The 56373-nt window shown below is 69.1% G+C and carries 52 protein-coding genes and 1 pseudogene (2 of these 53 running past the window's edge); 20 read left to right on the forward strand and 33 right to left on the reverse strand.

The features are described from left to right. The 4 genes in view from EKE94_RS16920 to EKE94_RS16935 are tightly spaced (at most 36 nt apart) and all read left to right on the forward strand, a layout consistent with a single transcriptional unit that may run on beyond the window. Positions 1–881 carry the 3' portion of a FecCD family ABC transporter permease gene (locus EKE94_RS16920; protein ID WP_127907816.1) on the forward strand. The gene continues 130 nt to the left of window position 1, outside the view, so the window shows 881 of its 1011 coding nt (coding positions 131–1011); its start codon lies beyond the left edge, outside the window; the stop codon is at positions 879–881. 11 nt (positions 882–892) lie between these two features. Continuing rightward, positions 893–1933 (forward strand): FecCD family ABC transporter permease, encoded by a 1041-nt coding sequence (locus EKE94_RS16925; protein WP_235856078.1) that lies wholly within the window; start codon positions 893–895, stop codon positions 1931–1933. Then, positions 1930–2952: a sucrase ferredoxin gene (locus EKE94_RS16930; RefSeq protein WP_127907818.1), complete on the forward strand. Its 1023-nt coding sequence runs from the start codon at positions 1930–1932 to the stop codon at positions 2950–2952. The genes EKE94_RS16925 and EKE94_RS16930 overlap by 4 nt, the downstream gene beginning before the upstream one ends. 36 nt (positions 2953–2988) lie before the next feature. Then, positions 2989–3954, forward strand: coding sequence for an ABC transporter substrate-binding protein (locus tag EKE94_RS16935; protein ID WP_206615107.1), 966 nt, complete (start codon positions 2989–2991; stop codon positions 3952–3954). A 137-nt stretch (positions 3955–4091) separates the two neighbouring features. On the opposite strand, the gene EKE94_RS16940 is transcribed toward EKE94_RS16935, so the two are convergent. The 3 genes from EKE94_RS16940 to mtnK form a co-directional block, all read right to left on the reverse strand. Next, positions 4092–6800, reverse strand: coding sequence for a PAS domain-containing hybrid sensor histidine kinase/response regulator (locus tag EKE94_RS16940; RefSeq protein ID WP_127907819.1), 2709 nt, complete (start codon positions 6798–6800; stop codon positions 4092–4094). 80 nt (positions 6801–6880) lie between these two features. After that, complete coding sequence (locus tag EKE94_RS16945) at positions 6881–7405, reverse strand: oxidoreductase (RefSeq protein WP_127907820.1); 525 nt, start codon at positions 7403–7405, stop codon at positions 6881–6883. A 397-nt stretch (positions 7406–7802) separates the two neighbouring features. Next, positions 7803–9074, reverse strand: a complete 1272-nt coding sequence (gene mtnK / locus EKE94_RS16950; RefSeq protein WP_127907821.1) for an S-methyl-5-thioribose kinase — start codon at positions 9072–9074, stop codon at positions 7803–7805. A gap of 188 nt (positions 9075–9262) precedes the next feature. On the opposite strand from mtnK, the gene EKE94_RS16955 reads away from it, so the two are divergent. From EKE94_RS16955 to EKE94_RS16965, 3 genes are all read left to right on the forward strand, one after another. Beyond that, the gene (locus EKE94_RS16955; RefSeq protein WP_127907822.1) at positions 9263–10498 is read left to right on the forward strand and encodes an ABC transporter substrate-binding protein; all 1236 of its coding nucleotides are present in this window, start codon (positions 9263–9265) and stop codon (positions 10496–10498) included. A gap of 208 nt (positions 10499–10706) precedes the next feature. After that, positions 10707–12377 carry an ABC transporter permease gene (locus EKE94_RS16960; protein WP_127907823.1) on the forward strand — a complete coding sequence of 557 codons (1671 nt, stop codon included), beginning with the start codon at positions 10707–10709 and terminating at the stop codon, positions 12375–12377. Next, on the forward strand, positions 12374–13120 hold the full coding sequence (locus EKE94_RS16965) for an ATP-binding cassette domain-containing protein (RefSeq protein ID WP_127907824.1): 747 nt from the start codon (positions 12374–12376) through the stop codon (positions 13118–13120). Before EKE94_RS16960 ends, EKE94_RS16965 begins: the two co-directional genes overlap by 4 nt. A 124-nt stretch (positions 13121–13244) precedes the next feature. On the opposite strand, the gene EKE94_RS16970 is transcribed toward EKE94_RS16965, so the two are convergent. The 9 genes from EKE94_RS16970 to EKE94_RS17010 form a co-directional block, all read right to left on the reverse strand. Next, the gene (locus tag EKE94_RS16970; RefSeq protein WP_127907825.1) at positions 13245–13991 is read right to left on the reverse strand and encodes an ABC transporter permease; all 747 of its coding nucleotides are present in this window, start codon (positions 13989–13991) and stop codon (positions 13245–13247) included. Further along, complete coding sequence (locus EKE94_RS16975) at positions 13988–14923, reverse strand: ABC transporter ATP-binding protein (protein WP_127907826.1); 936 nt, start codon at positions 14921–14923, stop codon at positions 13988–13990. The genes EKE94_RS16970 and EKE94_RS16975 overlap by 4 nt, the downstream gene beginning before the upstream one ends. After that, entirely contained in the window at positions 14920–16047 is a 1128-nt protein-coding gene (locus EKE94_RS16980) for an ABC transporter permease (protein ID WP_235856079.1), read from the reverse strand. Before EKE94_RS16980 ends, EKE94_RS16975 begins: the two co-directional genes overlap by 4 nt. A 97-nt stretch (positions 16048–16144) precedes the next feature. Then, a complete protein-coding gene (gene osmF / locus EKE94_RS16985) occupies positions 16145–17053 on the reverse strand; it encodes a glycine betaine ABC transporter substrate-binding protein OsmF (RefSeq protein ID WP_127907827.1) in 909 nt (302 codons plus the stop codon). Between the two features lie 179 nt (positions 17054–17232). Further along, positions 17233–18465, reverse strand: a complete 1233-nt coding sequence (locus tag EKE94_RS16990; RefSeq protein ID WP_127907828.1) for a c-type cytochrome — start codon at positions 18463–18465, stop codon at positions 17233–17235. Beyond that, entirely contained in the window at positions 18462–19031 is a 570-nt protein-coding gene (locus EKE94_RS16995; RefSeq protein ID WP_127907874.1) for a cytochrome c oxidase assembly protein, read from the reverse strand. The genes EKE94_RS16990 and EKE94_RS16995 overlap by 4 nt, the downstream gene beginning before the upstream one ends. A 95-nt stretch (positions 19032–19126) precedes the next feature. Beyond that, entirely contained in the window at positions 19127–19528 is a 402-nt protein-coding gene (locus EKE94_RS17000; RefSeq protein WP_127907829.1) for a hypothetical protein, read from the reverse strand. Continuing rightward, positions 19525–22035 carry a cytochrome c oxidase subunit I gene (gene ctaD / locus EKE94_RS17005; RefSeq protein ID WP_235856082.1) on the reverse strand — a complete coding sequence of 837 codons (2511 nt, stop codon included), beginning with the start codon at positions 22033–22035 and terminating at the stop codon, positions 19525–19527. Before ctaD ends, EKE94_RS17000 begins: the two co-directional genes overlap by 4 nt. A 101-nt stretch (positions 22036–22136) precedes the next feature. Further along, a complete protein-coding gene (locus EKE94_RS17010; protein ID WP_127907831.1) occupies positions 22137–23126 on the reverse strand; it encodes a cytochrome c oxidase subunit II in 990 nt (329 codons plus the stop codon). Positions 23127–23436: 310 nt separating this feature from the next. Here EKE94_RS17010 and EKE94_RS17015 point away from each other — a divergent pair, with 310 nt between their 5' ends. Next, the gene (locus tag EKE94_RS17015) at positions 23437–23940 is read left to right on the forward strand and encodes an MgtC/SapB family protein (protein ID WP_127907832.1); all 504 of its coding nucleotides are present in this window, start codon (positions 23437–23439) and stop codon (positions 23938–23940) included. A gap of 106 nt (positions 23941–24046) precedes the next feature. On the opposite strand, the gene EKE94_RS17020 is transcribed toward EKE94_RS17015, so the two are convergent. From EKE94_RS17020 to EKE94_RS17050, 7 genes are all read right to left on the reverse strand, one after another. Then, positions 24047–26341, reverse strand: coding sequence for an FdhF/YdeP family oxidoreductase (locus EKE94_RS17020; protein ID WP_127907833.1), 2295 nt, complete (start codon positions 26339–26341; stop codon positions 24047–24049). Positions 26342–26401: 60 nt separating this feature from the next. Continuing rightward, positions 26402–26737: a cytochrome o ubiquinol oxidase subunit IV gene (locus EKE94_RS17025; RefSeq protein ID WP_127907834.1), complete on the reverse strand. Its 336-nt coding sequence runs from the start codon at positions 26735–26737 to the stop codon at positions 26402–26404. Further along, positions 26734–27366: a cytochrome c oxidase subunit 3 gene (locus EKE94_RS17030; protein ID WP_127907835.1), complete on the reverse strand. Its 633-nt coding sequence runs from the start codon at positions 27364–27366 to the stop codon at positions 26734–26736. The genes EKE94_RS17025 and EKE94_RS17030 overlap by 4 nt, the downstream gene beginning before the upstream one ends. After that, positions 27363–29438, reverse strand: a complete 2076-nt coding sequence (locus EKE94_RS17035) for a cbb3-type cytochrome c oxidase subunit I (RefSeq protein WP_127907836.1) — start codon at positions 29436–29438, stop codon at positions 27363–27365. Before EKE94_RS17035 ends, EKE94_RS17030 begins: the two co-directional genes overlap by 4 nt. Next, on the reverse strand, positions 29435–30262 hold the full coding sequence (locus EKE94_RS17040) for a cytochrome c oxidase subunit II (RefSeq protein ID WP_206615109.1): 828 nt from the start codon (positions 30260–30262) through the stop codon (positions 29435–29437). Before EKE94_RS17040 ends, EKE94_RS17035 begins: the two co-directional genes overlap by 4 nt. A gap of 236 nt (positions 30263–30498) precedes the next feature. After that, a complete protein-coding gene (locus tag EKE94_RS17045; protein ID WP_127907837.1) occupies positions 30499–31479 on the reverse strand; it encodes a YihY/virulence factor BrkB family protein in 981 nt (326 codons plus the stop codon). Between the two features lie 300 nt (positions 31480–31779). Then, positions 31780–32949, reverse strand: coding sequence for a MalY/PatB family protein (locus tag EKE94_RS17050; protein ID WP_127907838.1), 1170 nt, complete (start codon positions 32947–32949; stop codon positions 31780–31782). Positions 32950–33048: 99 nt separating this feature from the next. On the opposite strand from EKE94_RS17050, the gene def (EKE94_RS17055) reads away from it, so the two are divergent. The 5 genes from def (EKE94_RS17055) to fmt are packed head-to-tail and all read left to right on the forward strand — an operon-like array spanning position 33049 to position 35935. After that, entirely contained in the window at positions 33049–33570 is a 522-nt protein-coding gene (def, locus tag EKE94_RS17055) for a peptide deformylase (RefSeq protein WP_127907839.1), read from the forward strand. After that, the gene (locus tag EKE94_RS17060; protein ID WP_127907840.1) at positions 33570–34028 is read left to right on the forward strand and encodes a hypothetical protein; all 459 of its coding nucleotides are present in this window, start codon (positions 33570–33572) and stop codon (positions 34026–34028) included. The genes def (EKE94_RS17055) and EKE94_RS17060 overlap by 1 nt, the downstream gene beginning before the upstream one ends. Further along, positions 34028–34528, forward strand: a complete 501-nt coding sequence (gene def, locus EKE94_RS17065) for a peptide deformylase (protein WP_127907841.1) — start codon at positions 34028–34030, stop codon at positions 34526–34528. Before EKE94_RS17060 ends, def (EKE94_RS17065) begins: the two co-directional genes overlap by 1 nt. Further along, entirely contained in the window at positions 34525–35019 is a 495-nt protein-coding gene (def, locus tag EKE94_RS17070; RefSeq protein ID WP_127907842.1) for a peptide deformylase, read from the forward strand. The genes def (EKE94_RS17065) and def (EKE94_RS17070) overlap by 4 nt, the downstream gene beginning before the upstream one ends. A gap of 4 nt (positions 35020–35023) precedes the next feature. After that, positions 35024–35935, forward strand: coding sequence for a methionyl-tRNA formyltransferase (gene fmt / locus EKE94_RS17075; RefSeq protein WP_127907843.1), 912 nt, complete (start codon positions 35024–35026; stop codon positions 35933–35935). 287 nt (positions 35936–36222) lie between these two features. Here fmt and EKE94_RS17080 read toward each other — a convergent pair whose 3' ends face one another. After that, the gene (locus EKE94_RS17080) at positions 36223–36447 is read right to left on the reverse strand and encodes a hypothetical protein (protein WP_235856080.1); all 225 of its coding nucleotides are present in this window, start codon (positions 36445–36447) and stop codon (positions 36223–36225) included. Between the two features lie 40 nt (positions 36448–36487). Continuing rightward, entirely contained in the window at positions 36488–37933 is a 1446-nt protein-coding gene (pyk, locus tag EKE94_RS17085; protein ID WP_127907844.1) for a pyruvate kinase, read from the reverse strand. Between the two features lie 135 nt (positions 37934–38068). Between pyk and EKE94_RS17090 the strand changes: the two genes are divergently transcribed. Next, complete coding sequence (locus EKE94_RS17090) at positions 38069–38809, forward strand: N-formylglutamate amidohydrolase (protein ID WP_127907845.1); 741 nt, start codon at positions 38069–38071, stop codon at positions 38807–38809. 17 nt (positions 38810–38826) lie between these two features. Then, positions 38827–39117 carry a DUF1244 domain-containing protein gene (locus tag EKE94_RS17095; RefSeq protein WP_127907846.1) on the forward strand — a complete coding sequence of 97 codons (291 nt, stop codon included), beginning with the start codon at positions 38827–38829 and terminating at the stop codon, positions 39115–39117. A gap of 178 nt (positions 39118–39295) precedes the next feature. On the opposite strand, the gene EKE94_RS17100 is transcribed toward EKE94_RS17095, so the two are convergent. The 3 genes from EKE94_RS17100 to dgcN form a co-directional block, all read right to left on the reverse strand. Continuing rightward, positions 39296–40150, reverse strand: coding sequence for a D-amino-acid transaminase (locus tag EKE94_RS17100; protein ID WP_127907847.1), 855 nt, complete (start codon positions 40148–40150; stop codon positions 39296–39298). A gap of 20 nt (positions 40151–40170) precedes the next feature. Beyond that, positions 40171–41136, reverse strand: a complete 966-nt coding sequence (dgcA, locus tag EKE94_RS17105; protein WP_127907848.1) for an N-acetyl-D-Glu racemase DgcA — start codon at positions 41134–41136, stop codon at positions 40171–40173. A gap of 90 nt (positions 41137–41226) precedes the next feature. Then, on the reverse strand, positions 41227–42228 hold the full coding sequence (gene dgcN / locus EKE94_RS17110; RefSeq protein ID WP_127907849.1) for an N-acetyltransferase DgcN: 1002 nt from the start codon (positions 42226–42228) through the stop codon (positions 41227–41229). 262 nt (positions 42229–42490) lie between these two features. On the opposite strand from dgcN, the gene hisS reads away from it, so the two are divergent. From hisS to hisG, 3 genes are read left to right on the forward strand one after another with little or no spacing between them, the layout of a single operon-like run. Next, positions 42491–43981 (forward strand): histidine--tRNA ligase, encoded by a 1491-nt coding sequence (gene hisS, locus EKE94_RS17115; RefSeq protein WP_127907850.1) that lies wholly within the window; start codon positions 42491–42493, stop codon positions 43979–43981. Beyond that, positions 43981–45093, forward strand: coding sequence for an ATP phosphoribosyltransferase regulatory subunit (locus EKE94_RS17120; RefSeq protein WP_127907851.1), 1113 nt, complete (start codon positions 43981–43983; stop codon positions 45091–45093). The genes hisS and EKE94_RS17120 overlap by 1 nt, the downstream gene beginning before the upstream one ends. After that, positions 45090–45788, forward strand: coding sequence for an ATP phosphoribosyltransferase (hisG, locus tag EKE94_RS17125; RefSeq protein ID WP_127907852.1), 699 nt, complete (start codon positions 45090–45092; stop codon positions 45786–45788). The genes EKE94_RS17120 and hisG overlap by 4 nt, the downstream gene beginning before the upstream one ends. A gap of 129 nt (positions 45789–45917) precedes the next feature. Here hisG and EKE94_RS17130 read toward each other — a convergent pair whose 3' ends face one another. From EKE94_RS17130 to EKE94_RS17145, 4 genes are all read right to left on the reverse strand, one after another. Then, a complete protein-coding gene (locus EKE94_RS17130; RefSeq protein ID WP_127907853.1) occupies positions 45918–46346 on the reverse strand; it encodes a DUF1489 family protein in 429 nt (142 codons plus the stop codon). Between the two features lie 684 nt (positions 46347–47030). Then, positions 47031–48386 (reverse strand): cytochrome c, encoded by a 1356-nt coding sequence (locus EKE94_RS17135; protein WP_127907854.1) that lies wholly within the window; start codon positions 48384–48386, stop codon positions 47031–47033. 11 nt (positions 48387–48397) lie between these two features. Beyond that, positions 48398–50170 carry a GMC family oxidoreductase gene (locus EKE94_RS17140; RefSeq protein ID WP_127907855.1) on the reverse strand — a complete coding sequence of 591 codons (1773 nt, stop codon included), beginning with the start codon at positions 50168–50170 and terminating at the stop codon, positions 48398–48400. A gap of 3 nt (positions 50171–50173) precedes the next feature. Next, entirely contained in the window at positions 50174–50872 is a 699-nt protein-coding gene (locus EKE94_RS17145; protein ID WP_127907856.1) for a gluconate 2-dehydrogenase subunit 3 family protein, read from the reverse strand. Positions 50873–51233: 361 nt separating this feature from the next. Here EKE94_RS17145 and EKE94_RS17150 point away from each other — a divergent pair. After that, a pseudogene (locus EKE94_RS17150) lies at positions 51234–51582 on the forward strand (integrase core domain-containing protein); the annotation flags it as partial. 232 nt (positions 51583–51814) lie between these two features. Here the strand turns inward: EKE94_RS17150 and EKE94_RS17155 are convergent. From EKE94_RS17155 to EKE94_RS17175, 5 genes are read right to left on the reverse strand one after another with little or no spacing between them, the layout of a single operon-like run. After that, a complete protein-coding gene (locus EKE94_RS17155) occupies positions 51815–52315 on the reverse strand; it encodes a GAF domain-containing protein (RefSeq protein ID WP_127907858.1) in 501 nt (166 codons plus the stop codon). Beyond that, entirely contained in the window at positions 52312–53103 is a 792-nt protein-coding gene (locus EKE94_RS17160; RefSeq protein WP_127907859.1) for an ABC transporter ATP-binding protein, read from the reverse strand. Before EKE94_RS17160 ends, EKE94_RS17155 begins: the two co-directional genes overlap by 4 nt. Then, positions 53100–53942 (reverse strand): ABC transporter ATP-binding protein, encoded by an 843-nt coding sequence (locus EKE94_RS17165; protein WP_127907860.1) that lies wholly within the window; start codon positions 53940–53942, stop codon positions 53100–53102. The genes EKE94_RS17160 and EKE94_RS17165 overlap by 4 nt, the downstream gene beginning before the upstream one ends. Further along, entirely contained in the window at positions 53939–54841 is a 903-nt protein-coding gene (nikC, locus tag EKE94_RS17170; RefSeq protein WP_127907861.1) for a nickel transporter permease, read from the reverse strand. Before nikC ends, EKE94_RS17165 begins: the two co-directional genes overlap by 4 nt. Next, a complete protein-coding gene (locus EKE94_RS17175) occupies positions 54838–55866 on the reverse strand; it encodes an ABC transporter permease (protein ID WP_127907862.1) in 1029 nt (342 codons plus the stop codon). Before EKE94_RS17175 ends, nikC begins: the two co-directional genes overlap by 4 nt. 136 nt (positions 55867–56002) lie before the next feature. Here EKE94_RS17175 and EKE94_RS17180 point away from each other — a divergent pair, with 136 nt between their 5' ends. Then, positions 56003–56373: the 5' portion of a helix-turn-helix domain-containing protein gene (locus EKE94_RS17180; protein ID WP_127907863.1), read on the forward strand. 241 nt of this gene lie beyond the right edge of the window; only the first 371 of its 612 coding nucleotides appear in the window; the start codon lies at positions 56003–56005; the stop codon falls past the right edge of the window.

Below are 56373 nucleotides of genomic sequence, written 5' to 3' on the forward strand. Positions count from 1 at the left end.
TGGCGCGCGCGATCCTCGCCTACGACCCGGAGATCTTCGACCACCTCGTGGTGATCGACCTGCGGGTACCGCGGGCGGTCAGCGCCGTTCTGGTCGGGGCCGCGCTGTCGGTCGCCGGCGCATTGATGCAGGGGGTCACCCGCAATCCGCTGGCCGAGCCGGGGCTTCTGGGCCTGCTGATCGGCGCCTCCTTCGCGGTGGTGCTGGTGGTCGGCGTGCTCGACCTGGCCGCGCCGGGGCTGATCCCGTTGGTCGCGGCAGCCGGGGCGCTTGCCGCCGCGGCGGTGGTCTGGGGCATCGCCCTGGCCGCCCCGGGCGGACCCGCGCCGCTGACGCTGGTGCTGTCGGGCGCGGCGGTCAGCGCCTTCCTCGGCGCGCTCGTCACCATCGCCAGCCTGCTGGACGAGGAAACCTTCGACCAGCTGCGCGTCTGGATGACCGGGTCGCTCGCCGGGCCCGACCGCGCCGTCACGCTCTGGGCGCTGCCGTGGCTGCTGGGCGGTCTGGTCGTGGCGCTCGGCCTCGCGCGGCAGATGACCGCGCTGGCCATGGGCGACGAGGTCGCCGCCGGGCTTGGCCTCAACGTGGGGCGACTGAAGGCGCTGGCGTTGGCGGCGGTGGTCGCGCTGACCGCGGCCAGCGTGGCGATGGCGGGGCCGCTGGGCTTTGTCGGCCTCGTCGTGCCGCATGGCGTGCGACTATTCGCCGGACAGGACTACCGGCTGGTGCTGCCCTGGTCGGCCATCGCCGGCGCCGCCTACCTGCTGGTGGTCGACGTGGCGGCCCGCCTTGTGCTGGCGCCGGTCGAGATATCGACCGGGTTGGTCACCGCGCTTCTGGGAGCGCCGATCTTCGTCTGGCTGGTCAAGCGGCGGCTGTGATGGCGGACGGGATGATCAGCCGCCTCGACGGGCCCGTGACCTTTGTCCTGCCGGTGCGGGCACTGGCGGTGCTGGCCCTGCTCTGCGCCGGGATCGGGACGCTCGTCGTGGCCAGCCTCATGGCCGGCAGCTATCCCCTGACGGCGGGAGAGGTCGCCGCGACAGTGCTGGGCCGCGCCCCCTCGGACATGGGCGAAACCGTCGTGTGGCAGTTCCGCCTGCCCCGGGCGCTGGCCGCGCTCTTCGCCGGCGGGCTCTTCGCGACCTCGGGCGCGGTGCTGCAGATCGTCACCCGCAATGCCCTGGCCGATCCGTCGCTGATCGGGGTCAGCCAGGGCGCGGGCCTGGCCGTCGTCACCGCCATCGTCGTCGCCCCTGACCTGCCGCATGTGCTGCGCCCCGCCCTGGCCTTTGCCGGCGCGCTGGCGGTCGCGGCGCTGATCCAGACCCTCGCCATGCGCCGGGCCGAGGGCGCGACGATGCGGTTCATCCTGACCGGGATCGGCGTCGCGGCCTTCATCGCGGCGGCGACCTCGGCCCTTCTGACCTACGGGCAGATCGACCAGGCGATGGCCGCCCTGGGCTGGCTGGCCGGATCGGTGCACGCCGTGGGCTGGACCGACGTCGCGATCCTAGGTGGGGCCTGTGCGCTGCTGGCACCCGCGCTGGCCGCCGCCGCCCGCCCGCTGCGGGCCCTGCGGCTGGGGCCTGAACTGGCAGCCGGGCTGGGCGTGCGCGTCGGGCCCGCGCGGATCGCGCTGATCACCCTCGCCGTCGCGCTGGCCGCCGCGGCGGTGGCGATCGTCGGGCCGCTGGGCTTTGTCGGCCTGATCGCTCCGCACCTCGCGCAGCGTCTGGCGCGGGCGGATGTGGGCCTGCACCTCTCCCTCTCCGCCGCGACCGGAGCCGCGCTGGTGGCCGCCGCCGACCTTGCCGGGCGTACAGTCGCCGACCCGGTGCAGATCCCCGCGGGCCTTGTCACCGCGGTCGTGGGGATCCCCGTCTTCGTCCTTCTGATCCTGCGCCCGACGCCCGAGGCCACACGCCTATGACCACGCCCGCGCCCCGCCCCTCCCCGCGTCCCGCCCGGCGTTTCTGCGCCGAGGACAGCCGCGCCGCCGGTGAACCCATCGCCGGCACCGGCATGCATCCCGCGCGCAACGTCCTGATCCAGTGGCCGAAGGGCCGCTGGCGTCACTCGATGCGCATCGCCGACGGCATGGAGGGAGAGATCGAGCGCGCGATCACCCAGCTGGTCGAGGCCGGGTGGCGCGTCAACCTGATCGACCGCAAGGAGGCGCGGGCGGATCGCCTGCAGGTCTTCGTCTTCCCCGAGAACCTGTGCCTCGCCCTGCCGCCCGAGACGCTGCCCGCCTGCCTCGACGCCCTGCGCGGGGGCGGCGATCCGACCGCGTTCGGCGCCCGGCCCGTGGCGCGCCCCGTCGTCGCCTGTTGCACCCACGGCAAGCACGACCGCTGCTGCGCCAAGTGGGGCTTTGCCGTCTACAAGGCCTTGGCGGCCGAGGCCGCGGCGCGCGGCGATTTCGACGTCTGGGAGGCCACGCACCTGGGCGGCTGCCGCCTGGCGGCCGGGGTGCTGGTGCTGCCCGCGATGCACAAGTACGGCCGCCTCGTCCCCGCCGACGCCGCGGCCCTTCTGGCGGCCGAGGCCGGAGGCCAGCCGCTGCTGTCGCGCTACCGCGGAGCCTGCCATCTCGACCGCCCGGCGCAGACGGCCGAGGTCGCGGGCCGCGTCGCGCTGGATCGCGCGGGCCACCGCGGGCCCGCCGAGGTGGCGCAGACCGACGCGGACCACTGGTCCGTCACCGTGGCGGGGGCGACTGCGCGGGTGCGCCTGCATCCCGACGAGGTGCGCATCGCCACCACCTGCGCCAAGATGCCCGAAAGCGGCCTGCCCGATCCGCGCACGATCCTGCGGGCCGAGGTTCTGGAGCTCGCCGCCCTTCCAGAAACCGCCGGGCCGGGGGCCTCCGTGCCCCTTGCGACACACACCGCGGACGCCGCCGATGCCCCGCCGGCCCCCGCCCCCTTTGCTGCCCCCGATCGCTGACCCGACCGCCCCGCCCCTTTCCCGAGGAGACCGACCTTGCCCCATCCCGCCCGACTGATCACCGCCGTCCTGTCCCTGTGCCTCATGGCCCTTCCCCTCGCCGCGCAGGACATGCGCGAGGTGACCGACGATCTGGGGCGCCGGGTGACGATCCCCGCCGACCCGCAGCGCATCGTCTCGCTGCACGACACCTCGCTCACCGTCGCGCTGCTGGAACTGGGCGTCATGCCGGTGGGCTCGCACGGGCGCACCACGCCCGACGGCACGCCCTATATCCGGTCCTCCGACACTGCGACGGGCGTCGATTTCGACACCTCCGACATCGCCTTCGTCGGCGGTAGCCCCGCGGATGTCGAGGCGGTCGCCGCCGCCCGGCCCGACCTGATCGTGACGACCAGCTGGCAGACCGCCGATCCCGATCAGCTGGCCGCCATCGCGCCGACCTACGTCTTCGACATCGCGACGGCCGATGATTTCGACGTCTACGCCCAGCTTGCCGACATCGTGGGGGCCGAGGATCGGCTGGCCGCGCTGCAGGCGCGCTACGACGCGCAGATCGCGCTGTTGCGGGACCAGGTCGATACCGGGGCGATGCGGGTGTCGGTAATCCAGGGGTCGGACGGCCAGCTGCTGGTGTGGAACACCTACGGCACACTGGGCAAGGTCCTGCGCGACGCCGGATTCACCTTTCCCCGGATCGTCGACGAGATCGAGGGCAATGCCCGCCGCAGCTTCTCGGCCGAGCGGCTGCCCGAGTTCGACGGCGACCTTGTCTTCGTGACCTACCGCGCCGACCGCGGCGAGACGGCCGAGGACGCCCGCGCCGCGCTGGCGCAGGTGCTGCCGTCGTGGTGCGAGACGCTGCATGCCTGCCGCGAGGACCAGGTCGTGTTCCTGCCGCGCTCGCTGGCCTCGACCGCCACCTATGACGCGGCAACGGCGCTGATCTACACGGTCCTAAGCCAGATCGACGGCCGCGACCTGGCGCCCTTCGAAGGGTAACCCACCGCTCCAACATTGGCGCGCGGGTGGCTCGGGCGCCCTTCGGGGGCCGGGGCGGCCCGGCGCGGAGCGGTGCACGGGTCCCGGTGCGGCGCGCAGGCCGCGGACGCCGCAGGCGCCCCCCGCAACCATCCCGGTCAATTCCCGGCCGAGGCCGGGGCGTCGAGCGTGGCAAGCAGAGCCGTCCGGCTGTCGCGCCAGAAGTCGGCAGCCGCGGCGATCCCCGCCGCGTCCACCTGCCCCGCCTTGCCTGCCTTTTCGATCCGGCCCAGCGCGGCGTGCAGGCGCAGCAGCCCGAACGTGGCGCAGGAGCCTGCGCATTTATGCGCGAGCTGCGCCACCTCCTGCGGGCCCTGCAGCCGACCCAGTCGGGCGATCTGTTCGTCGCACTCGGCCACGAACCGGTCACGCAGCTGTGCCACCTCTTCGGGGGCAAGCGCTGCGCGCAGTTCGTCGAGATGCGCAGGGCTCACCAGCGGTTGCAGGTCCCGCGTCCCGGCAGAGGATGGCACCGCGCCCGCGTCACCCGCGCCGATCCCGACCCGCCTGAGCAGGGCCTGAAGGGCGCTGCGGTCGATGGGCTTGGCGATGCAGTCGGTCATCCCCGCCTCGCGGAAGCGGGCGATTTCCTCGGGCAGCGCATGCGCGGTGACCGCGATGATGGGCACCCGCGCGCAGGGGCCGCTGCCCGCCCGGATCCGGCGCGTGGCTTCCTGCCCGTCCATCACCGGCATCGAGATGTCCATCAGGATCACGTCGAAGGCATCGCTTTCGGCGCGGTCCACGCCGGCGCTGCCATTCACCGCCTCGGTGACGCTGTGCCCCTCGCGCTGCAGCATCTCGCGGGCGACGAAGCGATTGATCTCGTTGTCCTCGACCAGGAGGATCCGCAGCGGCGCGGCGCCGCCGGAAGACGCGCCGGGAACCGCAACCGGCGGCGCCGTATCCCCCGGGCCGGCCGACCTCCCCATGGAGGCGATTGATCCGGACGCAGGGGCGGCGTCCGAGAGGGGGGCGGCGGTCGAAGCCGATACCGAGCCGGGCGCGGAAGCCGGCGCAGATGCGGAGACAGATGCGGGGGCCGGGGCCTGAAGGGGCGCCGCGGGGTCGAGCGGCAGGCGCACCCAGAACAGGCTGCCTTCGCCCAGTTCGCTTTCGGCGCCGATCTCGCCCCCCATGACCTCGACCAGCCGCCGCGCGATCCCGAGACCCAGCCCCGTCCCGTCGGCCTGCCGCGCGTAGGAGGAGTCGAGCGTTTCAAAATCGTTGAAGACGCGCGTCAGGTCGGACTCGGAAATCCCGATCCCGCTGTCGATCACGCGCAGTTCGACGCGGCCATCGCCCAGCCTCTCGACCTCGATCTCGACCATGCCGCCATGGGTGAACTTGAGCGCATTGCCCACGAGGTTCAGCAGCACCTGCCGCAGCCGCCGCGGATCGCCCCGCACCGCGCCCTGCGCCGGCCCGGTCCACGTCCAGCCCAGCGTGTTGCCGTTGCCCGCGGCAAGGCTCGCCGTGGCTTCGACCACACCGTCCAGAAGTTCGCCCAGGTCGAAGACGCGATCCTCGCGCGTCAGCTTCCCGGCCTCGTATTTCGACAGGTCGAGCACGTCGTTGACCAGCCCCAGGAGCAGCTCGCCCGAGGTGCGGGTGATGTCGAGCATCGCCGCCTGCCGGTCGTCAAGATCAGTGTCGCGCAGGATCTGGATCGTGCCCAGCAGACCGTTCAGCGGGGTGCGCATCTCGTGGCTCATGACCGCCAGGAATTCGGCCTTGGCCTTTTCGCCCGCCAGCGCCCGGTCGCGCGCGTCCCGCAGCGCCTCTTCGGCCGCCTTGCGGGTCGAGATGTCGCGCAGGAAGGACACGAAAATCGGCCCGTCCGGCCCGATGGCCCGGTCGATCGAGACCTCGACCGGAAAGCTGCGCCCCGACCGGTCGCGGCCCGTCAGCTCGAACTGCCGCTCGCCCGGTTCCGGGCGCCGCCGCCCTTCGATAAAGCTCATCACCTCGGCGCGGGTCGCGTCGGGATCCTCGTCGGGGAACAGCAGCTGCATCGCGGTCTGGCCCTGCGCCTCGTCGACGGAATAGCCGAAGACCTCGGTCGCGGCGCGGTTGAGGTCGAGGATCGTGCCCTCGTCGTTGGACACGATGATCGGGTCGATCGAGGTCTGGACGATGGTGCGCATCCGCATGCCCGTCTGTTCCAGCTCGCGGGCCCGGCGGGTGCTGAGCCCGTTCAGCCGCAAGAGCCAGACCGCCAGCAGCAAGAGCCCGGCAAAAAGCACCAGCAGCAGGATCGCCATGCGCGACAGCGTCTGCATCACCTCGACGCGGCGGGCATCCGACACCTCGGCATAGGCAGTAAGCCCGGACAGCGACAGCGCGCGCACCTCATCGGCCCGGGTCTGCGCCTCGGCGGCCATCTCCGGCAGGGCGGCGCGCAGCTCGGCGTCCGGTCCGTCGATCAGCGGAACCGTCGCATCGAGATAGGCCTTCACCGCGCGCCGATCGGCCTGGTATTCGGTGCTGGCATGCAGGCGGCGATACACCTGCCCGCCCTGCAGCGTGTCGATGCGCCCGTAGAAGACATCAAAGCGGCGGCGCACCTGCTCCAGCGCTGCGGGATCGTCCCCTGTCCCCTCCTGCGCCTGTTCCAGCGCCAGACGGTAGCGCAGGAACTCGACATCGATCTGCGCGAGGCTCCATTGAAGGTTGTCCGAGTTCACGGCCCCCAGATCATCTACCTCGCGCTGGGCTACCACGGAAGTCCAGACGACAAGAGCCGCCACCGTGACGATGGCGGCAACCGCGAGCGCTAGGCGCAGGTACGGTAGGGGCAGACGCAAAAGGTGTCCTCCGCAGGGTTTCTCGGGGTTGTCGCCGTAGGTCTGCGCGCCCCGGGGGCCCGGGCCGCGCAGAACCAGGCCTAGGGCAGAACCTCGATCCGATCCAGTTGCCAGATGCTGCGGGAATAGATCACCTCGCTCCGGAACGCGGGGTCGCTGTCATAGGGATAGACGATCCACAGCGGCCCCTTGCCGCGCAGCGACATCGGCGCGTCGTTGTGCAGGTAGGCCACGATCGGCCCTTCGGCGTCGGGATCGCCCTCCCAGTCCTCGGCCGGGATCTCGATGGCGTAGTCGTTGACCGCGGTGGCCGACACGGCAGAGCCTTCGGCCCCGAGCCGGTCGAGCAGCTGCGCCAACGGCACGCCGGTGAAGCTCTGCGTCCCGTCGGTCCAGATCGTCGTCGTCTCGAAGGTGACGGGGTCGAGCGCGGCGAGCATCTCGCGGTCGAACACCGCGGCGTCGCCGTCGTTGGTGACGGTGATCGCGCCGGTGACGGTCAGCAGCGCCTCGCCCTCGGGCGTGGGCAGATCCTGGGCCAGCGCCGGACCAGAGATCAGGGCCAGGGAAAGCAGGACGGGTCGGGCAAATCGGGACAAAAGCATGAAGGTGACCTCGGAGGGGAGCGAAGAACTCGATGCGACACGGAGGTTGTGCCACGAAAATACCGCTCGCGGCAGGGGTGCATCGGAAGGGGAGACCTATCCAAAGGGATAGGGTTAAGATCAGGTGGATAACCACTTTCCCTCTCCCCCCGCCGTGCAGGGGGCCGGTCGGCGCCGTGTCCCGCGCAAGCTTGCACGATGCGGGCCTAGTACCCGGCCAGGACGGCGGCGTATCGCGGCGCCCGGGCGTCCAATGGCATGCCGGTTCGTCGGCGGGCACGGAGGCGCGCGGGGTCACCGGGCGTCCGCCTATGCCCCGCGGTCGGGGCAGGAAGGCGGGGCGCCCGCCCCCGGTCCGTTTCCCGGCGGCGTCTTCGGCCCCGTCGTCGGAGCGCCGTCAGACCTGCCGGCGACCCTGCGCGATATCCCGGGCGAGGTCGGACACCTCGGAGGGGCTCCTCAGCGCGGCGCGGTTCAGAAGCAGATGGCGGGCCATGCGCAACGCCCGCGCCTCGCAGGCGGCGCGGGTGGGGATGTCGGCGATCTCCTCGAAATCCGCGACGTGCGAGATGCCCAGGATGCGGCGGATCATCTTCGCCCCGGCAAAGCCCAGCGTATCGCGCCAGACCGCCGCCAGCCGCGCGGCGACGAACGCCTGACCCACGCCGTCGCCCGCGACCTCGGTCTCGATCAGACCACCGGGACGCGGATGCGCCAGCCGCGTGGCCTCTTCCACGAAGGTGGCCCATGCCTCTTCGGCCACGTTCAGAAGCCACGCCGTCATCTCCTGCCGGTCATCCGCGGCGGTGGCGTGCCCCGGCTGGCTGAACGCTGCCAGCCACAGGTTGCCCAGAACCGCCCCGATGTCGAAGCCCATCGGCCCGACAAAGGCCCATTCCGGGTCGATCACCCGCGTTTCGTCCGCGCTCAGCATCAGCGAGCCGGTGTGCAAATCGCCGTGGATCAGCGCCTCGGCCTGGCTGCGGAAGGCGTGCTTCATCTCCATGGCGGCCAGCCGCAACGCCGAATCGCCGCGCAACTGCGCCGCCAGCCCCTCCTGCCCGGGGGTGAGCCGGTTCAGCGGCGCCTCGTGGTAGGGGCCGGTAAAGACCACGTCCTGCGTCGTGGCGCACAGCTCGGCATTGCCCGAGTAGCGGTCGACCAGAGCATTCTTGGCGGCTGTTGTCAGCACCAGGTCCGAGGTACCCACCAGCGACCGCGCCAGGTAGAGCCCGAGGTCCCGCGCAAGGGTCGGGAACCGCCGCCCGGCCACGAAACCCGCGCGCGCGACGACATGGGGCTGCAGCGCCTCCATGAAGATCAGCGCCAGGTCGGGGCGATAGGCATGGACCCGCGGCGGCACGCCGGGCGCGGCGCGGCCGTGATCGACCAGCGCGCGATGCTCGTACTCGGCCCGCGACACGGGGAAAGGCCAGCCCTCGCCGATCACCCGGATATAGGGCAGCGCCTGTTTCGCGACGATGGCCCCCGCGGGCCCGGCAAGCCGCCAGACCGCGTTCATGTTGCCATCGCTGATCTCGTCGCAGCGCCAGTCCTGCGCCGCGCCGCCCAGGCGCGCGGCCAGGTCGGGCGTCTCAGCGACGAGCGCGATCAGGTCGGGGGCGGCAAGTTCGCGGTACCCCGCGGGGATATCGAAGTTCTGGGACATGGCCCCCTGTCTGCCGCGTCGGGACGGCTTTGCCAAGCCGCGCCAAGCCCTGCCGCGGGCGTCCCGCCCCCTCCGGCACCCAACGAATACGTGAGCCCGCCGTAGCGCGGTTCTGCGGTGCGCGGCTTTTCAATTCCGCCCGCATCGCCCATGAAGACCTTCGACACCGCGCAGCCGGAGGAGCCCAGATGCGACAGCCGACACCCCCCTTTTCCGCAGCCCTCGCAGGGGGCCTGCTGGCCGGCCTTCTGGGGCAGGCAGCCGTCGCCCAGACCGCGCCCGACCCCGCCGACTGGGACCAGGTGGTCGCCTCGGCCGAGGGGCAGACCGTCTACTGGAACGCTTGGGGCGGCAATCCGCAGGTCAACGCCTTCATCCAGTGGACGGCGGACGAGGTGCAGGACCGCTTCGGCATCGCGCTTGAGCATGTGAAGCTGTCCGATGCGGCCTCGGCCGTGACGACGGTCCTGAACGAAAAGAGCGCCGGACGCGACACGGGCGGGTCCATCGACCTCATCTGGATCAACGGCGAGAACTTCGCCGCGATGAAGCGCAACGACCTGCTGTTCGGCCCATGGTCCGAGGCGATCCCCAACTGGCAGCTGACCGACCCCGCCGAGAATACCGCGCTGACGAGCGACTTCACCGTGCCGGTGGACGGGCTGGAGGCGCCGTGGAGCATGGCGCAGGTGGTGTTCTACTACGACAGTGCCGATATCGACACGCCGCCTGCGACGATCCCGGGCCTGCTGGACTGGGCGCGCGCGCATCCGGGCCGCTTTACCTATCCGCAGCCGCCCGATTTCCTGGGTTCCACCTTTCTCAAGCAGGCGCTGCTTGAACTCGCCACCGAGACCGACCCGCTCTACGCGCCGGTGGACGAGGCGGATTACGCGGCCATTTCAGCGCCGCTCTGGGACTATCTCGAAGAGCTGACGCCGCTTTTGTGGCGCCAGGGGCAGGCCTATCCGCAGACCGGCCCGGCGCAGCGGCAGCTGGTCGCGGATGACGAGATCGACATCGCGATCTCGTTCAACCCGGGCGAGGCATCGGCGGCGATCGCGAACTACGAATTGCCCGAAACCGTGCGCAGCTTCGTGCTGGAGGGCGGCACCATCGGCAACGCCAGCTTCCTCGCCATCCCCTTCAACGCCAATGCGAAAGAGGGGGCGATGGTGGTCGCCAACTTCCTGATGTCGCCCGAGGCGCAGGCCCGGGCGCAGGACCCCGACATCCTGGGCGTCGGGACCGTGCTGGACCTCGACAAGCTCGAGGCCCCGGACCGCGCCCGGTTCGAAGAGCTCACCCTGGGCGTCGCCACGCTGTCGACCGAAGAGCTGGGCACCCCCCTGCCCGAGCCGCACCCGTCGTGGATGGAGCGGATCGAAGAGGACTGGGAAAGCCGCTACGGCGTGGCCCGATAGGCCCGGGCCGCGCGGCATGACCTCCGGCCCCCGACACACGCGCGGGCCCTCAGGGCCCCGCCACGGCGCGGACCTAGGCGCGCCCCATGACGCGAACCATCACGGGGCTGCCGGCGCGGATGGCCCCGCGCGCGCCCTCCGTGGCATCGCGCCTGCCGGGGGCCCGCGCACGGCGGCACGCAGAGACCGGCCCGGGCCGCTTCGGATCATGCCGGTGCTGACCATGGGGCTGCTGGCACTTCTGGTGGCCGCGGGGCTGGCCGGCGTGCTGGCCCCGGCCTTCGGCTGGTTCCCCGCACTGGGACACACCCGCCCGGGCCTGGGCGCCTGGCGCGATCTTTTCGCCTGGCCCGGCATCGGCGCCGCCACCCGGCTGAGCGTCACGACCGCGCTTGCAGCCACCGCCCTGTCGCTGGGCACCACGATGCTGATCTGCGCCGCCTGGCACGGCACCCGCGTCTTCGCCGCCATCCAGAGGCTGCTTTCCCCGCTCCTGTCGGTGCCCCATGCCGCCGCCGCGCTGGGGCTGGCCTTTCTGATATCGCCCTCCGGCTGGATCGTGCGGCTGCTGTCGCCCTGGGCCACGGGCTGGGAGCGCCCGCCCGATATCCTGATCGCGCATGACCCCTGGGGGCTGACGCTGATCGCGGGACTTGCGGCGAAGGAGATCCCCTTTCTGCTGCTGATGACGCTGGCCGCACTGGGGCAGATGCCCGCCCGCCGGTCGCTGCTTATCGCGCAGACGCAGGGCTACGGCCGCGTGACAGGCTGGCTCAAGACCGTGTTCCCGCAGGTCTACGGCCAGATCCGCCTGCCGGTCTATGCCGTGCTGGCGTTTTCGGCCTCGGTCGTGGACGTGGCGCTGATCCTTGGGCCCACAACGCCCGCGACGCTGTCGGTGCAGGTGCTGGACTGGCTGAACGATCCGCAGCTGTCGCTGCGGTTCGCCGCCGCCGCCGGGGCGCTTTTGCAACTGGGGCTGGTGGTTGGGCTGCTGGCGGTCTGGCGCGGGTCCGAGCTGGCGGCGATGCGGTGGGGCCGCGGCTGGGTCGCGCGCGGGCACCGGGGCCGCGCCGACGTGCTGTGGCGGGGGCTGGCGCTGGTCGCCGCCGGGCTGGCCGCAGCGGCGGTGCTGGGTGGGCTGGCCGGGCTCGCCGTCTGGTCCATGGCGGGATTCTGGAGCTTTCCGGACATGCTGCCGCAGGGCTTCACCCCCCGCGCCTGGGCCACCCATTGGCCCACCGTGGCCGACCGCGTGCGCGACACGGTGATCATCGCGGGCGCGGCGACGGCCATCGCGCTGGCGCTGGCGCTGGCCTGCCTCGAAGCCGAGCATCGCTATCGCCTGAAACCGTCAGCGCGCGAGATGTGGTTGCTTTACCTGCCGCTCATCGTGCCGCAGGCGACGTTCCTGACGGGCCTGCAGATGCTGGCCATCGCCTCGGGCACGGCGGGGATCATGGCCAGCGTCGTGGCGGTGCACGTGCTTTTCGTCCTGCCCTACGTCTTCCTGTCGCTGGCCGAGCCGTGGCGGGCCTGGGATCCGCGACATGCCCTGCTGGCCGAAACCCTCGGCGCCGGGCCCGACCGGGTGTTCTGGCGGCTGCGCCTGCCGATGCTGCTGCGCCCGATCCTGACCGCCGCCGCCGTGGGCTTTGCCGTGTCGGTGGGGCAGTACCTGCCCACCGTGCTGATCGGGACCGGCCGTGTCACCACGCTGACGACCGAGGCGGTGGCCCTGTCCTCGGGCGGCGACCGGCGGCTGATCGGGGTCTATGCCATCGCCCAGACGGCGGTGCCGCTTCTGGGCTTTCTCGCCGCGCTGGCGCTGCCGGCGCTGGTCTTCCGCAACCGCCGCGGCCTATCGGGGGCGACATGAACGACATCACCGACACCCCCCGCACCGCGCGCCCCGCGGCAGTCTCGGACGACGCCCATGCCGGGCCGTGCACCGGCCTGCATCTCGACGCGCTGCGCATCCGGCTGGGGGCAACCACGCTCGTCGCGCTCGACACCCTGATCGCCCCGGGCGAGGTGCTGTCGGTCATGGGGCCCTCGGGCTCGGGCAAGTCGACGCTTCTGAACCAGATCATCGGCGCCCCCGCCCCCGCCTTTCAAAGCGACGGGCAGGTGCGGCTGGACGGGCAGGACCTGACCGGGATGGGCCCACAGGCGCGGCATATCGGGCTGCTTTTCCAGGACGACCTGCTGTTTCCGCACATGTCTGTGGGTAGCAACCTTGCCTTTGCGCTGCCCGCGGGCCTGCGCGGCCGCCGCGCACGGCGCGCCGCTGTCGAGGCCGCGCTGGCCGAGGCCGGGATGCCCGGCTATGCCGACCGCGATCCGGCGACGCTTTCGGGCGGGCAGAGATCGCGCGTGGCCTTGATGCGCACGCTGCTGAGCGCGCCGCGCGCGCTGCTGCTGGACGAGCCCTTTTCGCGCCTCGACGCCGACCTGCGCCGCACGATGCGCGACCTCGTCTTCGGCGAGGTGCGCAGGCGACGGCTGCCCACCCTGCTCGTCACCCACGACAGGGAGGACGCGCAGGCGGCCGGGGGCCGGATCCTCGACCCGCTGGGCCGCCCCGTCGCCCCGCCCGCCGACGGTGATCCGGGACCATGAAGGGCCGATGCAGGGCGCCCGTGGCCTGCATCGGCCCATCCGCAATCCGTCGAGGAAGACCCGAACGTCGGGCTGAACCGGCAGCGTTGCGTGGACGGTCAGACCGCCTGGCAGCGGCGAAGCCTCAACCGCGCTGCGCGCGTCCGCTGCGGCGGGCGAGACGATGCTCAAGCATTACCAGCGCGTCGTAGATCAGCACGGCGAAAAGCCCCACGATCAGCCCGCCCTGTAGCACGAAGGCGGTGTTGTTGGTCAGAAGCCCCGCGATGATCACCTCGCCCAGCGTGCGCGCCGCCACGGTCGAGCCGATGGTCGCGGTGCCAAGCGCGATCACCACCGACAGGCGGATACCCGCAAGGATCACCGGCAGCGCCAGAGGCAGCTCGACCCGCATCAGCCGTTGCCGGTTGTTCAGACCGATGCCGCGCGCCGCCTCCATCGTGTGCGGCGGCAGGGTCGACAGGCCGGTCATCGCGTTCTCGAAAATCGGCAGGAGGCCGTAGAGAAAGAGCGCGACCAGCGTTGGCCCCGCGCCGAAGCCCAGCACCGGCACCGCCAGGGCAAGGACCGCCACAGGGGGGAAGGTCTGGCCGACATTGGTGATCGTGCGCGACAGCGGTCGGAACGCCGCGCCCGCGGGCCGGGTGACGAGGATCGCAAGCGTCACCGCGACCAGCGTCGCAAGGCTTGAGGCCGCGGCCACCAGCCACAGGTGGCTGAGCGACAGCGACAGAAGCGACGACCGGGTATAGATCACGGGCCCGCCCGCGGGGGCGAGCGGGGCGAACACAGGCTCGAACCACCCCGGCCGCAGGACCAGCGCCAGCAGCAGCGCCACCATCGCGGCGCGCAGGACCAGACCGATCCTCATGCCTGCCGTTCCGCGCGCGCCCGGATCGCCTGCAGCGTGACGCGGCCCGCAGGCGCGCCGTCGCGGGTCACGGGCACCGCGTCGCGCCCCGTCCAGAGGCAGGCCGACAGCGCCTCGCGCAGGGTGGCGCCGGCGGTGACGGGTTCACCGGGGGCCGCGCCCTCCTCGATCAGATCGGACACGGGGATCAGCGACAGCAGGCGCATCGGACGTTCCGCATCCCCCACCATGTCGGCCACGAACCCGGTGGCGGGGCGGGCGATGATCTCTTCCGGCGGCCCGTATTGCACCAGCCGGCCCTGGTCCATCACCGCCACCTTGTCGCCAAGGCTGACCGCCTCGTCCATGTCGTGGGTGACCAGCATGATGGTCGAGCCCAGCTTGCGCTGGATGTCGCGCAGATCCTGTTGCGCCCGGGTGCGGATGATCGGATCGAGCGCGCCGAAGGGTTCGTCCATCAGCAGAAGGTCGGGGCGCGAGGCCAGCGCCCGCGCCACGCCCACGCGCTGCTGCTGCCCGCCCGACAATTCGCCCGGGAAGCGGTCGCGATAGGCGTCCGGCTCCAGCCCGAAAAGGGTCAGCAGCTCGTCGACGCGGGCCCGGATCTTGGCCTTGTCCCACCCCTGCAGCTGCGGCACCGCCCCGATGTTGCGCGCCACGCTATGGTGCGGGAACAGCCCGTGCCCCTGGATCGCGTAGCCGATCCGCCGCCGCAGCAGATGGGGTTTGACGGCATGCGTGGGCTCGCCGTTGATCCGCACCTCGCCCGACGAGGGCTCGACCAGCCGGTTGATCATCCGCAGAAGCGTGGTCTTGCCCGACCCCGAGGTGCCGACGATGGCGGTGATCGTGCCGGTCTCGACCGTCATCGACACCTCGTCGACGGCGGCGTGACCGTCATAGACCTTGGTGATCCTGTCGATTTCGATCATCTTGAACGCTCCGGCGTTGGGCGGGCGAGGTCCACCAGGATATCCATCACGATGGCGGAGACCAGCGCCATCAGCACGGTGGGCAGCGCGCCCAGAAGGATCAGATCGGTCGCGGTCTGGTTCAGGCCCTGGAACACGAAGGTGCCGTAACCGCCGCCGCCGATCAGGCCCGCGATCACCGCAAGACCCACGTTCTGGACCAGCACGATGCGCAGACCGGCGAGGATCACGGGCATGCCCAGCGGCAGCTCGACCCGGACCAGCCGCTGCATCGCGGTCATCCCCATCCCGCGCGAAGCCTCGAGCGCCGAGGCCGGCGCGGCGGCCAGCCCCGCGACGGTATTGGCGACGACGGGCAGCAGCGAATAGAGCACCAGCGCCACGAAGGCGGGGGCAAAGCCGATCCCGGCGATGCCCAGCTCGCGCGCGCCCGGGACGGTGCTGCCGACCCAGCCCAGAAGCGGGATCATCAGGCCGAACATCGCCAGCGACGGAATCGTCTGCAGAAAGCTGAGCACCGGCAGGACCGACCCGCGCAGCCCCGGGCGGCGGTGGCAGAGGATGCCCAGGGGAAAACCGATCGCCGCGGCGGCGGCCAGCGACCCGAAGGCCAGCCCGACATGCCGCCACGTGGCCGTGCGGAAGGCGGCGATGCGGCCGCGATATTCCTGCGCGATGGACAGATCGCCCAGCAGGCCCGACCACAGCACCGCCGCCAGCGCCGCCAGAAGCAGCACCAGAAGTCCGCCGCGCCGCCACGGGCCCAGCCCCATCGTCGACAGCGCGTCCGCCATCAACAGCATCAAAGCCAGCGCAAGGCACCAGAACCCCGCGGCGGGAGAGACCCGGGCGAAATCTCCGGCGCCGTCCAACAGGGTCGTCGCCCCCTGCGACAGCAGCAGTACCAGCCCCGCCAGCCCCAGAAGGCTGCCGCCCAACCGCATCCACGGCGCCCCGCGCACAAGCCCCAGTGCGAGGCCCGCCGCGATGCAGGCGATTGCCACCGCGACGGTCGGCACGCCTGCGCTGGCGAAGGCCGACACACCTTCGCCCGCGACGATGCGGTTTGCGGCGAGCGACAGGAACGGCAGCGCCAGCGCCAGCACGCCCAGCGCCGCGAACAAAATTCCCGGGGGCGACAGGGGAAGCCTCGCCGCCCGCGCCCGCAGATCCGGGGAACGCCCCCGAAGGTCCGACGAACCGGTCATCCCGGCGCGCCGGTCAGTCCAGCACCCCTGCCTCGGTCAGGTAGTCGCGGGCCACCGACTCGGCCGGTTCGCCGCCGACCTGGATGCGGCCGTTCAGCTGTTGCAGCGTCTGCATGTCGAGGCCTTCGAAGATCGGCGTCAGCACGTCCTCGATCTCGGGGTATTCCTCCAGCACCTCGGCCCGGACGATCGGGGCGGGTTCGTAGACCGGCTGCACGCCCTGGTCGTCCTCCATCACGACAAGCCCGGTAGCGCCGACACCGCCGTCAGTGCCGTAGACCATCGCCGCGTTGACGCCCGAGGTGCCGCGCGCGGCGGCCTGGATCGTCGCCGCGGTATCGCCGCCCGACAGGATCACCGTCTGGTCCTCGTCCAGCTCGAAGCCGTAGGTCTCCTGCATCGCGGGCAGCACGGCGGGGGAGGACACGAATTCGGTCGAGGCGGCCAGCGTCACGTCGCCGCCATCGGCGATCCACTTGCCGAACTCGGTCATCGTCGCCAGGTCGTTCTCTTCGGCCACGTCGCTGGTGACCGCGATGGCCCAGGTGTTGTTGGCAGGCGCGGGCTGCAGCCAGACGATGTCGTTCTCGGCGCCGTCCAGCTCCTTGGCGCGGGCATAGGCCTCGTCCGCGTTCTTCCAGGTGTCGGCCTCGGCTTCGTTGAAGAAGAACGCCGCGTTGCCGGTATACTCGGGGTAGATGTCGATCTGGTCGGCAAGGATCGCCTCGCGCACGACCTGGGTGCCGCCCAGTTGCAGGCGCCGCTCGACCGGCAGGCCCGCGTCTTCGAGCGCCAGCGCGATGATGTTGCCCAGAAGCCCGCCTTCGGTGTCGATCTTCGAGGACACGGTGATGTCGGCATGGCCGGCGGTGGCAAGCCCTGCGGACAGCCCGAGCGCGGCGAGGATGGTCTTGGTGGTCATGGTGCAACCGCCTCCCTATGGAATCTCCCCCGACCCTCGCGGCCGCGGGTTTCAGGGAAGTCTAGAACCCGAGCGCCGCCTGCACAGGGGCACGTGCCGCGATTGGCAAGATTTTTGCGCAAAAGGGCCATTTGCCGGTGTGGCCGCGCCCCCTGCGGGGCAGCCGGGGACGGCCCCGCCTACTCCTCCGCAGGCGCGCTTTGCGGGGACAGCGAGGCGTAGTAGGCGGCAAGCGCTGCGATGTCATCGTCGCCGAGTTCGGCCGCCGCCCGGGTCATCAGGTTCGCGCGCGGGCCCCCGCCGCGCGTGCCGTCGCGCCAGATTTTCAGCTGGGTCTCGAGATACGGCGCGTACTGGCCCGAAAGCTCGGGGAAATCCGCGCTCTTTCGATCGGCAGAGGGGCCATGACAGGCGCGGCAGGCCGGCACGTCGCGATCCCCCGAGGACGCGAGCGCCAACGCCTCGCCACGGGCCACCAGCCCGGGATCCGCGCCGGGCGTATCGGTTCCGGGCGCATTGGTGCCGGGCGCTTCGGGGCCGGGCGTCGGCGAAGCGGTCCCGTCGGGCACCGCACCGGTGGACGTGCGCCCCTCGGGGACGCTTGCCCGCGGGGCGCCGTCGGCCGCCCCTTCGGTCCCGGGCATCCCGGCACCCCCGGTGGTCGCGTCCGTCGATCCCTGTTCTGCGAAATAGCGGACGAGGTCGGGCAGCGCGGTCTCGGGCACCTCGGACGCCGCGTGACGCATCACGCCGCTTTCGCGCATGCCCCCGCGATAGGTTTCCAGCGACAACGCAAGGTAGGGCGCCCCCAGGATATCCAGCCGGGGAATATGCGGATTGCCCGAACGCCCGTCCACACCGTGACAGCCCGCGCAATAGGCGGCGCCCTCGGGCGCCCTGGCGGGCATGCGGGGCGGCGCGGTCAGGGCGGCATAGTCCTCGCCCGTCATCTCGCCCACCCGCATCAGGAAGGCGACAACCGGCCACACCTCGTCATCGCGCACCGAGGGCCAGTGCGGCATGCCCGACATCTTCACGCCCTCGCGCACGATCCAGGCCAGCTCGGCCGGGGTCCAGCCGGCGACGGCATCGGCGATGCGGGGCGGCTCGGGCAGCATGGCGCGCATCGTGGCGGTGCGGATCCGGCCCGGGGGCGCGTGGCAGACGGCGCAGGCGGCATCGAAATGGCGGGCGCCCAGCTCCGCCATCTCGGGCGACAGGGGCGGCACATCCGCGTGCTTGGGCGCCCGCAGCGACACCGCGTTGCGGAAGGTGGTGTGCAGCACCCAGCTGACCCCCGGCAGGTGCCCCACCCGGGCCGAGACGTTGTAAAGGCCGAAGCTTACCACCACGGCGGCCCCGAGCCCGCCCAGGACCGCCAGCACGGCGAGGGTCTGGAGAACGCGTTTCATGGGCTGCGCTCCTGCAGCGCGCGCCCTGTCAGCCAGAGCCCGGCGATCAGGTAGACCGGCGTTCCGATGGCCAGCATCAGCATGCCCCCCATCTGCTGCGCCGCCAGATCCGGGGGCGTGCCGCAGAAGGCCGCGTAAAGGTCCGAGCGGGCGAGGATCATCAGCGCCCCCAGAAGCGTCATGTGCATCGAGGTCAGCAGCAGCGCCCCGGCCCCCGCGAGCGGCTGCGGCGCGGCCAGCGCACCGGCCCAGACGGCAAGGCCCGCAGCAAGGAACATCGCCTGCTCAAGCGCATAGGGAACAGCCAGCGTGCGGGCAAACCCGTGCAGCGCCGGCAGGTGCCAACCCCAGACCACCGCGAATTCGATGACCGCGCCGGCAAGCGCGGGGATCGCCATGCGCCGCCAGACGCCGGGCGCGCCCAGCACCAGAAGCGGGGCGGCCACGGCGACAAGCGTCATGTGCACCACCATGTGGCCGGGGAACCCGCCCAGCCACGTCTCGACCGGCAGCCCCCAGACGCCCAGCACCGCCGCCGCGCCCGCGGCCAGCGGCAGCGGACGGATCACGCGGCCCGGCGGCGGTGCCGCGGCCAAACCGCCCGGGCGGCCGGAACGCGGCCCGCGGGCGGGCTGGGTCACGGGCTGAGTGGCGGGCCCGGTCACCGGCACGTCCCGATATAAAGCGCGGGCAGCGCGGTATAGCAGGTGCCAACGAAGCTGACGATCGCCAGAAGAAAGGCCGCGTGCCCCAGGAACTCGTGCCGGTCCTCGCCGCGCGCGCGGGCGTGTTCGTAATCCCAGTCGTCGGTGAAATCCCACTGCTGCCACGCGCGCCAGCCGACCCAGAGGATGAGGCCCAGCGCCACGGCCGTCATCGCCCCGATCCCCAGCCGCAGGGGCAGGATCGACCCGCCCGGCCCCTTGGCGCACCAGACCGCCGCGGCGGCATAGCTCGCCACGAAGTGCAGCGCCCAGGCCAGCGGGCCGAGGGTAATCTTGAACAGGCTCGACTGTTCCTCGGCGAATTCGCGTTCGTCTGAAGGCTGGGTCTTGGTCATCACAGAAGCCTCGGCAGGCCGGCGGTCACGGCGACGGTGACGATCACCGTCAGACAGATGAAGTGCCAGTAAAGCGTGATGTTCCACAGCGGCGCATCATGGCGCGGGGTGATCTTGCCCGCCAGCAGCGCGGCCAGGCAGTAGAGCTGCATGATGATGCCCGCGCCCACGTGCACCACGGTCCAGATCGTCAGCGCCCAGAGCACGGCGGGGTAGACATGCGTGGTGGGCTGCAGGTCCGGCACCCGGACGGCGAAGATCAGCGCCGCGCACCCGGCGGCGGCCAGCAGCGGCGCGGCGACCAGGCTGGTCATAACAGTGCGCCAGTGCGAGCGCCCGTTCAGGTAGCGCGCCCCGAAGGTCGCGGCCCAGGACCCCACAAGCAGCGCAAGCGCCAGAAGCGACAGCGCCCAGGCCGCGTGATCCGTGCCCTCGGGCGGGAAATCGGGCCGCGCGGTCCAGTAGAAGAACACTCCGAAGACAAGGCTGGCAAAGGCCGTGCTGTCGCCCAGCATGGTGATCCACACGCCCCACCATCCGGCGGCCTTGGGGCCCGAGACGTAGATCGGCAGCTTCAGGCCCAGCCCTGCGTCCTTCTTCTCTTTCTCCGGGATCTCGGCGGTCGAGGTCCAGAGCCAGTAGATCACGCAGGCGATCGCCAGCCCGCCGCAGATGATCGCCGGCGGATACCAGTGGAAGGTCGGGAAGATGAACGCCCCGCCGGTGAAGATCGCCGCCCAGATCGTGACCCAGGCGGGCCCCGTCACCCGCAGCACCTGCATCGGCGTCGCGTCGATCACGCTGGTGATCATCGTCTCGCGCCGTCCCTCTTCGGCGTCGGGCAGGTAGAACCGCCCCGCGTCCATCCGGGCGACCAGATCGGGCTGGTCCCACAGCGGGTAGCGCGAGGTGATGTGCGGGATCGACCGCACGCCCCAGAACTCTTCGGGGATCTCGTGGCTCCACTCCAGCGTGCCCGCGCCCCAGGGATTGCGCGCCGGGTCCGCCTGCCGTCCCTTCGGCCGCACGAGGTCCCAGGCGAAGATCGCGAAGCCCGCGGCGATCACGAAGGCCCCGACCGAGGACACGAGGTTCAGCCAGTCCCAGCCGATGTCGCCGGGATAGGTGAAGACGCGCCGCGGCATCCCCTTGAGCCCGGTCAGGTGCATCGGCAGGAAGGTCAGGTTGAAGCCCGCGAAGATCAGCCAGAAGGCCCAGCGCCCCATCCGGTCGCTCAGCTTCTTCTTCCGGATGAAGGGGTAGAAGTAGTAGACCCCGCCGATCACCGGAAAGACCATGCCGCCGAAGAGCGTGTAGTGCAGGTGCGCAACGATGAAGTAGGTGTCGTGCACCTGCCAGTCGAAGGGCGCGATGGCCACCATGACGCCGGTCAGCCCGCCCGCGACGAAGATCGCCAGCGCGCCCGAGATCCACAGCATCGGCAGGCTCATCCGGACCTTGCCGACCATCAGCGTGGCGGCAAAGGCGAAAAGTTGCACGCCGGTCGGGATCACCACCGCCTCGGACGCGGCGGAAAAGAAGCCCAGCGATATCGTCGGCAGCCCCGTGGTGAACATGTGGTGGACCCAGAGCCCGAAGCTCAGGAACCCGGTCCCCACGGCCGACAGCACGATCCAGCTGTAGCCCACGATGGGCCGCTGCGCCGCGGTGGGCACGACCATGGCGGCGATGGCGATCGAGGGCAGGAAGATGATGTAGACCTCCGGGTGCCCGAAGATCCAGAAAAGGTGCTGCCACAGCATCGGGTCACCGCCGCGCGTGGGGTCGAAGAACGGCCAGTCGAAACTGCGTTCAAGCTCGAACAGGAAGTCGCCCGCGATAAGCGGCGGAAAGGCGAACAGGATCATGCCGCCGACGACAAGGACGTACCACGCGTAAAGCGGCATGATGTTGACGCGCATGCCCGGCGGGCGGCACTTCAGCACGCCGACGATCAGCTCGACCGCGGCGGCGATGCTGGCGACCTCGATGAACGACAGGCCCAGCAGCCATATGTCGGACCCCATGCCGGAATGCTGGGTGGCCAGCGGCGGGTACATGAACCAGCCCGCGTCCGGGGCGACGCCGAAGAGGATCGAGCCCATTACGAAGACGCCGCCGATCAGGAAGCACCAGTAGCCATAGGCCGAAAGCCGTGGAAACGGCATGTCGCGCGCGCCCAGGAAGGCGGGCAGGATCAGGATGCTGATCGCTTCGAACATCGGCACGGCGAAGAGGAACATCATCGCCGAGCCGTGCATCGTGAAGAACTGGTTGAAGCGGTCGGCCGACAGGAAGTCGTTGTCGGGCACGGCCAGCTGCACCCGCACCGCCAGCGCCAGAATCCCCGCGAGCAGCATGAAGACGAAGGCCGTCATCGAATACCAGACGCCGACCTCGGAGTTGTTCACCGCCGACCAGTAGCGCCAGCCGGTGGGCGTCTTCCACGCCTTGCGCAGACGCGCCTCCTGCGCCTTCGCGACGTCGGGATCGACCGGCTCGCGCAGCATCTCCTCGGTGGGCGGATAGATACCCTCGGGGCCATGCGCCTCGGCCTCGAAGGGGGTCTCCTCGACCCCGGGGCGGCGGCTGCCGGGAAGGATGTGGTCGGTCATTTCAGGCCCTCCAGCCAGCGGGCGAGCGCCATCATGTCCTCTTGCGGAAGATGGTCGTAGCCGGGCATCTCGACCCCGGGCTTGAAGGCCTCGGGGTCGGCGATCCAGTCGACCAGCGCATCTGAGGTCATCGGCAGGATCCCCGCGGCCAGCGACTGCCGCGACCCGACATGGGTGAGGTCCGGCCCCACCTGCCCGGCGGCCTCGGTGCCGCGGACTGTGTGGCAGGCGCCGCAGCCCTCGGCCATGAAGACGTCGCGCCCCGGGCCCGGCGGCGCCGCGGAATCCTCGGCCTCGCGGGCGAGCCAAGCGTCGAACTCGTCCTCCGGCAGGACCACCGCCCGGAACGCCATCAGCGCATGGCTGAGGCCGCAGAACTCGGCGCATTGGCCGCGATAGGTGCCGGGCGTGTGGGGGGCGAGCGAGGTTTCGGTGACCCGCCCGGGAAACATGTCCATCTTGCCGCCCAGCGCCGGCACCCAGAAGGAATGGATCACCCGCGCGGCCGTCAGCTCGATATCCGACCTGAGCCCCGCGGGCAGGCGCAGTTCGTTGGCCGAGACGACCGGCGCGTCGGCCCCCTCGGACCAGTATTCCACGCGCCACCACCACTGTTCGCCGGTGATGCGCACGCGCAGCCCGTCGCCCGGGGCGCGCTGGTCGGGCATGATTGTCAGCCCATAGGACAAAAGCGCGGTCAGCACGACGACCGGGAACAGGATGCCGCCGCCGATGATCAGCGCCTCGGCCCACTTGCGGGACATCTCGCCGGTCCGGATGCGGGTGATCCAGAAGAAGAAGCCGTTCATCGCGGTCCACAGCACCACCGCACCGACGAGCATGACCCAGAACAGCGTGGTGAGTTGCGAGGCGTCGTCTCCGGCCGGGGACAGCACCGACTGCGGGCCGTCACAGGCCGCAAGCGCCGTCAGTGCGGCGGCCAGCCCTGCCCGAACCGCGATCGCGCGGCGTCGTCTGGTCGTCATCCCGCCCCCTAAGGTCGCTCGCCGTCGGGCCCGCCCTATCCGGCCCCGATCCGCAGCGAAACCCTAACCGCACAAGAGAGGTGCGGCCAAGGGGCCAAGGCCGCGCCACCTACGCCCCCGGGCGATTAATTCGCGCGACGTGCCGCGCACGACCCGGCGCGGGGCCCCAACTTGCGCGGACCCGGCGCCTGCACGGCTGGCTGCGATCCCTCGTGCCGCCTGCCTCCTGCTGCCCGTCTCATTGCTTGTCCTGTCGCACCTCCCGGACTAGATCGCGGCGATCAAGGGCCTTAGGCCCCCCGAGCACGGAATGACGACGCCCATGTGGACCTACCTCACCACCCCGCCCCGGATCGGCGATGCGTTGAGCTTCGAGACGATCGCCGTGCGGCTCGTGCTCGCTACCGTCCTTTGCGGCCTGATCGGGCTTGAGCGCAAGCTGACCAAGGACACGGCGGGCATCCGCACCAACATGCTGGTGGGCCTCGCCACGGCGACCTTTCCGATCCTCGCGCTGTCGGTGGTGGCGCTGGGCACGACGGAGGGGCTCGACATCCTGCGCATCGACCCGGTGCGCGTGCTCGAGGCGACGGCGACCGGCGTGGGGTTCCTCGGCGCCGGGGTGGTCGTGTTCTCGAAGGGGACCGTCACCGGCCTGACCACCGGCGCCAGCATCTGGGTGTCGGCGGCGGTCGGGCTGGCCGCGGGCTTCGGGTTTCTCGCGATCTCGATCCTGGCGGCGATGATCGCGCTTCTTGCGCTGGTCGTCGTGCGGTGGCTGGAAATGCGCGCGGGGCTGAAGGGCCCGGACTGACCCGTCCGCCCCGCGGCGCCGATCACCCCTGCAAACGCAGGGCGCGGGGACGGCCTCGCCAAGCCCCCCGGCCCTGAGACGGGCGGCCAGGCCGCCCGCCCCGGCATCAGCTTTGTGCGAGCCCGTCGCGTTCGATCCGCACCGGCACGGATTTCGAGGCGGGGGTCTTCGACAATTCGTCGTGGTGGCTGATGGCGATCAGCACGTTGCATTCGGGGTAGTAGGACCCCACCGTGCCGCGCGGCAGATCGAAGGGGATGACCGACAGGCCGCCAAGGCGCCTGTCTTCACCGTCGTCGTAATCCGACACCATCGCGACCTTGTCACCCTTGATCAGGTTCAGCTCGGCCATGTCCATCTGGTTCATCAAAAGCACGTCGCGCGTGCCCTCGATCCCGCGGAACCGGTCGGAGTAGCCGTAGATCGTGGTGTTGAACTGGTCGTTCGACCGCATGGTGATCAGCCGGTAACGCCCGTCCTTTTCGCCGTAGCCCAGCGAGGTCAGTTGCGGCGGCGTCGTGATCTCGGCCTTGCCGCTTTCGGTCTTCCAGATCCGGTCGCGCGCCGGCACGCCACGCCAGAACCCGCCGGGTTCGAACATCCGCTCGTTGAAGTCGCGGAAATCGTCCGGGTAGGTCGCCTCGATCAGGTCGCGGACCAGACCGTAATCGCCGATCCAGTCGTCCCACCTGACCTTTGGGTTCGGCGGCAGCGACGCCTTGCCGATCCGCGCCACGATCTCGAGTTCGCTCTTCAGCTTGGGCGAGGCGGGCGTGCGCTTGCCGGTCGAGCCATGGATGTGGGAAAAGCTGTCCTCTACCGTGATCACCTGGTTGCCGGTCGCCTGTTCGTCGATCTCGGCGCGTGACAGGCAGGGCAGGATATAGGCGTCCCGCCCCGGGAACAGGTGGCTGCGGTTGAGCTTGGTCGAGATCATGACCGTCAGTTCCTGCCTTGCCCAGGCGGCCTCCATCCGCTTCTGGTCCGGCACGGCACGGGCGAGGTTGCCGCCCAGCGACACGAACCCCTTGATCCGACCGTCGATCAGACCCTCGACCGCGTCGACGATGTGGGTGCCGTCCTCTTGCGGGGGCTCGAAGCCGAAAAGCTCGCGCAGCTTGTCCATCGGCACAAGGCCAGCCTTTTCGGCGATGCCCACGGTGCGCTGCCCCTGCACGTTGGAATGGCCGCGGATCGGGCAGACGCCGGCGCCGGTCTTGCCGATATTGCCGCGCAGGCACAGGAAGTTGACCAGCATCGCGATGTTCAGCGCCCCGTGCGCATGCTGCGTCAGACCCATGCCGTAGACGCCGATGACGCGGTCATGCTCCATGTAGACCGCCGCCGCGGCGCGCAGATCGGCCTCGGCCAGACCCGAGTGATGTTCGATGTCGGACCAGTGGGTCCGGCGCGCGAAGTCGATGAAGGTGTCGAAGCCGGTGGTGTGCTCGGCGATGAAGTCGTGGTCGATCACCAGCTCGCCGCCGGTGCGCGCGGCCTCGTCGTCGACCTCGATCACCGCCTTGCACATACCCAGGATCGCCGCCACGTCGCCGCCCGCGCGGACCTGGTGATACTGGTCCGAGATCACGGTTTCGCGGCCCGTCGCCATGTCGACCGGGCTTTGCGGGTTCACGAAGGAAATCAGGCCCTGTTCGCGCACCGGGTTGAAGGTGACGATCTTGCCGCCGCGGTCCTTGAGCTCTTTCAGCCAGTGCAGGAAACGGGGCGAGTTGGTGCCGGGGTTCTGGCCGAAGAAGAAATAGCAGTCCGTCGCGTCGATATCGTCCCAGATCACCGTGCCGACGGGCGAGCCGATCACCTTCTTCAGGCCCACGCTCGTCGTCTCATGGCACATGTTCGAGCTTTGCGGCAGATTGTTGGTGCCGTGCAGCCTGGCCAGCAGCGCATAGAGGTACGATGCCTCAAGTCCCGCATGGCCCGAGGAATAGAACACCACGTCGTCGGCGGGCAGGCGGTTCAGCGTGGCGGCGATGCCCTGGAACGCCTCGTCCCACGTCACCTCGACATAACGGTCGGTGGCGGCGTCGTAGCGCATCGGCGCCGTCAGGCGGCCGGTCGATTCCAGTTCGTGATCGGTCCAGTCCTTGAGGCTTTCGACCGTGTGATGCTCCCAGAACTCGGGCGTGCAGCGGTCGCGCGTCTGCTCCCACAGCGTCGCCTTGGCGCCGTTTTCGCAGAACTCGAACGGCTTGTAGTTCGCGGGCTTGGGAAAGGCGCAGGACGAGCACATGAAGCCACCGGGCTTGTTCTGGCGCCGCAGCGTGTCGAAGGCCGCCGGGTCGGCGTGGCTTTCGGCATGGATGCGCTTGATCCCCTTCATCGACCCCCATCCGCCGGAGGGGCCCGATTTCTTCGGCAGATCCTTGATGTCGGTCATGGCTGGCCCCTTCCTTCGCGAATGCCTCTGGCACCGAACGACGCGAGGCGGCGAAAGGTTCTACATCCGGGTGTGCTGATCGAAGAGAATCCAGATCGTGCCGCCCACCATCAGCCCGACGATGAGCGCGGTGAAGAGGATCAGCTGAAGGTCGTCGCGGTGCGATTTCTGCAGGTCGATATGCAGGAAATAGCGGAACTGCACCACGATCTGCGCCAGCGCCAGAAGGCCGAGAACGACCAGCGCCCCCTGCCCCGCGACCAGCCGCAGGGCCACCGCGCCGAAGGCGGCGAGGGTGAGGGCCAGCGACAGGACCCCGCCCGTGACGTAGCGGCGGAACTCGCGGGCCGGGCGGTCCGCCTCGCTTTCGGGTATCCCCTCGGGGCGGTCGGTCATCGCACGGCTCCGTAAAGGAAGACGAAGGTGAAGATGCCGATCCAGACGATGTCCAGCATGTGCCAGAACAGCGCCAGCCGCATCAGCCGCAGCTTGACCTCGCGGATCAGGCCGAACCAGCCGATCTGCACGGCGATGACGGCCATCCACAGAAGCCCCGCCGCCACGTGCAGCCCGTGCGTGGCCGTCAGCAGGTAATGCGCCGACAGAAAGCCCGAGCGTTGCGGCGGCGCGTCGTCCTGCGTGATCCAGACGTGGACATCATGCACCTCCCACCCAACGAAGACGGCGCCCAGCACGAAGGTCAGCGCCAGCCATGCCACCAGCCGCGTCCGCCCCTCGCGATACTTCAGCGCGAGGCTGGCCATCCCGAAGGTGAAGGACGAGCCGAGCAGCAGCAGGGTTTCGGCAAGGGCGCTTCCCAGGTCGACCAGGTCCAGCGGCGCGGGCCCCCCGGCCTGTCCATGCGTGCTCATCGTCGCGTAGGTCGCGAAGAGGATGGCGAAGAGCACCATGTCGCTCATCAGGAAGACCCAGAAGCCGAAGACGACCTCTTCGGCGGCGTCGTGTCCGCCCGCGTCGGTCTGGCCCAGGTTGAGCCCCGGGTGCCGGGTGTCCGCCCCGCTCATGCGCCGTGCTCCGCCAGCCCGTCGTTGCGGGGGTCCGTCTCGCCGGCACGCGACACGGGAACGGTGCGGCGCAGCCTGTCCAGCCACGCGGCGTGCGACGCGCGCAGGGTCGCGGCGGGGATGCGCCGTTTCGTGTCCAGAACGAAGCTTCGCGCGATCACCGCGCCCCACCCCGCAGCCAGCCCGAGCACCGCCAGCCACCAGATGTGCCAGGTGACGGCAAAGCCCGTGGCCACGGAGGCCACACAGATCACCGGCGCCACGGCGGAGTTGGCGGGCATCTCGATATCCTCGATATCGTCGGGCATCTCGTAGGCGCGGCCCTCGCGCTTCATCACGGTGAAGGCATCCCCCGAAGCGACCTTCGGGATCACGGTAAAGTTCCACTCGGGCGGCGGCGCGGGGCAGGCCCATTCCAGCGTCCGCCCGTCCCACGGATCGCCCACGGGCACCGCGAGTTCCTTCCGCCTGCGGATCGAGACGAAAAGCTGCATCGCAAGGCAGAAGACCCCGCCGAGAACCAGCACCGCCCCCAGAAGCGCCACCGCCAACCATGGGCCGTACTCGGGCCGGGCCCATTGCGACGTGCGTCGCATCGCGCCCATCAGGCCCAGCGCGTAGAGCGGCATGAAGGCGAGGTAAAAGCCTGCGACCCAGCAGACGAACCCGGCCACGCCCCAGCCTTCGTGCAGCCGAAAGCCGAAGGCCTTGGGAAACCACACCTGCACCGCGGCGATCATCCCGAAAAGCAGCCCCGGGATCAGCATGTTGTGGAAATGCGCGACGAGGAACAGCGAGTTGTGGACCGAAAAGTCGATGGTCGGGTTGGCCAGCAAAATGCCCGTAAGCCCGCCCAGCACGAAGGTGACAAGGAAGGTCACGGCAAACAGCATCGGCGTCGTCAGCCGGATGCGCCCGCGCACCATGGTCATCAGCCACTCGTAGACCTTGACGCCGGTGGGGATGCCGATGGTCATGGTTGCGATGCCGAAGACCGCGTTGATGTTGGCCGACTGTCCCATGGTGAAGAAGTGGTGCAGCCAGACGGTGAAGCTGAGCACCGCGATGCACATCGTGGCGAAGACCAGCGCCCGGTAGCCGTAAAGCGTCTTGCCGGAAAACGTCGCGAAGACCTCGGAATAGACGCCGAAAGCCGGCAGGATCAGGATGTAGACCTCCGGGTGGCCGAACAGCCAGAACAGGTTGGCATAGTTCATCATGTTGCCGCCGGCGTCGTTGGTGAAGAAGTGGAACCCGGCATAGCGGTCGAGCGCCAGCATCACCGTCGCCGCGGTCAGCGGGGCCATGGCGAAGATCATCAGGATCGAGGTGCACAGCGTCGTCCAGCAGAACAGCGGCATCCGAAAAAGCGTCATGCCCGGGCAGCGCTTCTTGTAGATCGTCACAGCGAAGTTCAGACCCGACAGGGTCGAGCCCAGGGACGACAGCGTGACCGCCCAGATCCAGTAGTCCACCCCCTCGCCCATGCTGTAGGCAAGCTCGGTATAGGTGGCGTAACCCGACCACCCACCGGTCGAGAAGCGGCCGATCACCAGCGACACCATGACCAGCGCCGCCCCCGCCGCCGTCAGCGCCAGCGAGATCGCATTGAGCAGCGGAAAGCTCACGTCGCGGGCGCCGATCTGCAGCGGCATCACGTAGTTGATGATCCCCGTCAGCAGCGGCATCGCCATGAAGAAGATCATGATCGTGCCGTGGGTGCTGAAAAGCTGCGCGAAATGCTCAGGCGAGAGCGGGCCGCCCTGCCCCACCGCGACGAGCTGGTGCAGACGCATCAGCGCCGCCTCGATCACCGCGCGCAGCAGCATCACCAGCGACAGCACGATGTACATGATCCCGATCTTCTTGTGATCGAGGCTGGTCAGCCACCCCGACCAGAGCGGGCGCCACAGGCGGAAGACGCTCAGCAGGACCACCGCCGCCAGCGCTCCCGTCACCGCCAATCCGCCCGCCGCCGCGCCGATCAGTTCGCTGGCCGACGGGTCCCGCCAGGCCCGCACGAAGACGATCGCCTGCCAGTCGAGTGCGCCCAGCACCGCATCAAGGCTCACTGTCCCGCCCCCCCGTGGTGGCTGCCGGTCCCCAGCGTCGTGTCGACGACACGACCGAAGAGACCGGGCGGATAGGCTGAATAGACGGCCGGATCGGCGGTGGCGCGGGTATCGAGCGACTGCCACACCTCGGGCGTCAGCGGCGGCGCGTCGGCGCGGGTGCGCGCGAGCCAGGCGTCGAACGCGTCGGGCGCCATCGCCGTCATCTCGAACTTCTGCTGGGCAAAGCCTTCGCCGTTGTATTGCGTGTTCTGGCCACGGAAGACGCCCGGCGCGTCGGCCTGCAGGTTAAGCTCGGTCACCATGCCGCCCATCGCGTAGATCTGCCCCCCCAGCCTCGGGACCACGAAGGACTGCATGACCGTCGCGCTGGTCAGAACGAAGCGCAGGGGCCGGCCCGCGGGCACGGTCAGGGTGTTGACGCTGGCGACCCCCTCTTCGGGGTAGAGGAACAGGAATTTCCAGTCCATCGCCACGACCTCGACCGTCATCGGATCGGGGCCGAGCGGCATGTAGGGATCCAGCCTGATCGTCTGGCGCCAGAGCATCACGCCCAGCGCCACGACGATGACGACGGGCACGGCCCAGAACACGGTTTCCAGCAGGCGCTGCGATTCCCATTCCGGCGCATAGCGCCCGCGCCCCCGGCCATACCGATAGCGCCAGAGCACGAATGGCAACGCGACGAAGATCGGCAGGATCGCCACCGCCATCCAGCCGAGGATATAGAAGAAATGCGCTCTCTGCGCCTCGGCCACCGGACCTGCGGCAAAGAAGATCCCGTCGCGCGCGTCGCCGCAGGCGGCAAGCATCAGGGGCAGCAAGACAGGCAGATGCCGGATCCGCGGGACCCTGGCGGCGCAGACACTTCGCGTGCCCGTGACGCCGCCGCGCCCAGTCCCTGCCATCTGCGCCCGTCTCATCCCGTCCGCGCCCCGTGCCTGCACCATGCGTCCCCCGCCGTCGCGGACCCGGAGCCCGGCGGCGCGCCCCAAGCTGTCGCAGATGGGGCAGCGCCGGGCAACCTTTGCCCCACGGGCAACGATGTCGGTGAGCGGGTCTAGAACCCGCGCTGTTCGGGGCTGCCGTCGCCCGCGACCCGATCGGCCTGCACGGCGCCACGCTCGCCCATCGGCTCTTCTGGGCCGGTCGTGCTGTCGCGCGCGGTCTGGTGTTCGATTTCCGAGTTCAGCTCGGCCCCAAGCAGGACGATGAAAGCGGAAAGCCACAGCCATGTCAGCAGCACGATCACCCCGCCCAGCGTGCCGTAGGTTTCGTTGTAGCTGCCGAAGTTCGTCGCATAGATGGTGAAAAGCAGCGTGCCTGCGATCCACACGACCGTCGCCAGCACCGACCCGGGGTTGATCCAGCGCCAGCGCGCGTTGCTGCGGCAGGGCCCGAACCGGTAGAGCACGTTGAGCCCGAGGATCACGAAGACTGCCAGCACCGGCCAACGCAGCCACGAGACAAGCTGTTCGATCCAGTTCGGCGCGGGAAAAAATGCAAAGGCCGCGGGGATCGCGAGGGCAACCAGCAGCGCGATGATGAGCCCAAGGATCAGGAACAGCGTCAGCGCCAGAGAGATCAGCGTCAGGACGACGATATTGCGCTGTTCGTCCTCCTCATAGGCGATGTTCATGCCCTCCATCAGCGTCTTCACACCCTTCGAGGCACCGTAGATCGCCAGTACGAGGCCGATCAGCATCGCGAGCCCCTTGCCGGCCCCGTCCCCGCCGGCCACCTGCGTGGCCTGAGAGGTTATGATCTCGGCCGCGTTCTGGGGCAGCATCCCCGCCAGCATGGTCAGCTGCTCTTCGATCATCGCGGGGTCGAGCACCAGAGCTGCGAGCGAGATCAGCGCGGTGATCGCGGGAAAGATCGCGAGCAGGCCGAAGAAGGCGACGCCCGCCGCGACGACCGACACGTGGTCGTCGCCGATATGGGTCCAGACCCGCTTTAGGATATCCATCCACCCCGCCTTGGGAATGGCCGTGGGAGCGGTGGCATCGGCCCCCGGCGGGCGGGGTCGGGTCTCGGGCATGGGTATCCTCGCCAGTTGGTTTCGGGTCTTTTCCACTAGGGCATTACTGGGCAAACCTGCCGGCGGCACCGCGGTTCCAGCGTCCGGCAGCATTCCGCGCCCCGTGGCCCTCTGGACGCGTCGCGGCGCCGGGGCGTGCAGTGCACAGGCCCGCCCGACCGCATCGCGGACGTGCGGCAGGCCCGGCCGGCGCCCATCACACCGGGCCCCCATCACTTCGGGCCCTGCCTGACGCCACACCGACCGCACCGCCGGCGGCCTGCCCTCCGGTCGGCGCGGGGGCCGCCCCGGGGCCCGCGGCTATTGCAGATCGCGGAACGCGCGTTTCATCCGTCGCGCGGCCTCTTCGACGCGGGCGCGCGGGGTGGCGATGTTGAACCGCATGAACCCCGTGCCGCCCATACCGAAGGTCGAGCCGTGGTTGACCGCGATGCGCGCCTTGGCCTCGACCCGCCGGGCAAACTCGGCCTCCTCGAACCCCGCGCCACGGCCGTCGACCCATGCAAGGTAGGTCGCTTCGAGCGGCATCGAGGCAAGCCCCGGTATCGCCGCGATGGCCTCGTCGAAGATACGCCGGTTTTCCTCGAGATAGGGCATCAACGCATCGACCCACGCCGCGCCATCGGGACTGTAGGCAGCGGGCACCATGACCATGCCGAAGGAATTCGGAGACAGCCCCAGTGCCGACATCCGTCCGGCGACCCGCGCCCGCAGATCGGGGTTCTCGACGATGACGTTGCCGATATGCGCACCCGCGATGTTGAAGGTCTTGGTGGCCGCGGTCAGCATCACCAGGCGATCCTCGATCCCCTCGATCCGGGTCATCGCGGTGTGGCTCTGGCCGGGGAAGACCAGGTCGCAGTGAATCTCGTCGGAGACGATGATCAGGTCGTGGTCCCGGGCGAAGGCCGCAACCTGCTCCAGCTCGGCCCGGGTCCAGACCCGTCCGCCGGGATTGTGCGGCGAGCAGAGGATCAGCATCCGCTCATTCCCGGTCATCCGCGCCTCCCACGCGTCGAAGTCCATCTCGTAACGGCCGCCTTCGTTGGCGAGGGGCAGTTCGCGAATCTCCCGCCCCGCGGCGTGCAGGATGCGGTGGAAGGCGTGGTAGACGGGGGTCATCAGGACGACGGCATCGCCGGGATCGGTGAAGGCCTCGACGCAGACGGCGGTGCCGTTGACCAACCCGTGCGTGGTGAAGATCGCACCGTCCGAAGGCTCCCACCCATGGCGTTCGCGCATCCACCAGCGGATCGAGGCGCGATACGCGTCCTCGCCGCCGAAATACCCATAGACGCCCTGTTCGACGTAATCCGTCAGCGCATCGCGCACCGCCTGCGGCGGACGGAAATCCATGTCGGCCACCCACATCGCGATGCCGTCGTCGGGATCGACGCCGTAGATCGGCTCCATCAGGTCCCATTTTGCCGAATGCGTGCCGCGCCGGTCGATGAGCTCGTCGAAATCCATGGCCTCAAGCCTTTCTGTCTGCGTCAGCGCGAAGCTAACCTCCGACGCCCCGGACGCAAGGCGATTGCGCCCCGCGCATCGCCGATTTAAACAGCCTCCATGGCCCTCCGAGACATCCTGATCCACCCCGATCCCCGCCTGAAGACGCCCGCGAAGCCGGTCGAGACCATCGACGACGGCCTGCGCACGCTGGCACAGGACATGCTGCAGACCATGTACGCCGCCCCCGGCATCGGGCTGGCCGCGCCGCAGGTCGGGCAGCTGGTGCGGATGCTGGTGATGGACTGCGTCAAGGAAGAGGGCGTGCCGCCACGCCCGATGATCCTGATCAATCCCCGCATCACTTGGAGCTCGGACGCGCTGTCGACCTACGAGGAAGGCTGCCTGTCGATCCCCGAGCAATATGCCGACGTCGAGCGCCCCGCCGAGGTCGAGGTCGCGTGGACCACGATCGAGGGGACCGAGGCCTCGGAACGCTTCGACGGGCTCTGGTCCACCTGTGTCCAGCACGAGATCGACCACCTCGACGGCAAGCTCTTCATCGACTACCTCAAGCCGCTCAAGCGGCAGATGATCACCCGCAAGATGGTCAAGCTGAAACGCGAAAGAGCCCGCGCCTGATGGCGATGCTCGCCCCATACGCCCCGCGCGGCGTGGCGCAGGCGGGCACATGGGACGCAGGGTTGCTGACGCTCAAGGCCTACACGATCCGCGCCGCGGGCGCGCTTGCCCCCGACGAAACGGCGGCCAGCGACAGGCTGCGGCGCGACCTGCCCGGCGCCGCCCGGGCCGAGGGCGAGGCGCATGGCCCGGGCTTCGCGATCCTGCACGCGGGCGAGGACGGGCACTGGCTGATGGGGCACTGGTGGGCGCATGGCGACATGCTGTGCCAGCGCCTCTACCGGGCCGACCGGCCCGGTGCGGAGTTCATCGCGCAGGATGATCGCCCGCTTTTTGCCTGCGTCTGGGAACTGGTCCTGATCGCGCACGAACGCGCGGCGTGGGTCCGGCACATGCTGACCGAAACGCCCGCACCCGCCGCCTACCTGTCCGACCGCCTCGCCCCGGGAGAATACTGATGATCCGTCCGCTGCGCTTCTGGCCCGATCCGGTGCTGCAAACCCCTTGCCCGCCCGTGGACCCCGCCGATCCCGCCATAGCGGAGCTGGCGGCGGACATGATCGAGACGCTCTACCACGCGCAGGGGCGCGGGCTGGCGGCGCCGCAGGTGGGCGTCGCGGCGCGCGTCTTCGTCACCGACGTCACGTGGAAGGACGGCACGCCCGCGCCTCGGATCTTCCTCAACCCCCGGATCGTCGACCACGCCACCACGCTTGCGACTAACGACGAGGCCTGCCTGTCGATCCCCGGCATCGCGATCCCGGTGACCCGCCCCGATGAAATCGAGCTTGAGTGGCAGGATCCCGGCGGCGCGCTGCGGCGCGACCGGTTCACCGGGATGTCGGCGGTGATCATGCAGCACGAGCTCGACCACCTTGACGGGGTCGTGACTTTCGACCGGGTCGAGGCCGCCGACCGCGACGCCTACCTGCGCGCCTATGACGAGGCGCAGGTATGACCGCGCGCCCGTTCCTCATGTGGCCCGACCGGCGCCTGCGCACCGCCGCGGCGCCCGTCGCGGCCATCACCGACGAGATCCGCGTGCTCTGGGACGACATGATCGAGACGATGGACGCGATGCCGGGCGTGGGCCTTGCCGCCCCGCAGATCGGGGTGATGCAGGCGCTGGCCGTCGTCGATGCCTCGGACAAGCGCGGGCAGGCCGTGCGCATGGCCAACCCCGAGATCGTGCACGCCAGCATCGAACCGCGCGAGCACGAGGAAGCCTCGCCCAACCTGCCCGGCGTCTCGGCCCCGGTGACGCGGCCCCGGGCGGTCACGGTGCGGTTCCTGAACGCCGATGGCGCGGTCGAGGATCGCGATTTCGTGGGGCTCTGGGCCACCAGCGTGCAGCACCAGATCGACCATCTGGCCGGACGGATGTATTTCGACAGGCTCAGCCGCACCCGGCGCGACATGCTGCTGCGGCGGGCCGGCAAGAAGAGGTAACGCCATGCGCATCGTCTTCATGGGCACGCCCGATTTCTCTGTCCCCGCGCTGCGCGCCCTGCACGCGGCGGGGCATGAGATCGCCTGCGTCTACACCCAGCCGCCCCGCCCCGCGGGCCGCGGCAAGCGGGACCGCCCGACGCCGGTCCATGCCGCGGCCGACGCCCTGGGCCTGCCGGTGCGGCACCCGGTTTCGCTCAAGTCCGACGCGGACCGCGCGGCCTTTGCCGAGCTTGCGGCCGATATCGCCGTGGTCGTGGCCTATGGCCTGATCCTGCCGCAGCCTGTCCTGGACGCGCCGACGCGCGGGTGCCTGAACATCCACGCCTCGCTTCTGCCGCGCTGGCGCGGGGCGGCGCCCATCCACCGCGCGGTGATGGCTGGAGATGCCGAGACCGGCGTCGCCATCATGCAGATGGAGGCGGGGCTCGACACAGGGCCGGTGCTGCTGGAGCGGCGCACCGCGATCGGCGAGACCGAGACGACCGGCGACCTGCACGACCGCCTGTCGGCGATCGGGGCGGACGCCATCGTCGCGGGTCTGGACCGGATCGACACCCTCGCGCCCCGGCCGCAGCCCGAGGTGGGCGTGACCTATGCCGCCAAGATCGACAAGGCCGAGGCGCGGATCGACTGGACCCGACCCTCGGCCGATATCGACCGGCTGATCCGGGGCCTGTCGCCCTTTCCCGGCGCCTGGTGCGAGGTCTCGGGCGAGCGGCTGAAGCTGCTCTGTTCCCGCCGGGTGCCGGGCGCGGGCGCCCCGGGCGAGGTACTGGACGACGACCGGGGCGGTCTGGTCATCGCCTGCGGCGCAGGTGCGGTCGAACTGCTGCGCGTCCAGAAGGGCGGCGGCAAGCCGATGGACGCGCGCAGCTTCATGAACGGCACGGACCTGCCCGACCGCCTGGACTGACCCCCGCCGGCCCGCTTGTGCACGAACGCCCCGCCGTCCTGGCGACGCGGGGGCTGTCCTGGGGCCGCCCCCCGCGGGGGGACGCATTGACCGGGGTTTTCCGACGATCATCGACGCCGCCCCCGTGACGGACCGGGATTGCCCCCCCTTGCCGGAGTGGCAGGTTGGAACTGTCTGCAGGAAAATCGAATGCAGCGCTCCGACCGGCCAAGGCCGGGAAAACTGTGCTGCGGGAAGGCCCCCGTGGGCGGAGGCGACGGGTGCCGCCCCGCGTCATGACCGGCAGGCTACTGGATGAGGCGCGCGAAGACCCGGGTGAAGACGTCGGGCAGATCCGCGATCTCGTATCCCATCGGGTGCTGGGTGACCGCGTAGACGACGAAGGCGCCCCCCGCCACGGCCAGCACGGAGGCCAGCCGGGGCGCGCGCGATTCCGAGTAGGCCGAGATAAGCGAGGGGATGGCCAGGGCGATACAGATCACCCCGACCACCAAAGCCGTGTCAGGCAACAATGCCGCTACTCCGAAATCCAAACAAACCTATCGGCGCAGGCTATTCGGGATCGGTGCTGAAGATCAATCTTTCTTCGCAGGGCGCAACCCGCAGGATGTTCGTCGTGCCGGGCATGTTGAAGGGCACGCCTGCGGTGACGACCAGCTGGTCCTTCTCTTCGGCGAAGCCTTCGGCACGGGCCGCGCGGGCCGCGTTGACGACGGCCATCTTGAAGCGCCCGACCTCGCCGGTGATGACGCAGTGCATCCCCCAGGACAGGCAAAGCCGCCGCGCGGTTTCGACCAGCGGGGTCAGCGCGATGATCGGCACGTGCGGACGTTCGCGCCCGACCAGAAGAGCCGTGGTGCCGGAATGCGAAAAGCAGCAGATCGCCTTGATGTCCGTCGTCTCGGCGATCTCGCGCGCGGCCGAGACGATGGCATCGGCGACGGTGCGCTTGTTGCCGCCGCGGCTGGCGTCGATCACGTCGCGATAGGTGGGATCGCTTTCGACCTCCTGCGCGACGTTGTGCATGGTCTGCACCGCCTGGATCGGATAGCTGCCCGCGGCGCTTTCGGCCGACAGCATCACGGCGTCCGCGCCTTCGTAGATCGCGGCGGCGACGTCCGACACCTCGGCCCGGGTGGGCATCGGGCTTTCGATCATCGATTCCAGCATCTGCGTGGCGACGATCACCGGCTTGGCGGCGGCGCGGCACTTGCGCACCAGCCGCTTCTGGATCGGCGGCACGTTCTGGACGGGCAGCTCGACCCCCAGGTCGCCGCGGGCGACCATGATGCCGTCCGACACCTCGAGGATCGCATCGAAGCTTTTCACAGCGGCGGGCTTTTCGATCTTCGACAGCAGCGCGGCGCGGCCGCGGGCCAGCTTGCGTGCCTCTTCGACGTCTTCGGGCCGCTGCACGAAGCTGAGCGCCAGCCAGTCGACCCCCAGGTCGCAGACGAACTCCAGGTCCTTGCGGTCCTTTTCCGACAGCGCGGCCAAGGGCAGAACCACGTCGGGCACGTTCACGCCCTTGCGGTTCGAGATGGTGCCGCCGACGGTGACGACGCAATTGGCGTAATCCTCGCCACAATCCTCGACCTTGAGGCGGATCTTGCCGTCGTTGACCAGCAGGGTCGACCCCGCCTCGAGCGCTGCGAAGATCTCGGGGTGCGGCAGGCAGACCCGGGACACGTCGCCCGGCGCCTTGTCGAGGTCGAGCCGGAACGGCGCGCCCTCTTCCAGTTCCGCCGAATCGTCGGCGAAGGTGCCGACGCGCAGTTTCGGCCCCTGCAGGTCGGCGAGAATCGCGATCGGCCGGCCCAGATCCTTTTCGATCTGGCGGATGATGCGGTGGCGTTCGCCGATCTCGCCATGGTCCCCATGGCTCATATTAAGGCGAAACACGTCCGCGCCCGCTTCGAAAAGCGCGCGGATCGTATCGTAGTCATTCGATGCCGGCCCTAGGGTCGCGACGATTTTTACGTTCCGAAGCCGTCTCATCCACGTTGTCCTTGGTGATTTTCTGTTCGGTCCCGGGCGGGCATGGGCCTTATCCCCCAATTCACCGCGCGTCGCAACTGGCGCGGGACGGGGTCATTGCGTAAGGGGGGCGGGAAGCTGCGAAGTGACCAGGAAATGATCTATCAGCCTTTCTTCATCGACGGTGCCGATCGGCAGTCGCCCTGGCTTATCACCTGCGACCACGCATCGAACACTGTTCCCGACTTCGTGAACGGCGGCACGCTGGGCCTGTCCGAACCCGACATGACCCGCCACATCGCCTATGACGTGGGCGCCGCCGGTCTGGCCATGGCCCTAGGCGAGGTGCTGGGCGCGCCGGTCATCCGCTCGAACTTTTCCCGCCTCGTCATCGATCCCAACCGGGGCGAGGACGACCCGACTCAGATCATGAAGATCTACGATGGCTCGATCGTTCCGGCCAACCGGCACGTGACGCGCGACCAGATCGAGGAGCGCAAGGCGCGGCTTTACCGGCCCTATCACGAAGCGCTCGAGGCGATGGCGGTCGAGCGGGGCGACCCCACGATACTCGCCATCCACAGCTTCACCCCGCAGTTCGCGGGACGGCCGCCGCGTCCGTGGGAGGTGGCCGTGCTCTACGCCGCCGATACGCGGCTGGCCCGGCCGCTGATCGAGCGGCTGGAGGCGCCGGGCGATCTGTGCGTCGGCGACAACGAACCCTATTCCGGCCACCTGCCGGGCGATTCGATCGACCGGCACGCCCTGACGCAGGGCCGGCTGAACGCGCTTGTCGAGCTGCGCAACGACCTGATCGCCACGCCCGAGGCCCAGCGCGCCTGGGCGCTGCGGCTGGCGCCGATCCTTGACGCGGCGCTGGCCGAGGCCCACCCTTGAGCGAAAGGGAGAGCCACATGGACGACGCCACCCGCACCGAGCTAGAAGCAGCCGCCTTTCGCCGTCTGCGCGACCACCTGCGCGAACGGACGGACGTGCAGAACATCGACATGATGAACCTGGCTGGCTTCTGCCGAAACTGCCTGTCGCGCTGGTACCAGGAGGCCGCGGCCGAACGCGGGATCGAGATGACCAAGGACGAGGGGCGCGAGATCTTCTACGGCATGCCCTACGACGAATGGCGCGCGCGGCATCAGACCGAAGCTTCGGACGAAAGCCGCGCGGCCTTCGCAAAGTCGCACGGCTGAGATACCGGCGCCGCGGGATCGAGGCGGCCGTCGCGGATCGCGCTGACGCGCGGTGCCTTCGGCGAGAGTATTTTCAAAGAGAAGAAGAAGGCGCGGGCGCTTTGGACGCCCCAGGGGCGCACCGACCCTTTCGCGCGGACCGGCGGAGGAGCTTTCGCCCTGCCGCCGGTTGCCAGTGTCAGGAGGCGGCGCGGCGCATTTCCTCGATATAGATGTCGCGCAGGCGTTTCGCGATCGGGCCGGGGGCGCCAGCGCCCACCCGGGCGCCGTCGATTTCGACCACCGGCATCACGAAGGACGAGGCCGATGTCACGAAGGCCTCGTCGGCGGTGCGTGCCTCTTCAAGGGTGAAGGCGCGCTCCTCGACCTTCATCTGGGCCTCGCGGGCGAAACGCAGCACGGCTGTGCGGGTGATCCCCGGCAGGATCTCGTTGCCCAGCTGGCGGGTGACGATGGTGCCGTCCTTGACGATATAGGCGTTGTTCGAGGTGCCCTCGGTCACCTTGCCGTCGTCGACCATCCACGCGTCGTCGGCGCCCTCGGCCCTGGCCTTCATCTTGCCCATCGAGGCATAGAGCAGCTGCGTCGTCTTGATGTCGCAACGGTCCCAGCGCAGGTCGGGGATCGAGATCACCTTGATCCCGGTCTGCGCCTGAGGGTTCTCGGCAAGGCCCGGCTTGGCCTGGGTGAACATCACCACGGTCTGCGTGGCGTCCGCGGGGTAGTGGAAATCGCGGTCGGCGGCGCCGCGGGTGACCTGCAGGTAGATCAGGCCGTCGCCGATGTCGTTGCGCGCCACCAGTTCGCGGTGCGCCTCGAGAAAGGCATCGCGGTCCATCGGCATAGACATGCCGAGTTCCGAGAGCGAGCGGTCGAGGCGGGCGCAGTGGCCGTCGAAATCGATCAGCTTGCCGTCGAGGACGCTCGTCACCTCGTAGACGGCGTCGGCGAAGAGGAACCCGCGGTCGAAGACCGACACGCTGGCCTCCTCCTCGGGGACGAAATCACCGTTGACGTAGACGATGCGACTCATGGGGTTTCCTTTCGCGTCTGTCAGCCCCAGAGCGCAGGCTCGGGCGGATGGATGCCGGCGGCGTCAAAGCGCAGCGGCGTGTCGCGGTCTTCGGCCAGAAGCAGAGGACCGTCAAGATCGGTGACCATCGCGCCCTGCGCCACGATCAGCGCCGGCGCCATGGCCAGCGAGGAGCCGACCATGCAGCCCACCATCACCTCGAACCCCGCCGCGCGGGCGGCATCGCGCAAAGCCAGCGCCTCGGTCAGGCCGCCGGTCTTGTCTAGCTTGATGTTGACCACGTCGTAGCGCCCGGCGAGCGCGGCGAGCGAGGCGCGATCGTGGCAGCTTTCGTCGGCGCAGACTGGCAGAGGGCGGGCGATCTCGGCCAGCATGTCGTCCTGCCCCGCGGGCAGGGGCTGTTCGACCAGCGCGACGCCAAGGCGCAGCAGGTGCGGAGCAAGCTCGGCATAGACCTCGGCCGTCCAGCCTTCGTTCGCGTCGACGATCAGGCGGGCATCGGGAGCACCCTGTCGCACGGCTTCGAGCCGGGGCATGTCCTCGGACGTGCCGAGCTTGATCTTCAGAAGCGGGCGGTGGGCGTTTTTCGCCGCTGCCGCGCGCATCGCGTCGGGCGTATCGAGGGACAGGGTATAGGCGGTGATCTCGGGGCCCGGGGCGGGCTGGCCCGCCAGATCCCAGGCGCGGACCCCGGCCTGCTTCGCCTCCCAGTCCCAGAGCGCGCAGTCGACGGCGTTGCGGGCGGCGCCGGCGGGCAGCAACCCCTGCAACGCGGCGCGGTCGACATCGGCGGGCAGGCTGTCGATCTGCGCCGCGACGCTGTCCAGCGTTTCGTCGTAGCGGGCGTAGGGCACGCATTCGCCCCGGCCGCGATGCCCGGCCCGGTCGATGGTGACGGTCAGGACCTGCGCCTCGGTCCGCGAGCCGCGGGAAATGGTGAAGGCCTGGGCGAGACGAAAGGTGTCGCGGGTGACGGTGAGGGTCATGGTGGTATCCTGTCGGGGCCGCACGGTGCGGCCTTCCGGCCCTTCCCGCGGAGATCGCGACGAGGACCGGACGGCACGGTGAGCGGCGGGTCAGGAGGCGAGCAGCGCCTCGACAAGCGGTTCGGCACCGAAGCGGTAGGGATCGGTCGCGGGCAGGCCCATGCGCGTCTCGATATCGGCCAGCAGCGCGCGGGCCTCGTCCTCGGGCATTGCCTTGGTGTTGACCGAGACGCCGATCACCTTGACGTCGGGGTTGGCGATGCGGGCGATGGGCAGCACCATGTCGCGCAGCGCCTCGAGGCTGGGCAGCTGGTACCCCGGCAGCCCCCGCATGTGCGTCCGCGTCGGTTCGTGGCACAGCACGATCGCGTCGGGCTGGCCGCCGTGGATCAGCGCCATCGTCACGCCGGAATAGGACACGTGGAACAGGCTGCCCTGCCCTTCGATATGGTCCCAGTGGTCGGCGTCGTTCTCGGGCGTGAGCCATTCGACCGCGCCGGCCATGAAATCGGCGATCACGGCATCGAGCGGCACCCCCTCGCCCGTGATCAGGATGCCGGTCTGGCCGGTGGCGCGAAAACTCGACTTGAGCCCGCGGTCCTTCATCACACGGTCCATCGCCAGGCCGGTGTACATCTTTCCGACCGAGCAATCGGTGCCGATGGCGAGGCACCGCTTGCCGCTGCGCTTTTCGCCGTTGGCGATGGGGTATTTCACGGTCGGGATGCGCACGTCGTGCAGGCTGCGCCCATGGGTGCGGGCGGCCTCGACCAGCGCGGGTTCGTCCCGCAAGAGGTTGTGCAGCCCGGAGGCAAGGTCGAACCCCTGCGCCAGCGCCGCGTCCAACGCCTCCTTCCACGCCTCCGAGATGATGCCGCCCCGGTTGGCAACGCCCACGACCAGCGTCTTGGCACCGGCGGCCTTCGCCTCGTCCAGCGTCATGTCGGGCAGGCCCAGATCGGCCTTGCAGCCCGGCAGGCGGAACTGGCCTACCGCGTATTCCGGGCGCCAGTCGCGAATGCCCTGCGCGACCTTTGCGGCCAGCTGGTCGGGCGCATCCCCCAAAAACAGCAGATACGGAGTGTCGATCATGGGCCCTCTCCTGTGGCAACCGGCCCCGGTCCGGGCCGGATCGAATTCGCACCGGCTGGCCCGGCGTCGGGACTTTTGTTGCGCGTGCGGCGGCGGCTTGCAATGGGGCTTGTTATAGCCAGTGCCCCTGCAGGCCGATATCCCATGAGGCCAGATGCCCCGAAGGCGCCGCCCGGGCCCGACCGCCACCCCTGCCTTGCCCCGCCGGGGCCCTTCCGCTAGACCCCGCCGCGACAACGCGAGCCTTTCAGGATGTCGATACATGGCTAAGGTCAAGAAGCAGCCGCGGCCCAAGGCCGAGGCGCCGCGCGGATTCCGCGACTATTTCGGCGCCGAGGTGACCGAGCGCACCGCGATGCTGGCCCGGATCGCCGAGGTCTACCATCGCTACGGCTTCGACGCGCTGGAAACCTCCGGCGTCGAGACGGTCGAGGCGCTTGGCAAGTTCCTGCCCGACGTCGACCGCCCCAACGAAGGCGTCTTTGCCTGGCAGGAGGACGAGGATGGCGCCTGGGTCGCGCTGCGCTACGACCTGACCGCGCCCTTGGCACGCGTCGCGGCGCAGTACCGCAACGACCTGCCCTTTCCCTATCGCCGCTACGCGATGGGCCCGGTTTGGCGCAACGAAAAGCCCGGGCCCGGACGGTTCCGCCAGTTCTACCAGTGCGACGCCGACACCGTGGGCGCGCCGTCGGTCGCGGCGGATGCCGAGATCTGCGCGATGCTGGCCGACACGCTGGAAGCGGTGGGCATCAAGCGCGGCGACTACATCGTGCGCGTGAACAACCGCAAGGTTCTGAACGGCGTGATGGAGGTCGCGGGCATCCTCGACCCTGCCGATCCGTCGAAGTTCGAGGCCGAGCGCGGCATCGTGCTGCGCGCCATCGACAAGCTCGACCGGCTGGGGCCCGAGGGCGTGCGCGCCCTGCTGGGCGAGGGTCGCAAGGACGACAGCGGCGATTTCACCAAGGGCGCGGGCCTCGACGATGTGCAGGCCGAGGTCGTCCTGGGCTTCATCGACGCGCGCCGCGACAGCGGGGCCGCCACCGTCGCGCGGCTGCGCGAGCTGGTCGGAGCGTCCGAGACGGGTCGTGCCGGCGCGGACGAGCTTGAAACCATCGCGTCGCTGCTGGACGCGCAGGGCTACGGCCCCGACCGCGTGCTGATCGACCCGGCCGTGGTGCGCGGCCTCGGCTACTATACCGGCCCGGTCTTCGAGGCCGAGCTGACCTTCGAGATCACGGGCGACGACGGCAAGCCGCGCCAGTTCGGCAGCGTGGCCGGCGGCGGGCGTTATGACGACCTCGTCAAGCGCTTCACCGGGCAGGAGGTCCCTGCGACTGGCGTGTCGATCGGCGTCGACCGGCTGCTGGCCGCCCTGCGTGCCACCGGCCGTGCCGAGGCGCAGGCCGAGGGGCCGGTGATCGTCACCGTGATGGACCGCGACCGCATGGCCGACTACCAGGCGATGGCGAGCGAGCTGCGCACGGCGGGCATCCGGGCCGAGGTCTACCTTGGCAACCCCAAGAACTTCGGCAACCAGCTCAAGTATGCCGATCGCCGCGGCGCGCCCTTCGCGATCATCGAGGGCGGGGACGAGAAGGACCGCGGCGTGGTGCAGGTCAAGGATCTCAAGCTGGGCGCCGAGATCGCGGAAAGCGCGACGCTGGACGAATGGAAGGCGCAGCCCGCGCAGTTCGAATGCCCGCGCGGCGATCTGGTGGCCACGCTGAAAGAGCGGCTGACCCGCTGATGTCCGTCGCGCAAAGCACGCCCCCCGCTCCCGCAGACCGCAGCGGCGCCGAGGCCGCGCGCTTCATGGCGGCCTTCGCCGAGGCCGGCGCGCGCCCGATTGAGGCCGCGATCCTGCAAGAGGCCGACCTGCTGCTCGACCTCTATGGCGAGGATATCCGCGCCCGCGCCTTCACCACGTGGGATCCCACCGCGGGCGAGATGATGCTGCGCCCCGACTTCACCGTCCCGGTGGTGCGCATGCATATGGACGGCGGCGCCGACCCCGCGCGCTACTGCTACTCCGGCCCTGTCTTCCGGCGGCAGGAGACCGACCCCGGCCGCGCCCGCGAATACCTGCAATGCGGGTTCGAGCTTTTCGATGCCAGCGATCCCGCCCGCGCCGATGCCGAGGTCTTCGCGCTCTTTGCCGAGGTGCTGCGCCCCTACGGGCTGCGCGCGGCGACGGGCGACATCGGCATCCTGACGGCGGCGGTGCGCGGGCTCGACATCTCGGACCGGCGGCGTGCGGCGCTGCTGCGTCACGTCTGGCGGCCGCGGCGGTTCCGCGCCCTGCTCGACCGGTTTTCCGGCAAGACGCCCGTGCCGCAGACGCGCGCCGCCCTTCTCGGCGCCGCGGATCCGCTGGCCGACGCCGGGCCCGAGATCGGGCTGCGCAGCCGCGGCGACGTCATGGCCCGGATCGAGGCGCTGCGGGCGGATGCCGAGGAACCGCCGATCTCGTCTGCGCAGGTGGCCCTGATCGACGATATCCTTGAGCTGAAGGAAACCGCGCCGAACGTGCTGGCGCACCTTGGCGACATCGCGGTCGACCTGCCCGCCATCGGCGATGCCACGGCCATGCTGCGCGCCCGGCTCGATGCGCTCGACGCCGCCGGCGTCGACGTGGACGCGCTGGAGTTCGAGGCGAGCTATGGCCGCACCTTGATGGAATATTACGACGGCTTCGTCTTCGGCTTCTATGCGCCGCACGCGCCCGGGCAGCCCCCGGTGGCGACGGGCGGGCGCTACGACGCGCTGACCCGCGTGCTGGGGCGCGGCAAGTCGATCCCGGCCGTCGGCGGGGTGATCCGCCCTGCCCTGCTGCCCGACCCGGCGGAGACCGCGACATGACCCTGAAGCTCGGCGTGCCGTCCAAGGGGCGGCTGATGGAGAAGACCTTCGACTGGTTCGCGGCACGGGGCGTCGCCATGCGCCTTGCCGGGGCCGAGCGCGAATACTCCGGTGCAGTCGAGGGTGTCGAGGGCGTCGAACTGGTGCTTCTGTCGGCCGGAGAGATCCCGCGCGAGCTGGGCGCCGGACGGATCCACCTGGGCGTTACCGGGTCGGACCTGGTGCGCGAACGCCTGCCCCGCTGGGAAGACCAGGTCAGCGAACTGGTGCAGATGGGCTTCGGCCATGCCGATTTGATCATCGCCGTGCCACGGTTCTGGGTCGACGTGGACACGCTGGACGATCTCGACGCCGCGGCGGCCGCGTTCCGGGCGCGCCATGGCCACCGGCTGCGCATCGCCACGAAGTATCACCGCCTGATCCGCGAACACCTGCGGGACGCGGGCGTCGCCGATTACCAGCTGGTCGATAGCCAGGGCGCGACCGAGGGCGCGGTCAAGAACGAAACCGCCGAGGCCGTCGCCGACATCACCTCGACCGGCGAAACGCTGCGCGCCAACCACCTGAAGGTCCTGTCGGAGCCGCCGGTGCACCGCAGCCAGGCGACGCTGTTCCGGTCGCGCAGCGCCGGGTGGGACGACACGACGCTGGGCACCCTGCAGGCGCTGAAAACCCGGCTCGACCTGCTGGACTAAGACCGCCCGCGGCGTTTCGTCCGCCGGCCCGTCTCTGCCAGCCGGGCTCGGCAGACCGGCACCGCCCCGAATCTTCGCCACCGGGATTCAGGCCGCACCGCCAGATCGCCGGGCGAGCCTGTCATCCGCCTAGCGCACCCCGATCTCGGCCAGCGCGGCCTCCAGCGCGGGGGGCAATGTCGGCTCGTCCCGCCGGGCGGCCGACAGGTCGTTCGGCGCATCCTCGGTCGGCAGATAGCGCCAGCCCTGGAACGGACGGCGCGGCGCGGCCTCGGTCCGGATGATCTCGGGGTCGAGCACCAGCCCGCAGCGACGGACGCCGTCGCCCCGGTCGACCGGATCAAGCCGCAGGATCACCTGCCGCGCCAGGATCACGCCGCGGATCACCCAGTAGATCGACCCGCCGTCCAGCAACTCGGCCTCGCGCTTGGGCCACATCCGCGTGACGTGACGCGGCAGTCCATCGGGCCAGGCGCGGCGGCGATCCTCCTGCCACGTGGCCAGATCCTCGACGCTTTCGGCGCCCACGCAAAGCTTCAGAATGTTCAGTCCGCTCATCCCGCCCCCGGTGCCGCTGATCTCGATACGCTTCCCCACCGCACCAGATAGGGCGGCAGACCCCGGGAGAAAAGCCGAAGATCGTCCGGATCGCGGTGGGTTGATAGGGCCCGAGGCGGGCGCCGACGTGGGCGCGCATCATCCCGGCGCCCGCCGGGCGGCGCCTTCCCCTCCATCGCCGAGCGGATACGGGACATGAGGTCCCGGCTGTCACCGCGCGACGGCACGCCGGACGACATCGGCACCGAAGACACCCGGCGCCGCATCCCGCGCGGTGTCCCGGTCAGGACCGGGGGCGCAGGTCTGTCGCCCTTCCAGGGCCTGCCGTGCTTGCGGATCGGAATGATCGGGGCGGCATCGCGTTCGAGGATGCCGCGTGTGACGGCGGCGCGCATCACCGGCACCGCCTGCCGCGGCCGTGCCGATGGGCGCGTCCCGAGGTTGCTGATCGAACAGTTCGGGACGGACCGGGCTGTGACCGTCCCGGCCTGGCATACCCCAACGGTGCGAAAGTCGAAGGGAGCGGGGTGCCCGGCCAGATGGTCCTCGGGCGACTGGTGGCCACTCTGCACTCAGCCCCCGCCAGCGCACGGCACGCGATGACACTTCAGCTGCAAGGAAAAGGGGCCGACGAACACCGTCGGCCCCTGTAAGGATCAAGTCAGGATCCAGTGCGCGCAGGGATCAGTGCGTGCTGTCGCCGCTGCGCACGTCTGCGACATCTGCCGCCGCCACGGGACCTGCATCATTGCCCCACGCGCCGCGCAGCCAGGTCGCAAGCTCGGCGATTTCGTCGTCGCTCAGGCGATCCGCGTAGCCCTGCATGCGCAGCGTCATCGGACGCTTTTCGGTGGCAGGCAGCTCGGCCCCGTTGAGGATTACCGAAATCAGCGGCGACACTTCGGATCCGACCACGAGGCTGTTGCCCTGAAGCTCGGGGAAGATGCCCGGAGCGCCCTTGCCCGAGGCAAAGTGGCAGCCAAGGCAGTTGTCCGAGTAAAGACGCGCGCCCAGCGGCATGCCCGGATCGGCCGACACCAGCATTTCCGCGGTGTCCGCACCGGCGTCGTCCGCCTCGGCCTCGGGGGTCGCGGTGGGGCCCGCAGCGGCAAGCGTCTCGGGTAGATCGACCGCATCGCCGTCCATGCCCTTGAGGTAGGCGGCAATGGCGATGTTGTCGCTGTCGGGCAGCTTTTGCAGGGAGTGCTCGATCACAAGAGACATCTCGCCATTGGCGGCGGAATGCGCGTTGCGGCCGGTAGCGAGGTAATCCGCAAGCTCGGACACGGTCCAGTCCTTGATGCCCGCGGCGTCGCCGCGCAAGGCCGGGGCGTTCCATCCGCCGACGACACCGCCGGTGAGGAAGCTGTCCTCCGCTGCCGTCACGCCGTCCTGTGCCATGAAAGCGTTGCGGGGCGTGTGGCAGGCGCCGCAGTGGCCGAGGCTTTCCACGAGGTACTGACCGCGATCCTGCGCATCGGACGCACCCGCGGGGGCGAACCCCGCATCATGGGTCAGCGCCAGCCATTTCCAGGCACGGATGCCCCAGCGCTGGTTGAACGGGAAGGGCAGCGCGGTTTCCTTGTTCGGCTCGGAGACCGGCTCAACCTCGGTCATCAGGTAGTCGTAGAGGGCGCGCATGTCCTCTTCGGTCATCAGGCGGTAGTTCTCGTAGGGCATCGCCGGGTAAAGATGCGTGCCGTTCGGAGCGACGCCGTCGATCATGGCCGCGCGGAAGTCCGCATAGGACCAGGTGCCGATGCCGGTGTCGTCATCGGGGGTGATGTTGGTGGACCAGATGGTCCCCATCGGGCTGGCGACGGCACGGCCACCGGCAAGGGACTTGCCCTCGTCCGAGGTATGGCAGGCAACGCAGTCGCCGGCATCGAGCACCATCTTTCCCTGGCCCTCCGCGGGCTGCCAGTCGGCGGCCAGCTCGGTTGCGGGCTGGGTGCGCTGCACCGGCACGAAGATGAATGCAAGAAGGGCGATCACGCCCACGAGCACGAGGCCCGCGAGGATGCGTAGGAAGGTCTTCATCTATGCGCTCCTCAGACCAGCGGACGGGGGTTGGACAGGTACTGGGTGCGGATCGCGTTCACGGTATGATACGCAAGCCCGCCCACGAGGCCGGTCGGGTTGTACTGGGTGTTCTGCACGAAGTTGCCCGCCCCCATGACGAAGACGTTGTGCTTGTCCCATGCCTGGCTGTAGCGGTTGACCGACCCTTCGCGCGCGGTCTCGGACATGCTGTGCCCGCCGGTGTTGTGCGTGGTCTGGTAGGGACGCACATCGTACTGCGCGCCGACGTCCTTGAAGCCGGACTGCATGCTGTCGGGGTTCATGGAGGCGGCCAGCGGCTCCATCTTCGACTTCATGTACTGGTTCATCCGCAGGTCGTTGTCCTGCCAGTTGAACGTCATCCGCATCAGCGGACGGCCGTGGCGGTCCGTGTAGGTGGGATCGAGGTCGAGGTGGTTGTTGGCATAGGCCATGTGCGAGCCGTGGCTGCCGATCGACATGGCGTGACCGTACCAGCGCCCGATGCCTTCCTTCCAGCCCGCGCCCCAGGACGGGGTGCCGCTTGGCAGCGGCATGTTGCGGATCGGCTGACCGTTGAAGGTGCCCGACCGCCAGTAGCTGCCTCCGATGAAGCCCAGCGCACCGAAATCGTTCTGATTGATGGCGAAATCGTCAAGCGCGATGCCGTTTGCGCCGTGGCCGACGAACGGGTTGAAATGCTCGTCTTCGAAGAACAGGGAAACGCCGCCGTTCATCTGGTAGGCGTAGTTCTTGCCCAGCACGCCGTCGCCGGTGACCGGGTCGTAAACCGGACCACCGATGCCCGACAGAAGCATCAGGTGCACGTTGTTAAGCTGGTAGCTGGACAGGATGACGATATCCGCGGGCTGGAAGACCTCTTCCTGCGCGGCTTCGTCCCAGTAGGTGACGCCGGTGGCGGTCTTGCCGTCGGCGGCGGTCTCGACCTTCAGCACCTCGGAATTGGTGCGATACTCGAAATTCGGGTACTGCTTCAGCGCGCCGAGGATCGCGGTCTGCGGCGAGGACTTGGAGTACTGGTAGCAGCCGAAACGCTCGCAGAAGCCGCAGAAGTTGCAGGGCCCCATCTGCATCCCGTAGGGGTTCGTGTACGAGGTTGAGGCGATGCCCGCCGAGGCGGTGAACGGGTGGTAGCCCATGGCCGACGCCGCTTCGCCGAACTTCTGGCTGTCCCACGTCGCCCTGTGCGGCGGCATCGGGAATTCCTCGGACCGCCAGCCCTCGAACGGGTTGCCGCCCTCTTGGATCTCGCCGTTCAGGTTGCCCGCCTTGCCGGAGATGCCCGCGACCTTCTCGAACCGGGTGAAGAACGGCTCGAGCTCGTCGTAGGACACCGGATAGTCGCCAAGGTTCATGCCCTCGGGAATGATGTCCTCGCCCCAGTTCTCGGCCACGTAAGAGCGCAGCCGCAGTTCTTCGGGCATGGGACGCCAGTTCAGGCCGTTCCAGTGCGTGCCCGCGCCACCGACGCCGTTGCCCGGCAAGAAGGAGCCAAGCGAGCGGTAGGGCAGCGCCGTCTCGTCGCCACTACGGCGCACGGTCAGGGTCTGTTGCGACGGCTTCTGCATCATCTTGAGACGCACGCCGTACTTCAGCTCGTCGATCTGCTGAGGGTACTGGAAGTCCGGAACGGTGCTCTGGTCATGGCCGCGCTCCAGCGCCACGATGTCGAGACCTTCCTGCGCCAGTTCGATGCCGGCGATAGAGCCGGTCCAGCCGAGGCCGACGATGACGACGTCTTTTTTCGGTTCGGTTCTTGCCATGGATCAGGCCCTCTCGCCCGAGATCGACACCGGGCCGAGCGGGTATTCGATGTTGTGACGCTCGGGCCATTCGCGATAGGCGGCGCGCGCCCCGGGGAAGCCGATATAGACCCAGGACTGCATACCCGCGTTGCCGCCGTATTGGGGATCCGCGAAATAGCCTTCCTTGGTGTTGGAGAGCAGCAGGCTCCAGAAATCCCGAAGCTCCGAAGACAGCTCGACCTCACCTTCCGACAGCGAGGTCAGCGCGGCATCCTGCGTTTCGGCGTCGAGTTCGGCAAAGCTGGCGCCATGGCTGGACTGGCACCATGCGTCGAAGGCCGGGATGGCCTGACGGTAGACTTCGGCGGGCGTCAGCGGGGTCTGCCATCCCCGTGCGGGCTCGGCGTCGGGAGCGTGAGGGCCTTCCATGTACCAATCGTCCGCAGAGCCGTAGTCACCGGCAAGCTGGCGGTCGATGAAGACCGGCACGCGGGTTTCGAGCGCCCCCGGGCCATCGCCCTCGGACGGGATCAGCCGCGCGGTCGCGGCCATGATGAAGGCCCACTCGGCCCCGTTCAGATATTCGGTTTCGTACTCGTCGAGCGAGACGGGAGCCTCGACCTGCGCCTCTGCCGAGGCGGCAATTCCGGTAAGGGCAAAGCCGGCGGCGGAGCCCTTTAGGAAGTTGCGGCGGCTCGGATACCCTGGGAGATCCGTCATGCGTAATGTCCTGCCTGCAAACTGGGTGGGTTGTGTACTAATGCGTACAATTGACGATAATATGTGCGCTAAGCTTTGCGTCCCGGGGGAGCAACCCGCGCGCACTTGGAATCACCCAAGCCATTCTCATACCGCATAGCTGGATTTCGTCCACGACATAGGTATTCTTCGGATGCGTGACATAGCGCCGGAAATCCCGCGGAACCTTGGGTGCGCCGCGCTGGATGGCCGGGCCGGGGCGCGAGGTGAACCGGTGATAGCCGGTGCAGTCTGCGTCCATGTCGAGGGCGAGGTCGCCGCGCGCGATCCGGCTGACCTCCAAAGCAGTCAAGTCGGGACAAGAATGCTGGTCCTTGCCCTCAGAGGGCATCCCTGCATGGTGGTCAGCGACAACGGCACGGAGTTTACCTCGAACGCCATCCTCAAACGGCTGGAGGAACGCCGTCTCGAACGGCGCGCCACCGCTGCAGGAAAACCGATACAGACCGGCTTCGTCGAGAGCTTCAATGGACGGCTGCGTGACGAATGCCTCAACGAGCACCTGTTCGCCAAACTGCGCCATGCTGTCGTCCATTTGGCTCGACCCGATGGCGCCACAATCAACGCCCCTGATCCAGGCGTGGCGCGACGACTACACCCGTCGCCGCCCACACACAGGCCTCGAACGGCTCACCCTGTGGGAATATCGCCAGAGGTCAGCAGAAGACCAACGCCCGGAACAGAGCGAACTAAAGAGCGCAGTCTCAGCGGGGATCAGGTCAAGCGGGTCGAAAGCACCGGTTGCGGAGCCGGGTCCGAGGTATTCGGCATTCAAGAAACCGGCGCCAATACGTAGACGATGACCGTGCATCTGGCGGGACCAGCAGACCGATCCCGGCCTCTTCCACTTCAAGCCGGGTCACGTAACCTCAGGAGCAGAGTCCCGGCAGATGGCGACCTTGATCAGGCGCGCAGCACCATCGCCACGGCACAAGCCGAGGTTGCCGGCAGGCGCAGCACGTCGTGGATCTGTGCCACGCGCTCGGGCGTGTAATAGCCCTCTTCATGCAGGATGTTCATCGTCGCGACGACCTTGCCGCCGATGATCAGCGGCAGGTTCACCACAGAGCCGCAGCCCAGCTTGCCGATCAGCTCGGCATCCGGAAAGACCGTGTCGATATCGGCCAGAGTGTTCGACACGAAAGCCTCCTGCCGCGTCAGCACCTGGTCGAACCAGCGGTTCAGCTCGATCGGCTTCTCGCCCGACGTCGGATAGTTCTCCGCATCGTCGGTATAGGCGCGCCGCGCCACCATGGCATCGGTGTCCGAGGTCATCACCGTGAACAGCTTGGCGCCCACCGTCGCCTTGGTCAGCGCGCAGAGCGCGTCGAACGCCTCCTCTTCCGTCGTCGCGGAGGCCAGGGCGGCGGTGAACTCGGCGAGCGTCTTAGTGGTATCGGTCATGCGGGGTCCTTGCTTTCGGATGCCGCCGCACCCGCGGGATCGGCATCGGGGTTGCCGCCCGAAGCGGCATAGAGGTCGCGCGTATAGGGATCGGCAAAGCTGCCGTCGTAAAGCGCGGTCTTGGGGGCGATTTCGACGATGCGGCCCTTGTTCATCACCGCCATTCGGTCGCACATGAAGCTGACCACCGGCAGGTTGTGGGTGACCATCAGGTAGGTCAGCCCCTGTTCACGGCGCAGCCGCTTCAGCAGGTTCAGGATCTCGGCCTGCACCGAGACATCCAGCGCCGAGGTCGGCTCGTCCAGCAGCATCACCTTGGGTTCCAGCATCAGCGCCCGGGCGATGGCGACCCGCTGGCGCTGCCCGCCCGACAGCTGGTGCGGAAAGCGGAAGCGAAAGCGCTGGTCGAGGCCGACCGCGCCCAGCATCTCGACCACCTTCTCGCTGCGCCGACCAATGCCGTGGATCGCCAGCGGCTCGGACAGCACGGTGTCGATGGTCTTGCGGGGATGCAGCGAGGCATAGGGGTCCTGAAAGACCATCTGGCAGGTCTTGGAGAAAGCCCGGTCGGTGCCATGTCCGCGCGGCTTGCCCAGCACGGAAATCTCTCCCGTCCAGTCCGGCGCCAGCCCGGCAATGGCCTTCAGAACGGTCGACTTGCCCGAACCGCTTTCGCCAACCAGCGCGAAACTTTCGCCCGGGGCCACGTCGAAGCCCACGTCGCGCACGACCTTGGTGTCGCCGTAGGAGATATCCAGGTCCTTGAGGGAAATCGCGGGGTTTCTCATGTGCCTGCTCCCCCGCTGCGGTCCAGGACCGGCAGCTCGTCCCGGGTTTCCTGCATCCGCGGCTGCGCCGTCAGCAGCCCCTTCGTGTAGGGATGGCTGGCCTTGGCCAGATCGGCGGCGGCGCAGGCCTCGACAACCTCGCCGCCGTTCATCACCAGGATGCGATCGCAGTAGCGCGCCACCAGGTTCAGGTCGTGGCTGATCAGGATCAGGCCCATGCCGTTGCCAGTGACAAGCTCTTCGATCAGGTCCAGCACCTGCGCCTGTATCGAGACATCCAGCGCCGAGGTGGGTTCATCCGCGATCAGCAGCTGAGGGCGCGGGATCAGCATCATGGCGATCATCACCCGTTGCCCCATGCCGCCCGAAACCTCGTGCGGATACATCTTCGCCACCCGCTCGGGATCGTTGATACGGACCGAGGTCAGCATCTCGATCACCCGCGCCTGCAGATCGCGGCGGGGCAGGTTCTCGTGCACCTGCAGCGCCTCGGCGATCTGGTGGCCGATGGTCATCACCGGATTCAGAGAAAACTTCGGGTCCTGCATGATCATCGAGATCCGCGCGCCGCGGATCTGGCGCATCTGGCGGCTGCTCTGCGCCATCAGGTCCAGCCCGTCGAAACGCAGGGTCCTGGCGGTCTGCTTGCCGGGCGCGCGGATCAGCCGCAGGATCGACCGGCCCGTCATCGACTTGCCCGAGCCGCTTTCGCCGACGATGCCCAGACGCTCTTCGCGGCCCAGGGTCAGGTTCAAGCCCTTCACGACGTCCACCGACCCCTTGGGGGTGTCGAAGCTGACGCGCAGGTCCTCCATTTCCAGCAGCGGTATGTCGGTCATTTTCCACCCCCCTGCTTGGGATCGAGCACGTCGCGCAGCCCGTCGCCCAGAAAGCAGAAGCCGAGCGATACGAGGATGATGGCGAAGCCTGGCATGGTGGCGACCCACCACTGATCCAGGATGAACGTCCGCCCGCGCGAGATCATGGCACCCCATTCCGGCAGCGGCGGCTGTGCGCCGAGACCAAGAAAGCCCAGACCGGCGGCGGTCAGGATGATGCCCGCCATGTCCAGCGTCACCCGCACGATCATCGACGAGGTGCAGAGCGGCAGCACGTGGCGGAAGATGATCCGCGCATGCGAGCCACCGACCAGCCGCACCGCCTGGATGTACTCGGAATTGCGGAAGGTCAGCGTCTCGGCCCGGGCGATGCGCGCATAGGCAGGCCACGCGGTGATGGCGATGGCGATGATCGCGTTCTCGATCCCGGGGCCCAGGGCCGCGACGAAGGCCAGCGCGAGGATCAGCTTGGGAAGCGACAGGAAGATGTCCGTCACACCCATCAGGATTCGATCGACCCAGCCGCCGAAGTAGCCAGCGACCGCGCCGATGATAAGCCCCAGCGGCGCCGAGATCACGGCGACCAGAGCCACGATCAGCAAGGTGATGCGCGATCCGTAGACAACGCGGCTGAAGATATCGCGGCCCAGTTCGTCCGTGCCCATCCAGTGCTCGGCCGAGGGGGGCAGCAGGCGCGCCTGCAGGTTCTGCCCCACGGGGCTTTCCGGCGCGATCCAGGGCGCGAAAAGCGCGGTGGCCAGCAGCAGCAGGACGATCAGCAGCCCGGCCACCGCCAGTGGGTTGCGTAGCAGGGCCGTCGACATCCGCCACGCGCGGCCGAGGTTGGCCTGCGTCAGCGTGGCGGGGCTGTCGTCGAGAAGCCAGTCTCGCGTGCTCATCCTTTACTCCTCGGGTCGAGGACGCGGTAGAGCACGTCCGAGATCTTGTTGATCAGGATGAAGACCGCGCCAATGACCAGCGTCGCGCCCAGCACGGCGTTCATGTCGGCGTTCAGCAGGGCCGTGGTCAGGTAGTTGCCGATCCCCGGCCAGCTGAAGACGGTCTCGATCATGACCGAGCCTTCGAGGAGCGCGGCGTAGGACAGGCCGATCACCGTGATGAGCGGCACCCGGATCGGCTTGAACCCGTGGACCCAGATCACCCGCCATTCGGGCACGCCCTTCACGCGGGCGGTGGTGATGAACTCCTGCCCGAGCTGGTCGAGCATGAAGCTGCGCGTCATCCGCGCGATGAAGGCCAGCGAAAAGAAGCCGAGGATCGAGGCCGGCAGGACGAGGTGCGCCAGCGCGTTGCGGAAGACGTCCCAGTCGCCGGCGAGGGCCGCGTCGATCAGCATGACATTGGTCCGTGCCGGCACGAGGCCCTCGTAGAAGATGTCGAGCCGTCCGGGGCCCGCGACCCAGCCGAGCCCGGCGTAGAAGAACGCCAGTCCGACGAGCCCGAGCCAGAAGGCCGGGACCGAGTAGCCCAGCAGCGCGAAGACGCGCATCACCTGGTCGACCCATTCGCCGCGCCGGGTGGCGGCCCAGACCCCGGCTGGAACGCCCAGCGCCACGCCGATCAGGATACCGAGCGTCGCCATCTCGAGCGTGGCGGGAAAGACCCGCAGCAGATCATCCGCGACCGGCCGGTTGGTCGAGATCGAGGTGCCGAGATCGCCCTGCATCACCGACCAGACGTAGTCGAAGAACTGTATGATCAGCGGACGGTCGAGCCCCATGGCCACGCGCGCCGCGTCGTATTGCGCCTGTGTCGCCCGGTCGCCCACCACCGAAAGCACCGGGTCGATGGGCACCACGCGCCCGATGAAGAAGGTGATCGCCAAGAGGCCGAGGAAGGTCAGCGCCGTGACGACGACAAAGCCGCCGACGCCCTTCGCACTGCGCCCCGCCCTGACGGCCATTGTCGCATCTGTCGCCAAGGTCTCCGCCTCCTTTGGCATCTGCCGCGTGAAATCTTCGCAGCAGTGTCGCAAGAATTTTTGCCATAGTAAAAAAATTTTTGTAGCTTGGAAGCGGTAGCTTCGGAAGGACCCTGCCATGGCACGGGAAAAGCACAAAGCTGAGCCGCAGCTCGGACCGCTCATTCGCAAGCGCCGCAAGCAGCTCGGGCTGACGCTTCAGGCACTCGGCGACACGGCGAGCGTCTCTGTCGGCTATCTCAGCCAAGTGGAACGTGACAATGCCACGCCCTCGCTCGGAACGCTGGCGCAGATCGCGGCGGCGCTGGATGTGGCACTGGAGTACTTCATCGCCACCCCCGGCCCCGCCGACAGCCTGACCCGGGCCGAGACGCGCCCACGTTTCTCGATCAATGGATCGTCCATCGGGTACGAGACCCTCGCCACGAATTTCCCCGGAGCCGAACTGTCGAGCTATATCCTGCACGTCCCCGCCGGATATGCCTCCGA

Source organism: Mesobaculum littorinae (assembly GCF_004011175.1).
Taxonomy (GTDB): Bacteria; Pseudomonadota; Alphaproteobacteria; order Rhodobacterales; family Rhodobacteraceae; genus Tranquillimonas; species Tranquillimonas littorinae.

Excerpts from the sequence above, each read along its gene's own strand:
- EKE94_RS17120 (WP_127907851.1), top strand. The coding sequence starts at position 43,981 with ATGTCCGTCGCGCAAAGCACGCCCCCCGCTCCCGCAGACCGCAGCGGC.
- EKE94_RS17020 (WP_127907833.1), bottom strand. The coding sequence starts at position 26,341 with ATGACCGACATCAAGGATCTGCCGAAGAAATCGGGCCCCTCCGGCGGA.
- fmt (WP_127907843.1), top strand. The coding sequence starts at position 35,024 with ATGCGCATCGTCTTCATGGGCACGCCCGATTTCTCTGTCCCCGCGCTG.
- EKE94_RS17030 (WP_127907835.1), bottom strand. The coding sequence starts at position 27,366 with ATGAGCGGGGCGGACACCCGGCACCCGGGGCTCAACCTGGGCCAGACC.
- osmF (WP_127907827.1), bottom strand. The coding sequence starts at position 17,053 with ATGACCACCAAGACCATCCTCGCCGCGCTCGGGCTGTCCGCAGGGCTT.
- EKE94_RS17155 (WP_127907858.1), bottom strand. The coding sequence starts at position 52,315 with ATGACCGATACCACTAAGACGCTCGCCGAGTTCACCGCCGCCCTGGCC.
- EKE94_RS16925 (WP_235856078.1), top strand. The coding sequence starts at position 893 with ATGATCAGCCGCCTCGACGGGCCCGTGACCTTTGTCCTGCCGGTGCGG.
- EKE94_RS17140 (WP_127907855.1), bottom strand. The coding sequence starts at position 50,170 with ATGGCAAGAACCGAACCGAAAAAAGACGTCGTCATCGTCGGCCTCGGC.
- hisS (WP_127907850.1), top strand. The coding sequence starts at position 42,491 with ATGGCTAAGGTCAAGAAGCAGCCGCGGCCCAAGGCCGAGGCGCCGCGC.
- EKE94_RS17010 (WP_127907831.1), bottom strand. The coding sequence starts at position 23,126 with ATGACGACCAGACGACGCCGCGCGATCGCGGTTCGGGCAGGGCTGGCC.
- def (WP_127907841.1), top strand. The coding sequence starts at position 34,028 with ATGATCCGTCCGCTGCGCTTCTGGCCCGATCCGGTGCTGCAAACCCCT.
- EKE94_RS16990 (WP_127907828.1), bottom strand. The coding sequence starts at position 18,465 with ATGAAACGCGTTCTCCAGACCCTCGCCGTGCTGGCGGTCCTGGGCGGG.
- EKE94_RS17160 (WP_127907859.1), bottom strand. The coding sequence starts at position 53,103 with ATGAGAAACCCCGCGATTTCCCTCAAGGACCTGGATATCTCCTACGGC.
- hisG (WP_127907852.1), top strand. The coding sequence starts at position 45,090 with ATGACCCTGAAGCTCGGCGTGCCGTCCAAGGGGCGGCTGATGGAGAAG.
- EKE94_RS17045 (WP_127907837.1), bottom strand. The coding sequence starts at position 31,479 with ATGCCCGAGACCCGACCCCGCCCGCCGGGGGCCGATGCCACCGCTCCC.
- EKE94_RS17100 (WP_127907847.1), bottom strand. The coding sequence starts at position 40,150 with ATGAGTCGCATCGTCTACGTCAACGGTGATTTCGTCCCCGAGGAGGAG.
- EKE94_RS17025 (WP_127907834.1), bottom strand. The coding sequence starts at position 26,737 with ATGACCGACCGCCCCGAGGGGATACCCGAAAGCGAGGCGGACCGCCCG.
- EKE94_RS16945 (WP_127907820.1), bottom strand. The coding sequence starts at position 7,405 with ATGCTTTTGTCCCGATTTGCCCGACCCGTCCTGCTTTCCCTGGCCCTG.
- EKE94_RS17060 (WP_127907840.1), top strand. The coding sequence starts at position 33,570 with ATGGCGATGCTCGCCCCATACGCCCCGCGCGGCGTGGCGCAGGCGGGC.
- EKE94_RS16930 (WP_127907818.1), top strand. The coding sequence starts at position 1,930 with ATGACCACGCCCGCGCCCCGCCCCTCCCCGCGTCCCGCCCGGCGTTTC.
- EKE94_RS17015 (WP_127907832.1), top strand. The coding sequence starts at position 23,437 with ATGACGACGCCCATGTGGACCTACCTCACCACCCCGCCCCGGATCGGC.
- EKE94_RS17130 (WP_127907853.1), bottom strand. The coding sequence starts at position 46,346 with ATGAGCGGACTGAACATTCTGAAGCTTTGCGTGGGCGCCGAAAGCGTC.
- mtnK (WP_127907821.1), bottom strand. The coding sequence starts at position 9,074 with ATGTCCCAGAACTTCGATATCCCCGCGGGGTACCGCGAACTTGCCGCC.
- def (WP_127907842.1), top strand. The coding sequence starts at position 34,525 with ATGACCGCGCGCCCGTTCCTCATGTGGCCCGACCGGCGCCTGCGCACC.
- dgcA (WP_127907848.1), bottom strand. The coding sequence starts at position 41,136 with ATGACCCTCACCGTCACCCGCGACACCTTTCGTCTCGCCCAGGCCTTC.
- EKE94_RS16960 (WP_127907823.1), top strand. The coding sequence starts at position 10,707 with ATGCCGGTGCTGACCATGGGGCTGCTGGCACTTCTGGTGGCCGCGGGG.
- def (WP_127907839.1), top strand. The coding sequence starts at position 33,049 with ATGGCCCTCCGAGACATCCTGATCCACCCCGATCCCCGCCTGAAGACG.
- EKE94_RS17135 (WP_127907854.1), bottom strand. The coding sequence starts at position 48,386 with ATGAAGACCTTCCTACGCATCCTCGCGGGCCTCGTGCTCGTGGGCGTG.
- ctaD (WP_235856082.1), bottom strand. The coding sequence starts at position 22,035 with ATGCTGCGCGAGCCGGTCGATCCCGACGTCGCGAAGGCGCAGGAGGCG.
- EKE94_RS17090 (WP_127907845.1), top strand. The coding sequence starts at position 38,069 with ATGATCTATCAGCCTTTCTTCATCGACGGTGCCGATCGGCAGTCGCCC.
- pyk (WP_127907844.1), bottom strand. The coding sequence starts at position 37,933 with ATGAGACGGCTTCGGAACGTAAAAATCGTCGCGACCCTAGGGCCGGCA.
- EKE94_RS16965 (WP_127907824.1), top strand. The coding sequence starts at position 12,374 with ATGAACGACATCACCGACACCCCCCGCACCGCGCGCCCCGCGGCAGTC.
- EKE94_RS17050 (WP_127907838.1), bottom strand. The coding sequence starts at position 32,949 with ATGGATTTCGACGAGCTCATCGACCGGCGCGGCACGCATTCGGCAAAA.
- EKE94_RS16975 (WP_127907826.1), bottom strand. The coding sequence starts at position 14,923 with ATGATCGAAATCGACAGGATCACCAAGGTCTATGACGGTCACGCCGCC.
- EKE94_RS16955 (WP_127907822.1), top strand. The coding sequence starts at position 9,263 with ATGCGACAGCCGACACCCCCCTTTTCCGCAGCCCTCGCAGGGGGCCTG.
- nikC (WP_127907861.1), bottom strand. The coding sequence starts at position 54,841 with ATGAGCACGCGAGACTGGCTTCTCGACGACAGCCCCGCCACGCTGACG.
- EKE94_RS17175 (WP_127907862.1), bottom strand. The coding sequence starts at position 55,866 with ATGGCCGTCAGGGCGGGGCGCAGTGCGAAGGGCGTCGGCGGCTTTGTC.
- EKE94_RS16970 (WP_127907825.1), bottom strand. The coding sequence starts at position 13,991 with ATGAGGATCGGTCTGGTCCTGCGCGCCGCGATGGTGGCGCTGCTGCTG.
- dgcN (WP_127907849.1), bottom strand. The coding sequence starts at position 42,228 with ATGATCGACACTCCGTATCTGCTGTTTTTGGGGGATGCGCCCGACCAG.
- EKE94_RS17095 (WP_127907846.1), top strand. The coding sequence starts at position 38,827 with ATGGACGACGCCACCCGCACCGAGCTAGAAGCAGCCGCCTTTCGCCGT.
- EKE94_RS17165 (WP_127907860.1), bottom strand. The coding sequence starts at position 53,942 with ATGACCGACATACCGCTGCTGGAAATGGAGGACCTGCGCGTCAGCTTC.
- EKE94_RS17145 (WP_127907856.1), bottom strand. The coding sequence starts at position 50,872 with ATGACGGATCTCCCAGGGTATCCGAGCCGCCGCAACTTCCTAAAGGGC.